This window comes from Nocardioides alpinus (assembly GCF_900112035.1).
Taxonomy (GTDB): domain Bacteria; phylum Actinomycetota; class Actinomycetes; order Propionibacteriales; family Nocardioidaceae; genus Nocardioides; species Nocardioides alpinus.
In genome coordinates this window covers 1-57357 of sequence record NZ_FOKC01000007.1, presented here as the reverse complement: position 1 = coordinate 57357, position 57357 = coordinate 1, and the positions used below count along the sequence as shown (strand labels likewise).

At 70.6% G+C, this 57357-nt stretch carries 53 protein-coding genes, 2 tRNA genes and 1 pseudogene (1 of these 56 only partly in view); 30 read left to right on the top strand and 26 right to left on the bottom strand.

Annotated elements, in window-relative coordinates; translation table 11 throughout:
* The 5 genes from BM127_RS14550 to BM127_RS14530 form a co-directional block, all read right to left on the bottom strand.
* Nucleotides 1–965, bottom strand: partial view of an alanine racemase gene (locus tag BM127_RS14550; RefSeq protein WP_091199598.1) — the 5' portion only. 115 nt of this gene lie to the left of the window's left edge; the window shows 965 of its 1080 coding nt (coding positions 1–965); it begins with the start codon at nucleotides 963–965; its stop codon lies off the left edge, out of view.
* Between the two features lie 10 nt (nucleotides 966–975).
* Nucleotides 976–2379 carry a replicative DNA helicase gene (gene dnaB, locus BM127_RS14545; protein WP_231263450.1) on the bottom strand — a complete coding sequence of 468 codons (1404 nt, stop codon included), beginning with the start codon at nucleotides 2377–2379 and terminating at the stop codon, nucleotides 976–978.
* A 502-nt stretch (nucleotides 2380–2881) separates the two neighbouring features.
* Complete coding sequence (locus BM127_RS14540; RefSeq protein WP_091199594.1) at nucleotides 2882–4459, bottom strand: HoxN/HupN/NixA family nickel/cobalt transporter; 1578 nt, start codon at nucleotides 4457–4459, stop codon at nucleotides 2882–2884.
* Nucleotides 4456–5763, bottom strand: coding sequence for a tetratricopeptide repeat protein (locus BM127_RS14535; RefSeq protein WP_091199592.1), 1308 nt, complete (start codon nucleotides 5761–5763; stop codon nucleotides 4456–4458). Before BM127_RS14535 ends, BM127_RS14540 begins: the two co-directional genes overlap by 4 nt.
* Before the next feature lie 118 nt (nucleotides 5764–5881).
* Nucleotides 5882–7372, bottom strand: a complete 1491-nt coding sequence (locus BM127_RS14530; RefSeq protein ID WP_091199589.1) for a DUF4331 domain-containing protein — start codon at nucleotides 7370–7372, stop codon at nucleotides 5882–5884.
* Between the two features lie 134 nt (nucleotides 7373–7506).
* Between BM127_RS14530 and BM127_RS14525 the strand changes: the two genes are divergently transcribed.
* On the top strand, nucleotides 7507–8832 hold the full coding sequence (locus BM127_RS14525) for an MATE family efflux transporter (RefSeq protein ID WP_231263451.1): 1326 nt from the start codon (nucleotides 7507–7509) through the stop codon (nucleotides 8830–8832).
* A 109-nt stretch (nucleotides 8833–8941) separates the two neighbouring features.
* Entirely contained in the window at nucleotides 8942–9328 is a 387-nt protein-coding gene (locus BM127_RS14520) for a hypothetical protein (RefSeq protein WP_091199587.1), read from the top strand.
* Between the two features lie 107 nt (nucleotides 9329–9435).
* Here the strand turns inward: BM127_RS14520 and rplI are convergent, their stop codons facing one another.
* The 5 genes from rplI to BM127_RS14495 form a co-directional block, all read right to left on the bottom strand.
* Nucleotides 9436–9882 carry a 50S ribosomal protein L9 gene (gene rplI, locus BM127_RS14515; RefSeq protein ID WP_091199585.1) on the bottom strand — a complete coding sequence of 149 codons (447 nt, stop codon included), beginning with the start codon at nucleotides 9880–9882 and terminating at the stop codon, nucleotides 9436–9438.
* Nucleotides 9883–9896: 14 nt separating this feature from the next.
* Complete coding sequence (gene rpsR / locus BM127_RS14510; protein ID WP_056603689.1) at nucleotides 9897–10133, bottom strand: 30S ribosomal protein S18; 237 nt, start codon at nucleotides 10131–10133, stop codon at nucleotides 9897–9899.
* A gap of 195 nt (nucleotides 10134–10328) precedes the next feature.
* Nucleotides 10329–10949, bottom strand: a complete 621-nt coding sequence (locus BM127_RS14505; RefSeq protein ID WP_091199583.1) for a single-stranded DNA-binding protein — start codon at nucleotides 10947–10949, stop codon at nucleotides 10329–10331.
* Nucleotides 10950–11069: 120 nt separating this feature from the next.
* The gene (gene rpsF / locus BM127_RS14500; protein ID WP_090968586.1) at nucleotides 11070–11360 is read right to left on the bottom strand and encodes a 30S ribosomal protein S6; all 291 of its coding nucleotides are present in this window, start codon (nucleotides 11358–11360) and stop codon (nucleotides 11070–11072) included.
* Between the two features lie 187 nt (nucleotides 11361–11547).
* Nucleotides 11548–12120 carry a hypothetical protein gene (locus BM127_RS14495; RefSeq protein ID WP_091199581.1) on the bottom strand — a complete coding sequence of 191 codons (573 nt, stop codon included), beginning with the start codon at nucleotides 12118–12120 and terminating at the stop codon, nucleotides 11548–11550.
* A gap of 158 nt (nucleotides 12121–12278) precedes the next feature.
* Here BM127_RS14495 and BM127_RS14490 point away from each other — a divergent pair, with 158 nt between their 5' ends.
* Nucleotides 12279–13220 (top strand): serine/threonine-protein kinase, encoded by a 942-nt coding sequence (locus tag BM127_RS14490; RefSeq protein WP_139227742.1) that lies wholly within the window; start codon nucleotides 12279–12281, stop codon nucleotides 13218–13220.
* Nucleotides 13217–14017, top strand: a complete 801-nt coding sequence (locus tag BM127_RS14485) for a deoxyribonuclease IV (RefSeq protein ID WP_091199577.1) — start codon at nucleotides 13217–13219, stop codon at nucleotides 14015–14017. Before BM127_RS14490 ends, BM127_RS14485 begins: the two co-directional genes overlap by 4 nt.
* Before the next feature lie 15 nt (nucleotides 14018–14032).
* Here the strand turns inward: BM127_RS14485 and BM127_RS22870 are convergent, their stop codons facing one another.
* Together BM127_RS22870 and BM127_RS14475 are read right to left on the bottom strand one after the other, a co-directional pair.
* Nucleotides 14033–14707 (bottom strand): class F sortase, encoded by a 675-nt coding sequence (locus BM127_RS22870; protein ID WP_231263452.1) that lies wholly within the window; start codon nucleotides 14705–14707, stop codon nucleotides 14033–14035.
* Entirely contained in the window at nucleotides 14700–15692 is a 993-nt protein-coding gene (locus tag BM127_RS14475; RefSeq protein WP_091199576.1) for a hypothetical protein, read from the bottom strand. Before BM127_RS14475 ends, BM127_RS22870 begins: the two co-directional genes overlap by 8 nt.
* 331 nt (nucleotides 15693–16023) lie before the next feature.
* On the opposite strand from BM127_RS14475, the gene BM127_RS14470 reads away from it, so the two are divergent.
* Entirely contained in the window at nucleotides 16024–17160 is a 1137-nt protein-coding gene (locus BM127_RS14470) for a lipid II:glycine glycyltransferase FemX (RefSeq protein WP_231263453.1), read from the top strand.
* Nucleotides 17161–17167: 7 nt separating this feature from the next.
* Nucleotides 17168–18259, top strand: coding sequence for an alanine racemase (locus BM127_RS14465; RefSeq protein WP_091199574.1), 1092 nt, complete (start codon nucleotides 17168–17170; stop codon nucleotides 18257–18259).
* Here BM127_RS14465 and BM127_RS14460 read toward each other — a convergent pair.
* On the bottom strand, nucleotides 18170–19417 hold the full coding sequence (locus tag BM127_RS14460) for a hypothetical protein (protein WP_091199572.1): 1248 nt from the start codon (nucleotides 19415–19417) through the stop codon (nucleotides 18170–18172). The two genes, BM127_RS14465 and BM127_RS14460, sit on opposite strands and share 90 nt — an antisense overlap.
* A gap of 8 nt (nucleotides 19418–19425) precedes the next feature.
* A complete protein-coding gene (locus BM127_RS14455; RefSeq protein WP_231263454.1) occupies nucleotides 19426–21783 on the bottom strand; it encodes a transglycosylase domain-containing protein in 2358 nt (785 codons plus the stop codon).
* Nucleotides 21784–21855: 72 nt separating this feature from the next.
* Between BM127_RS14455 and BM127_RS14450 the strand changes: the two genes are divergently transcribed.
* Both BM127_RS14450 and BM127_RS14445 read left to right on the top strand, forming a co-directional pair.
* Nucleotides 21856–22476, top strand: a complete 621-nt coding sequence (locus BM127_RS14450) for a PadR family transcriptional regulator (RefSeq protein WP_091199569.1) — start codon at nucleotides 21856–21858, stop codon at nucleotides 22474–22476.
* Between the two features lie 47 nt (nucleotides 22477–22523).
* Nucleotides 22524–23609, top strand: coding sequence for an inositol-3-phosphate synthase (locus tag BM127_RS14445; protein ID WP_091199567.1), 1086 nt, complete (start codon nucleotides 22524–22526; stop codon nucleotides 23607–23609).
* Between the two features lie 366 nt (nucleotides 23610–23975).
* On the opposite strand, the gene BM127_RS14440 is transcribed toward BM127_RS14445, so the two are convergent.
* Nucleotides 23976–25397, bottom strand: a complete 1422-nt coding sequence (locus BM127_RS14440; RefSeq protein WP_416143256.1) for a CCA tRNA nucleotidyltransferase — start codon at nucleotides 25395–25397, stop codon at nucleotides 23976–23978.
* A gap of 91 nt (nucleotides 25398–25488) precedes the next feature.
* On the opposite strand from BM127_RS14440, the gene BM127_RS14435 reads away from it, so the two are divergent.
* The 6 genes from BM127_RS14435 to trxB all read left to right on the top strand — a co-directional run bounded on the left by BM127_RS14435 (nucleotide 25489) and on the right by trxB (nucleotide 34002).
* Nucleotides 25489–27762, top strand: coding sequence for a DUF6049 family protein (locus BM127_RS14435; RefSeq protein ID WP_101228856.1), 2274 nt, complete (start codon nucleotides 25489–25491; stop codon nucleotides 27760–27762).
* A gap of 7 nt (nucleotides 27763–27769) precedes the next feature.
* Complete coding sequence (gene murJ / locus BM127_RS14430; RefSeq protein ID WP_091199561.1) at nucleotides 27770–29410, top strand: murein biosynthesis integral membrane protein MurJ; 1641 nt, start codon at nucleotides 27770–27772, stop codon at nucleotides 29408–29410.
* A 63-nt stretch (nucleotides 29411–29473) separates the two neighbouring features.
* Complete coding sequence (locus BM127_RS14425) at nucleotides 29474–31420, top strand: protein kinase family protein (RefSeq protein WP_091199559.1); 1947 nt, start codon at nucleotides 29474–29476, stop codon at nucleotides 31418–31420.
* A complete protein-coding gene (gene sigM / locus BM127_RS14420) occupies nucleotides 31417–32073 on the top strand; it encodes an RNA polymerase sigma factor SigM (RefSeq protein WP_091199557.1) in 657 nt (218 codons plus the stop codon). Before BM127_RS14425 ends, sigM begins: the two co-directional genes overlap by 4 nt.
* Before the next feature lie 50 nt (nucleotides 32074–32123).
* Nucleotides 32124–32873, top strand: coding sequence for a hypothetical protein (locus BM127_RS14415; RefSeq protein WP_091199555.1), 750 nt, complete (start codon nucleotides 32124–32126; stop codon nucleotides 32871–32873).
* A gap of 115 nt (nucleotides 32874–32988) precedes the next feature.
* On the top strand, nucleotides 32989–34002 hold the full coding sequence (gene trxB / locus BM127_RS14410) for a thioredoxin-disulfide reductase (protein ID WP_091199553.1): 1014 nt from the start codon (nucleotides 32989–32991) through the stop codon (nucleotides 34000–34002).
* Here trxB and BM127_RS14405 read toward each other — a convergent pair.
* Both BM127_RS14405 and BM127_RS14400 read right to left on the bottom strand, forming a co-directional pair.
* The gene (locus BM127_RS14405) at nucleotides 33971–34606 is read right to left on the bottom strand and encodes a hypothetical protein (protein ID WP_091199551.1); all 636 of its coding nucleotides are present in this window, start codon (nucleotides 34604–34606) and stop codon (nucleotides 33971–33973) included. The genes trxB and BM127_RS14405 overlap by 32 nt on opposite strands.
* On the bottom strand, nucleotides 34606–35043 hold the full coding sequence (locus BM127_RS14400; protein WP_091199876.1) for a MarR family winged helix-turn-helix transcriptional regulator: 438 nt from the start codon (nucleotides 35041–35043) through the stop codon (nucleotides 34606–34608). The genes BM127_RS14405 and BM127_RS14400 overlap by 1 nt, the downstream gene beginning before the upstream one ends.
* Nucleotides 35044–35180: 137 nt before the next feature.
* On the opposite strand from BM127_RS14400, the gene trxA reads away from it, so the two are divergent.
* Nucleotides 35181–35504 carry a thioredoxin gene (trxA, locus tag BM127_RS14395; protein ID WP_091199549.1) on the top strand — a complete coding sequence of 108 codons (324 nt, stop codon included), beginning with the start codon at nucleotides 35181–35183 and terminating at the stop codon, nucleotides 35502–35504.
* Nucleotides 35505–35556: 52 nt separating this feature from the next.
* On the opposite strand, the gene BM127_RS14390 is transcribed toward trxA, so the two are convergent.
* Complete coding sequence (locus BM127_RS14390; RefSeq protein WP_091199547.1) at nucleotides 35557–36201, bottom strand: GNAT family N-acetyltransferase; 645 nt, start codon at nucleotides 36199–36201, stop codon at nucleotides 35557–35559.
* 41 nt (nucleotides 36202–36242) lie between these two features.
* Between BM127_RS14390 and BM127_RS14385 the strand changes: the two genes are divergently transcribed.
* Together BM127_RS14385 and BM127_RS14380 are read left to right on the top strand one after the other, a co-directional pair.
* On the top strand, nucleotides 36243–37457 hold the full coding sequence (locus tag BM127_RS14385; protein WP_091199545.1) for a pyridoxal phosphate-dependent aminotransferase: 1215 nt from the start codon (nucleotides 36243–36245) through the stop codon (nucleotides 37455–37457).
* A gap of 65 nt (nucleotides 37458–37522) precedes the next feature.
* A complete protein-coding gene (locus BM127_RS14380) occupies nucleotides 37523–38296 on the top strand; it encodes a lysophospholipid acyltransferase family protein (protein ID WP_091199543.1) in 774 nt (257 codons plus the stop codon).
* A 320-nt stretch (nucleotides 38297–38616) separates the two neighbouring features.
* Here BM127_RS14380 and BM127_RS14375 read toward each other — a convergent pair whose 3' ends face one another.
* From BM127_RS14375 to rpmH, 8 genes are all read right to left on the bottom strand, one after another.
* Nucleotides 38617–39621 (bottom strand): ParB/RepB/Spo0J family partition protein, encoded by a 1005-nt coding sequence (locus tag BM127_RS14375; RefSeq protein WP_091199541.1) that lies wholly within the window; start codon nucleotides 39619–39621, stop codon nucleotides 38617–38619.
* The gene (locus tag BM127_RS14370) at nucleotides 39618–40472 is read right to left on the bottom strand and encodes a ParA family protein (protein WP_276327187.1); all 855 of its coding nucleotides are present in this window, start codon (nucleotides 40470–40472) and stop codon (nucleotides 39618–39620) included. Before BM127_RS14370 ends, BM127_RS14375 begins: the two co-directional genes overlap by 4 nt.
* Before the next feature lie 277 nt (nucleotides 40473–40749).
* On the bottom strand, nucleotides 40750–41490 hold the full coding sequence (gene rsmG, locus BM127_RS14365) for a 16S rRNA (guanine(527)-N(7))-methyltransferase RsmG (RefSeq protein ID WP_091199538.1): 741 nt from the start codon (nucleotides 41488–41490) through the stop codon (nucleotides 40750–40752).
* Nucleotides 41487–42080 carry a Jag family protein gene (locus tag BM127_RS14360; RefSeq protein WP_372476678.1) on the bottom strand — a complete coding sequence of 198 codons (594 nt, stop codon included), beginning with the start codon at nucleotides 42078–42080 and terminating at the stop codon, nucleotides 41487–41489. The genes rsmG and BM127_RS14360 overlap by 4 nt, the downstream gene beginning before the upstream one ends.
* Nucleotides 42081–42146: 66 nt before the next feature.
* Nucleotides 42147–43121, bottom strand: coding sequence for a membrane protein insertase YidC (gene yidC, locus BM127_RS14355; protein WP_091199536.1), 975 nt, complete (start codon nucleotides 43119–43121; stop codon nucleotides 42147–42149).
* Nucleotides 43122–43130: 9 nt separating this feature from the next.
* Nucleotides 43131–43388, bottom strand: coding sequence for a membrane protein insertion efficiency factor YidD (gene yidD / locus BM127_RS14350; RefSeq protein ID WP_091199534.1), 258 nt, complete (start codon nucleotides 43386–43388; stop codon nucleotides 43131–43133).
* Nucleotides 43385–43738 (bottom strand): ribonuclease P protein component, encoded by a 354-nt coding sequence (gene rnpA, locus BM127_RS14345; protein WP_091199532.1) that lies wholly within the window; start codon nucleotides 43736–43738, stop codon nucleotides 43385–43387. The genes yidD and rnpA overlap by 4 nt, the downstream gene beginning before the upstream one ends.
* Nucleotides 43739–43762: 24 nt before the next feature.
* On the bottom strand, nucleotides 43763–43900 hold the full coding sequence (rpmH, locus tag BM127_RS14340; protein WP_091199530.1) for a 50S ribosomal protein L34: 138 nt from the start codon (nucleotides 43898–43900) through the stop codon (nucleotides 43763–43765).
* 485 nt (nucleotides 43901–44385) lie between these two features.
* Between rpmH and dnaA the strand changes: the two genes are divergently transcribed.
* From dnaA to BM127_RS14280, 13 genes and pseudogenes are all read left to right on the top strand, one after another.
* The gene (dnaA, locus tag BM127_RS14335; RefSeq protein ID WP_091199528.1) at nucleotides 44386–45843 is read left to right on the top strand and encodes a chromosomal replication initiator protein DnaA; all 1458 of its coding nucleotides are present in this window, start codon (nucleotides 44386–44388) and stop codon (nucleotides 45841–45843) included.
* Nucleotides 45844–46242: 399 nt separating this feature from the next.
* The gene (gene dnaN, locus BM127_RS14330) at nucleotides 46243–47376 is read left to right on the top strand and encodes a DNA polymerase III subunit beta (RefSeq protein ID WP_091199526.1); all 1134 of its coding nucleotides are present in this window, start codon (nucleotides 46243–46245) and stop codon (nucleotides 47374–47376) included.
* A 110-nt stretch (nucleotides 47377–47486) separates the two neighbouring features.
* Nucleotides 47487–48461, top strand: coding sequence for a phosphogluconate dehydrogenase (NAD(+)-dependent, decarboxylating) (gene gnd, locus BM127_RS14325; protein WP_091199870.1), 975 nt, complete (start codon nucleotides 47487–47489; stop codon nucleotides 48459–48461).
* Nucleotides 48462–48467: 6 nt separating this feature from the next.
* A complete protein-coding gene (gene recF / locus BM127_RS14320; protein WP_091199524.1) occupies nucleotides 48468–49706 on the top strand; it encodes a DNA replication/repair protein RecF in 1239 nt (412 codons plus the stop codon).
* Entirely contained in the window at nucleotides 49696–50262 is a 567-nt protein-coding gene (locus tag BM127_RS14315) for a DciA family protein (protein WP_091199522.1), read from the top strand. Before recF ends, BM127_RS14315 begins: the two co-directional genes overlap by 11 nt.
* A gap of 293 nt (nucleotides 50263–50555) precedes the next feature.
* Entirely contained in the window at nucleotides 50556–52709 is a 2154-nt protein-coding gene (gene gyrB / locus BM127_RS14310) for a DNA topoisomerase (ATP-hydrolyzing) subunit B (protein ID WP_091199869.1), read from the top strand.
* Between the two features lie 107 nt (nucleotides 52710–52816).
* The gene (gene gyrA, locus BM127_RS14305; protein WP_091199520.1) at nucleotides 52817–55534 is read left to right on the top strand and encodes a DNA gyrase subunit A; all 2718 of its coding nucleotides are present in this window, start codon (nucleotides 52817–52819) and stop codon (nucleotides 55532–55534) included.
* 3 nt (nucleotides 55535–55537) lie between these two features.
* Entirely contained in the window at nucleotides 55538–56083 is a 546-nt protein-coding gene (locus tag BM127_RS14300; RefSeq protein ID WP_091199519.1) for a DUF3566 domain-containing protein, read from the top strand.
* A 74-nt stretch (nucleotides 56084–56157) separates the two neighbouring features.
* Nucleotides 56158–56231: transfer RNA gene (locus tag BM127_RS14295), tRNA-Ile, on the top strand.
* Between the two features lie 46 nt (nucleotides 56232–56277).
* Nucleotides 56278–56403 (top strand): DLW-39 family protein, encoded by a 126-nt coding sequence (locus tag BM127_RS22580; RefSeq protein WP_217642325.1) that lies wholly within the window; start codon nucleotides 56278–56280, stop codon nucleotides 56401–56403.
* Nucleotides 56404–56430: 27 nt separating this feature from the next.
* Nucleotides 56431–56506: transfer RNA gene (locus BM127_RS14290), tRNA-Ala, on the top strand.
* A gap of 133 nt (nucleotides 56507–56639) precedes the next feature.
* Nucleotides 56640–56972: a YciI family protein gene (locus BM127_RS14285; protein WP_091199516.1), complete on the top strand. Its 333-nt coding sequence runs from the start codon at nucleotides 56640–56642 to the stop codon at nucleotides 56970–56972.
* Nucleotides 56959–57201, top strand: a pseudogene (locus BM127_RS14280) (sigma factor); the annotation flags it as partial. The gene BM127_RS14285 and the pseudogene BM127_RS14280, both read left to right, overlap by 14 nt.
* Nucleotides 57202–57357 lie beyond the last annotated feature (156 nt).

Sequence of the window (57357 nt, the reverse complement as noted above, 5' to 3'; positions counted from 1 at the left end):
CGTACGCGACTGCCGACGGCCGGGACGGGTCCGTCGCCGCACACCACGGTGGCGTGGTGCTCGGAAAGGGTGACGATGCGTGCGGCGGGGCGGTCGGGCAGGCGTCCGTGACCCGTCGCCCACGCCGCCCGGTCGGTGCCGAGGACCTTGCTGCCGGCATCGAGGACGGCCTCGCCGTCCCGCGAGTGGACGACGGTCGCGACGATGGCCAGGGCGCAGTCGGCGAAGTCGATCGCGCCGAGCTCGACCTGCTGGGCGTCGCCGAAGGACGAGACGCCCGGCCGCGTCTCGGTGGCGGGGAACCCGTTCTCACCCAGGACGGGAAGGTTCTCGGTGGGCGTGGTGCCCCCGCTGCGGACCCGGGGCTCGATGCCGACGGCCAGCAGGGCGTGCGCGGCGAGGTCGGGGGCCCGTGCCTCGTCGGCGGCTGCGCCCTCGCGGGCACCGGGGGCGTAGGCGTGGCCGGGAAACGTGAACACGCCGACCACGTCGAGGCCCCGCGACACCGCATGGGCCGCGACCTCGCCGGCCCGTCGCGGGTCACCACCGGTGCGGTGGTGACCGGAGTCGACCTCGACGACGACCTCCACCGGGGCCCCTCGCAGCGCGTCCGCGAGCTGGTCGGCCCCGGCGACGGAGTCCAGCCCGACCCTCAGCGCGATGGTCCCGGCCAAGGTGCGCAGCCGGTCGGCCCGGGGTCCCGCCGCCCAGATCGGATAGGCGAGGAAGAGGTCGTCGAACCCGGCGGCAGCGAAGATCTCGGCCTCGCCGACCGTGGCGAGGGTCAGGCCGACGGCTCCGTGGTGCAGCTGCCGCCGCCCGATCGCGAGGCTCTTGTGGGTCTTCGCGTGCGGGCGCCACGCGACGCCTCGGGCCCGTGCCCTCTCGGCACTCGCCGCGAGGTTGCGCTCGAGGACGACGCGGTCGACGACCACGAACGGGGTGTCGAGGGCGTCCAGGTCCATCGGCCGGAGATCAGCCCTGGGCCATGTCCACGAACCGCGAGTAGTGGCCCTGGAAGGCCACGGTCAGGTCGCGGGTCGGACCGTTGCGGTGCTTGGCCACGATCAGGTCGGCCTCGCCGGGGCGGGTCGACTCCTTCTCGTAGACGTCGTCACGGTGGAGCAGGATCACCATGTCGGCGTCCTGCTCGAGCGAGCCGGACTCACGCAGGTCGCTCATCATCGGGCGCTTGTCGCCGCGCTGCTCGGGACCACGGTTGAGCTGGGACAGCGCGATGATCGGCAGCTCGAGCTCCTTGGCGAGGAGCTTGATGTTGCGGGAGAACTCCGAGACCTCGAGCTGGCGGGACTCGACCTTCTTGCCCGAGCTCATCAGCTGCATGTAGTCGATCACGATGAGCTTGAGGTCGTGGCGCTGCTTGAGCCGGCGCGCCTTGGCCCGGATCTCCATCATCGTCATGTTGGGGCTGTCGTCGATGAACATCGGCGCCCCCGAGACCTGGCCCATCTTGCGGGCGAGCTTCTCCCAGTCGTCGTCGCGCATCGTGCCGTTGCGGATGTGGTTGAGGGGCACCTTCGCCTCGGCCGAGAGCAGACGCATCATGATCTCCGAGCGCGTCATCTCGAGGCTGAAGAAGCAGCTGGTCAGGTTGTTGTGGATCGAGGCGGCCCGGCAGAAGTCGAGGGCGAGGGTCGACTTCCCCATGGCGGGACGAGCGGCCACGATGATCATCTGGCCGGAGTGGAGGCCGTTGGTCAGGTCGTCGAGGTCGGCGAAGCCGGTGGGCACGCCGTAGAGGCCGGCCTCGCGGTTGCCGATCTGCTCGATCTCGTCGAGGACGCCGCTCATGATGTCGCTCAGCGGCGCGTAGTCCTCGGTCGCGCGCCGGTCGGTGACCTTGTAGACCTCGGCCTGCGCGCTGTCGACGACGTCGTCGATCTGGCCCTCGCCGGCGTAGCCGAGTGCGGCGATGCGGGTGCCGGCCTCGACGAGGCGGCGCAGCACCGCCTTGTCGCGCACGATCTCGGCGTAGTAGCCGGCGTTGGCCGCGATCGGCACGTTGGCCGACAGGGTGTGGAGGTAGGGGGCGCCACCGATGCGCTGGAGCTCGCCGCGCTTGACCAGCTCGGCGGCGACGGTGATCGGGTCGGCGGGCTCGCCCCGACCGTAGAGGTCGATGATCGCGTCGTGGATGACCTCGTGGGCCGGGCGGTAGTAGTCGACGCCCTTGAGGGTCTCGACCACGTCGGCGATGGCGTCCTTGGACAGCAGCATCGAGCCGAGCACGCTCTGCTCGGCAGCGTTGTCCTGCGGAGGCGTGCGGTCGCCCGCGGGGCGCGGCGCGTTGCCCGGCTCGTAGGCCGACGGTCCGTCGCCCCAGGCCTCGTCGGTCTCCCCCTCGAAGGTGACGCTCACCGATGCTCCCTTCGCCGTGCTGCTCACCACCACTGCACCGACGCTAGGGACGACCACCGACATCGCGTCGGGAGCCCTTGCGCCAGGTGACTGCCGCGCGTGAACCTACGTGCTGACGCACCTCAGGGGAAGCCGACGAGGCCGAGTTATCCACAGGCTCTGTGGACAACCTGCGTACTCACGTGGACGACACGCGGGGCCCGGTGCACATGTCGTGGAGCAACCTGTGGAGAAGAGGTGTTCACACACCTGAACATGCACTCTGACCTGCGGAAACATCGTGCACACCCTGTGGAGGAAAAACTCCTCACGGTTCGCGTGTTCACCCGTCCGACATCTGGATTTCGCTGCCCGCTTCGTCTGCCCGGTCTTGTGACGCCCGCGACACCGGTTTCATCCACACCACCCTGCACAGGTAGTCCGAACGGTCCATTGACACCACCGGCGCCGGCTTTGTAAGGGGCTCGGCGCACCCGTGCCCGGCGCGGAGCCAGCGACCGGGTCAGAGCTGGACGAGCGTACGGATCACGACGCCGGCACCGACCGCGCAGATGCCCAGCGCAGCGCCGTACCGCAGGAAGGTGCGGACGTTGCCGCCCAGGAACCCCCGCTGGAGCGCCAGCCGCTCGATCCGCGTCACCACGTCGCGGGCCAGCAGGCCCACCGCCGCGAGCGACACGGCCATCCCGACGCCGAACGCGAGCACCAGCGCGAAGCCGAACCAGGCGCGACCCAGCGCCGTGGCCGCGAGGAGCAGCAGCAGTGCCGAGGGGCTCGGCACCAGGCCGCCGACGAGGCCCATCACCCACACGCCCCAGCGACCGGGAGCGGTCTCCGGCTCGGACGGCGCCTGCACCGGCGCGACGGCAGTGGCCGTTGCGACCGAACCGGCACCCACCGCGGCGTGGGCGTGCTCGTGAGGGTGCTCGTGGTCGTGGGGGCCGTGACCGTGCTCGTGCGGGTGCTCGTGGTCGTCGTGCTCGTGGACCGCGGCGGGGACGGGCTCCTCGTGTCCGTGGCCATGGCCATGACCATGTCCGTGGCCATGACCATGTCCGTGGCCATGACCGTGCCCCTGGCCGCCGTCGCGACTCAGCCGCGCGAGGAGGTAGAGCCCGAGCCCGACGATCAGCAGGCCGGTGGCGAGGGTGAGCCAGGGATAGATCCGAGCCGGCACGAAGGCGCTGCTCAGGGACACCAGCAACCCCAGCACCAGGACCGAGCCGGTGTGCGCGATGGTGACGGCGCTGCCGACCGCGAAGGCCGAGCGCACGGAGTTGTCGCCGCGCTGGGAGAGGTAGAAGGCCATGACGGTCTTGCCGTGCCCGGGCGAGAGCGCGTGGGTGGCGCCCAGCGCCAGCGCGGCGAACACCGCGAGGAAACCGGCGATCCAGCCGCTGTCGTCGACGAGGGCGGTGGCGCGGGCCGAGAGCCAGCTGCCGTCGCTCGCGGTCGGTCCGGTGCCATCGCTGCCGGGCAGCTCGCCGGCCGGGCCGCCGGGCGACACCGCGAGCGTGGCGGAGGTGACGTCGAGCGGGGACTGCAGCAGGTCCTCGGGGTAGGACGTGAGGCGGTCGCTGGTGCTGGTGTCCGGGACGTCCGAGCTGGTCAGGGTCATCTCGTCGCCGACGGCGGTGACCTCGCGCCAGCCCACCGAACCGGGGGCGGTGCCGTCGGTGAAGGTGACCTCACCCCCGCCGATGTCGGCGCTGCCTGCGTAGGCGCAGGTGATGCGGGTGATCGGCAGGCCGCCCTCGCCGTCGGCGATCGAGGCGGAGGAGTCGGTCAGCGTGAGGCGTACGACGCTCCCGCCCGCGCGTACGTCCAGCCCGTCGGCAGTGGTCGCGCACTCGCTGGCGGCCAGGGCCGGGAGGTCGTCGATGGCCGAGCCGAGCTGGGCGGTCGGGATCTCCGCGAGGTCGACGACGTGGTCGATCTCGACGCCGTCGGGCGAGACGAGGATCCCGGTGTAGCGGTTGACGGTGAAGTTGCCGAGCGGGTGGGCCGATGCGGGGCCCGCCACGAAGAGGCAGCCGGCGATGGCGCCGAGGGCGATCAGGAGGCGCGCGAGGACTCTCATCGGGTTCCTTCGATCTCGCGGAGGGTCGTGCGGGCCTCGTCGCGCTGCCACGGCGACAGGCCGGGGTCGGTCGCGAGGCCACGGCGCAGGTGGGTCCGGGCGTCGTCGGTCATCCCCAGGGCCGCCTCGATCGTCCCGCGGTGGATCCAGAACTTGGCCTCCGGCGAACCGAGCGCCGTGGCGCGGCGCGCGATCGTGAGCGCCTCGCGGTCACGGCCGTTGCGGTGCAGCGCCCAGGCGAGGGCGTCGGCGACGTGGACGCTCGTGCGCTGGCGCCACTCGGCGCGCGCCTGGCTCAGCGCCCGCTCGGGCGACCCGTGGTCGGCCTCGAAGAGCGCGGTCTCGAGGTCGGTGCGTACGCCGCTCGCGTCGAGCAGCTCGATCGTGGTGCGGACGACGGCGAACTGGGCCTCGGCCTCGTCGGGCCGACCGAGGTGCTCGAGCAGCTCGCCGAGCTCGGTGAGGTACTCCGGCAGCGGCTGGCGGGCGACGACGTCCTGCCAGGTCGTCACCGCCTCCTCCAGCTCGCCACGCGCGACCTGCAGGCGGGCGGTGGAGACCAGTGCGGCCAGGTGGTCCGGCACGGCCTGCTGGGCGATCTCGAGGTCGCGGGCGGCGGCGGGGAGCCGGCCCAGCTTGCGCTCGATGTCGGCGGCCAGGGTCAGGGTGTACGCCTTGTCGGCGCGCGAGCCGACAGCGGCCGCGCGGCGCAGGATGTCCAGCGCACGGTCGAGGTCGCCGCGGAGCTCGTAGGCGTAGGAGTAGCGGGTCGCGACCGCGGTGCTCGGCTGGAGCCGGTCCGCCGTGCGCAGCGCCTTGAGCTGGTCGTCGTACCTGCCGAGCTCGTTGAGGGCGTCGACGCGGACCGCCAGAGCACCGAGGTCGCGCGGGTTGATGGCCAGCGCCTCGTCGGCGCTGGTGAGCGCGTCGGTGAAGTCGTGGCGAGCCGCGGAGATCGCGGCCCGGGCGGCGAGCGCGGTGAAGTTGTCGTCCGGCTCGAGGTCGAAGGAGCGGGCCGCGGCCTCGTCCGCCTTCTCGTAGTAGGTCGCGTTGCCGGTGACGCGGGCCTGTTCGACGTAGGCGACGGCGAGGTTGGCCCAGGACACGTGGTCGGCCGGCACGCGGCGCAGGGTGTCCTGCAGGGCGGCGATGCTCGCCTCGAGGTCCTGGCCGGAGTCGGGCACGACACGCGGCACGGCGGCGGCGGGGGTCGACGTGGACGGGCTCGACGTGGTGGCGACACCGATGCCGCCGGACACCGCCAGCACCAGGCCGACACCGATGACGATGAGGCTCTTACGCATGGGGGGTCCTTCCGACGCGGGCGGTGGTGCGGGGGGTGGGTGCGGGGCGGTGATCAGGCGGGGGTGCAGCCCGACCGCGCGACAGGAACGCCGCGCGGCCGGGCTGACTCAGGTGCGGTCAGGCCTTGCGGCGCTTGGCAGCGCCACCGATGCCACCGATGAGGGCCAGGAGGCCGACACCGATGAATGCCATCGAGCTCTGACGGTTCGGGGCGATGCCCTGGAGCACACCGCCCTCGTTCGACGACTGCTTGGCCGAGCCACCCGCGGACGGGTGCGGGTCGGCGTTGCTGCCACTGGCCGGGAGGGCCAGGTAGGGGAACGTGCCACTGAACGCGGCGTCGTTGGCGTCGACACCGTCACCGAGGTCGTTCGCCGAACCGACGAGCTCGCCCTCGACGACCTGGAGCGCGATGTCGATGACGTCGTCACCGAGTCGACGGCCGTTGGGGAAGCCCTGCGTGTCGCCACCGATCACACCGAGCCGGTTGGGCTCCGCGGTGACGGGGGTCGACATGTTGAGGCGCAGCATCTCGCTCGGGGTGACCTTGCCCTTGGCCTTGTTGAGGCCCTTGACGCCCGTGAGGAACACCGACACGAGGTCGTTGCGCGGGGTCGCGGGCGCGTCGATGCCGTAGACCGACTCGATCAGCTTGGGCAGCTCGGGGTTGGTGACGTACTTGAGAGCCACTGCGTCACCGGTGGGCTTCAGGCCGTTGAACGCGTCCTTGAGCTTCAGCGGGATGACGACCTCGTTGACCAGCGGGTTGCCCAGGCGCGAGACCTGGACGTACTTGCCGTTGGTCGACTTCTTCTGGGTGGTCGTCCACGTGCCGATGACCGGGTTCTTCTTGGCGTTGCCCTTCTTGGCAACCCAACGCTTCGGCACCTGGAGCGCGACGGACTGGACGTTGAAGCCGGCCAGGGTGTCGTCGCCGGCCTCGGAGAGGTCACCGCCGTAGAGCAGGTCGAAGACGCGCAGGTCGAGGAAGAACGGGTCCTCGGCCTGACCGGCGAAGGACTTCACGTTCTTCGCCGGGCTGGTCGTCGCCTGCGCACGCAGCGCGGCGTAGTTGGGCATGGACGCCTTGCCGATGTTCGACGGGGCGACCCGCTTCTTGTTGACGATCGTCTTGGTCTTGCCGTTCTTCGCGATCCTGACCAGCTTGTAGGTCTGGTAGTAGTTCAGGTTCTTGTCCGTCAGGGACGTGACCGGACCGGTGGCGGCCAGGAACGTGTCCTTGGTGACGTAGTGGTCCTTGAAGGTCCACCGGAACGTCACGTCGGGCTTGGCGTCCGCGTTGTTGTCGACGTGGATGTCGTACTGCGCGTCGGTCGCGAAGCTGTAGAAGTTCGGACCACCGGCCGGCTCCTCGAAGGGCAGCCAGTTGGCGACCAGGGTGACGGTCTTCTGCGCCTCAGGACTGCGGAACGCGTAGAGGTCCGTCCCGTCGTACTGGGGCGTCCCCGCGATGAGTGGTGCCTCGCGGTGACTCGATGCGGTGGCGGCGAGCGGGCCGAGACCGGCGAAGCCGACAGCTGTCAGCAGTCCGCCGGTGCAGGCCAGGGCAATCGCCCCGTGCCGCTTGGTGGGTCGTGAGCGGTTCATCAGCAACTACTCCTTGTGTTGGCCCGGGACGCGGGTCGTGCGTGCGCCGATTCGGGCACCCGAGACTCCGTGAGTGGGCCGGGGTGAGAGGTGTTCGGAGTCACAACAGAAGTGGATTGGTAGAGAATGCGCCTGTGAAGGCCATCGACCGGGAGATCCTGCGCCTCGCCGCTCCCGCCTTCCTCGCCCTCGTCGCCGAGCCGCTCTTCCTGCTCTCCGACGCCGCGATCGTCGGCCACCTCGGCACCCCTGAGCTGGCCGGACTCGGCATCGCCGCGGTGATCCTGCAGACCGTCGTCGGGCTCTGCGTCTTCCTGGCCTACGGCACCACGGCCAGCGTCGCGCGCCACCTCGGGGCCGGTGACCTGAGGGGCGCTCTGGCCCAGGGGGTCGACGGTGTCTGGCTGGCGATCCTCATCGGCACGCTCGCCACCGTCGGCGGGATCCTCGCCACCCCGGCCCTGGTCGGGGCCTTCGACACCGGGCCCGAGGTGGCCGAGCAGGCCGAGACCTACCTGGCCATCGCCTTCCTCGGCACCACCCCGCTGCTGGTCATGCTCGCCACGACCGGAGTGCTGCGCGGACTGCAGGACACCCGTACGCCGCTGCTCGTGGCCGTCGCCGGCAACGCCCTCAACATCGCCCTCAACGTCCTCCTCGTCTACGGCCTCGACCTCGGCATCGCGGGCTCGGCGATCGGGTCGGTGGTCGCGCAGGTGTTCTCGGCAGCCTGGCTGGTCGCGGTGGTCGTACGGGCCGCCCGCGAGCACGACGCCCCGCTCTCGCCTGACCGGGCAGGGATCCTCGCTGCCGCCCACGCGGCGGTCGCCCTCGTGATCCGCACGCTCGCCCTGCGCGCGTGCCTGCTCGTCGGGACCTACGCCGTCACGCGTGTCAGCACCCAGGGCACCGACGTCACCCTCGCCACGCACCAGATCGCCATCACCCTGTGGACGTTCCTCGCCTTCGCGCTCGACGCGATCGCCATCGCGGCGCAGGCGCTGACCGGACGGGCGCTGGGCAGCGGCGACGTCGAGAGCACGCGGCAGCTGACCCGACGGATGATCCGCTGGGGCTGGGGCAGCGGGATCGTCGCCGGCCTGGCCCTCGCAGCGGTCTCGCCGTTCATCGGCGCGCTCTTCACCAGCGACCCCGAGGTGCTGGCCCTGCTGGTGCCGGTGCTGCTCGTCGCGGCGATCGCTCAACCACTGGCCGGGGTGGTCTTCGTGCTCGACGGCGTGCTCATCGGGGCGGGCGACGGCGCCTTCCTCGCCTGGGCGGGCCTCGTGGTGCTGGCTGCGTACGCCCCGGCCGCCCTGTGGGCGGCCACGCTGCCGCACGGGCTCGTCGCGGTCTGGATCGCGATGAACGTGGTCTTCATGGGGGCGCGCGGGCTCCTCCTGTCGTGGCGCGCTCGGGGCGACCGCTGGCTCGTGACCGGCGCCTCGGTGTCTGGCTAGGCCGCGATCCCCGGCCTGGGACAGTCGGGCGGGCCCAGCGGTGGCAGCCCCGCTCGCTCCTTCGTCATGTCCGGAACGCCATCCGTCCGCCGGGCGTCCCACCGGGGTGATGACCGCGTCCCTGCGCCTGCCCCTGTTCGTGGGATCCCTTGTCATGCTGGTGGCGTGCGGCGCGCAGACCGAGCCGCCGAGTGCCGAGGAGACCACCGTGGAGCCGACCCCGTCAGCCAGCCCCGCCCCCGGCACGGATGCCGTGGGGTCGGCGGTCGGCGACCTGGCCTCCACCCTCGCCGTGGATCCCGCCTCGGTCGAGGTCGTGTCGGTGGAGGAGGTCACGTGGCGCGACGGCAGCCGCGGGTGTGCGCAGCCGGGGATGGCCTACACCCAGGCGCTGATCGACGGATCACGGATCACGCTCCGCGCCGACGGCCGGACCTACGAGTACCACTCCGGTGGCGGCCGACCGCCCACGCGCTGCGAGAAGCCGACCGAGTAGGTCCAGCCCCCCACACACGACCGCCTCCGCGCGGGTGCGCCAACGCCGACGGCCCGCCGCCTCCGAGGAGGCGACGGGCCGTCGAGTGGTGCTGGGTCAGTCGGCGATCAGGCCGGAACGACGTTGAGGGCCACCGTGGCGGACACCTCGTCGTGCAGTTTGACCGACACCTCGTGGGCGCCGAGCGACTTGATCGGGTTGACCACGACGATGGTGCGTCGGTCGACCTTCTCGCCCGAGACCTCGCCGATGGCGTCGGCGATCTCCGAGGTGGTGACGGCGCCGAACAGGCGACCACCCTCACCGGCGCGGACCTTCACGTTGACCGCGTTGGCCTCGAGCTTGGTCTTGATCTCCTTGGCGTGGTCCTCGTCGCGGGCCGCACGCGCGGTGCGGGCCGACTTGATGGACTCGATGGTCTTCTCGCCACCACGGCTCCAGCGGATGCCGAGGCCACGGGGAACGAGGTAGTTACGGCCGTAGCCGTCCTTGACCTCGACCACGTCGCCGGGGGCGCCGAGGCCGTCAACTTCCTGGGTCAGGATGAGCTTCATGTCTCGTGCTCCTCTCAGCGGCCGGTGGACGTGTAGGGCAACAGAGCGAGCTCACGCGCGTTCTTGACGGCGATGGCCACGTCGCGCTGGTGCTGGACGCAGTTGCCGGTCACGCGACGGGCGCGGATCTTGCCACGGTCGGAGATGAACTTGCGGAGCAGGGTGGTGTCCTTGTAGTCGACACCGGTCGCCTTCTCCTTGCAGAACTGGCAAACCTTCTTCTTGGGCTTGCGCAGAATTGCCTTGGCCATTGTGGTGCTCCCTTTCAGTGAGCCCGGCCCTGAGGCAATCAGGGACGGAATGGTGGGTGTGTGTCTTGGTCGATCTTCCGGATCAGGCTGAGGGGTTTCGACACGCCCTTGTCACGGCTTCGCGAGCTCAGCCGTGGGGCTGCTCAACCTGGCGGATGTCACTGCCTCGCAAGCTCGGCAGTGATCCGCTCATCATCAGAAGGGGGGCTCGTCGTTCCCGCCGGAGACCCCGGGCGTCGCCCACGGGTCCTTGGCGGGCGCGGACGGGGCGCCACCCTGCGGCTGCGACTGGGGCTGTCCGCCCCAGCTGCTGTTGCCGCCACCCTGCGCGGGCGCGGGGCTGGCCCACGGGTCGTCGGCTGCCGGCGCGGACTGACCGCCGCCGTTGCCGCCGCCCGAGTAGCCACCGCCACCGCCACTGCCGCCGGAGTAGCCGCCACCGCCGCCGGACCGGGTCGTCTTGGTGACCTTGGCCGATGCAGAGCGCAGCGACGGGCCGACCTCCTCGACGTCGATCTCGAAGACGGTGCGCTTCTCACCCTCGCGGGTCTCGTACTGACGTGACTTGAGGCGACCCTGGACGATCACGCGCATGCCCCTCTGGAGGGACTCGGCAACGTTCTCCGCGGCCTGCCGCCAGACGGCACAAGCGAGGAACAGCGTGTCGCCGTCCTTCCACTCGTTGGTCTGGCGATCGAAGGTGCGCGGCGTCGACGCGATCCGGAAGTTGGCCACGGGGGCCCCCGAGGGGGTGAACCGCAGCTCCGGGTCGTCGACGAGGTTGCCGATCACGGTGATGGTGGTCTCGCCTGCCATGTCAGGTCTCCTCAGAGCTCAGAATGTCCTGCTGATCCGGGGGGTGCTCCCGGTGTGCTGCCCATCAAACAGGCAGTCACCGACAGCGGGAAGTGTCTATCCACAGATGCCCGGGGGCGATCAGTGGGCGTCGGGACGCATGACCTTCGTGCGCAGGATCGACTCGTTCAGCGTGAGCTGGCGGTCGAACTCCTTGACCGTCGCGGGCGTGGCCGTCAGGTTGATGACGGCGTAGATGCCCTCGGCGTTCTTCTTGATCTCGTACGCCATCCGGCGACGACCCCACACGTCGAGCGACTCGATCGAGCCACCGTCCTTGCGGATCACGTTGAGGTACTTGTCGAGCGAGGGCTCGATGGTGCGCTCGTCGAGACTCGGGTCGAGGATGACCATCACTTCATAGGCACGCATAGCGGTCTCCACCTCCTCTGGGCTAGAGCGGCCACGGGCTTTCCGTGGCAGGAGGGACTGTGCGTCCGTGGTGCGCGTTATCGATGGCGCTCCACGGTCAAACGTCGCCCGAAGGCAACCGGGGAAGACTACCAGCGGCGCGACCGCGTGCTGGCATCGTCGTACGACGGGGGGACGGGGCCCGGTGTCAGTCGGCTGCACGCCGCACGGCGGCGAGCACCAGCCCGGCGATCGAGGCGAGCAGCGCGAGCCAGTAGCCGAAGCCGTGGCCCTGGTCGATCATGTCGCAGACACCGCCCATCAGGCCGCTGTCGTCGCAGTCCCCGCCGGGCGTCACGAACAGCGCCAGCAGGGTGCAGAAGGCAGCGATGCCGAAGAGCGCCAGCACCGTCGTACGGACCGGGACCGGCAGTGCGGCACCGAGGATCCTGGCGACCAGGACGCCGGCGCCGGCCAGCGCCGCCAGCGCACCGAACCAGCCGAGGAAGCCGTGCCACGCGGTGGCCGACTCGCTGCCGAAGCCCTCGACGGACACCGTGTAGTAGGGCAGCAGGGAGCCCAGGAACACGAGCACCCCGGCGCCGATGGTGCCGAGGTCGAGAGGGTCGGCCGTCTTCAGCGTCGCCACCGCGTCGGCCGAGGTCGATGCGGGCGGGGTCGATGCGGGCGGGGTCGATGCGGGTGGGGTGGACGACGTGGCGGGCTCGGGCGTCGGCTCGGGGGTGGGCTCGGCGCCGGGCGTGGGCGTGGTGTCGGACATCGGTGGTTCTCCCCCAGTGGGGCCCCGCAGTCGGGACCAGTTGGTCATGAGACTCGCGCACCTCCGGTGACCGCGGCAATACGGCTGGCACCACGGTCCGGTCCGGACCCTGTGGACGACGCACCGCCGGCGCCTGGGGATCGGGCTAGCGTCGGCGGGTGCCCAGGGCAGCACTGACCCGCGCCTCCGCCGTGGTGGCGGGGCGCTACGTCCTGCTCGACCAGATCGGTGTGGGCGGGATGGGCTCGGTGTGGCGGGCCCGCGACCAGCGGACCGGGTGCCTCGTGGCGGTGAAGGTCCTCGGGCAGCACAGCTCGGCGCTGCTGGCGCGATTCGTGCGCGAGCAGGCGATCCGGGTGCGCCACCCCCACGTCGTCGCGCCGCACGGGTGGGCCGCCGAGGACGACCTGGTCGTGCTCGCCATGGAGCTCGTGCCGGGCGGGTCGGTCGCCGACCTGCTCCGTGAGCACGGCCCGCTGGACCCCGGCACCGTCGCCCTCCTGGTCGAGCAGCTCCTCACTGGGCTGACCGCCGTGCACGGCGCCGGGCTCGTGCACCGCGACGTCAAACCGGCCAACCTGCTGCTCGAGGCGACCGGGCACGAGCCCCCGCACCTGCGGCTCGGCGACTTCGGCGTGGCCGCTCCCGTCGCGGACCGGCGGTTCACCACGGTGCCCGGGGCGATCGGCACCGACGGCTACATGGCGCCCGAGCAGGCCCGCGGTGCCCTGCCGGAGCCGACGCAGGACCTCTACGCCGTGGGGCGGGTGGCCCTCGAGCTGATGACCGGTCTGCCGCCCGCGCGCCAGCGCGAGGTCCCGTCCCACCCGCTGCGGCCGCTGGTGGAGCGGCTGCTGGTGCCGGATCCCGAGCAGCGACTGGCCACGGCCGAGGCGGCGCTGCGGCTACTCGCCAGGTTGTCGGTGCCGGCGGCGGACCCTCCCCCGGTGCCCGATCGCCTCGGACCGGCGCCGCGCGGTCGGCGTACGACGGGGGCGGGCCGGGTCGCCGACGTCGACTGGGCCGGCTGGGGAGCGGTCGTGGCCCTGACCGGCGTGGTCGTCGGGTGTCTGTGCGTCCTCCTAGGCTGGCCTCCATGAGCACCCAGCTGGCCGTCGGCGCCCACGTCGAGCAGACCGACCCGATCGCGGAGGCCGTCGCGCGGAAGACGTCCCTCGTGCAGTTCTTCCTCGGTGACCCGCAGTCCTACAAGGGCCCCGAGATCCGCTACGAGGGTGGCGCCGAGGCGCTGCGCGAGGCGGCCGCTTCCGCAGGCGTCGACCTCTACGTCCACGCCCCCTACATCGTCAACGTCGCGACGACCAACAACCGGATCCGGATCCCGAGCCGCAAGCTGCTCCAGCAGCACATGGACGCCGCCGCACAGATCGGGGCCAAGGGCCTGATCGTCCACGGTGGTCACGTGGGCAAGACCGACGACGCTGCGGTCGGCTTCGACAACTGGCGCAAGGCCATCGAGGCCACCGACCTCAAGATCCCGCTGCTCATCGAGAACACCGCAGGAGGCGACAACGCGATGGCGCGCCACCTCGACCGGATCGCCGGCGTCTGGGACGCGATCTCCGCGGCCGAGGGGTCGGAGCAGGTCGGCTTCTGCCTCGACACCTGCCACGCCTGGGCCGGCGGCATCGACCTCGGCGACGCGGTGGACCGGATCCGGTCCATCACCGGTCGCATCGACCTGGTGCACGCCAACGACTCGCGCGACACCTTCGACTCCGGCGCCGACCGCCACACCAACTTCGGCCAGGGCCACCTGCCCGCCGACGAGTTCGCGGGGGTCGTGCGCGAGGCCGGCGCCCCGGTCATCTGCGAGACCCCGGGAGGGGCCGCGGAGCACCTGGCCGACTTCGCCTGGCTCCGCGACCATCTCTGACGGCTGGCCCGAGGCTCAACCAGCAGGAGTGGCGATCACGACGACGTTGCTCAGGTAGGCGGTGCCGTCCCAGTCCTCGCAGGTGATCAGCACCAGCCGTGCCGCGCCATGCTGCTCGAAGATCTCCGCGCTGTCGCGCGCGAGCTCGCCCCGGCCCAGGACCCGTACCGAGTCCACCTCGTAGGTGATCGGACCACGATCGGTCCGCACCACGACGTCGTCGCCCGGGACCACGGTCTCGAGGTCGTCGAAGGCGCCACCGCCGGTGTGCACGGTGTGCCCGGTGAGGACGGCCGATCCGACCGACGCGCCGGGGCGGGCACCCTCCGACCACCACCCCACCTGCTGCGGGTCGGCCGGCGGGGTGAGCGCCCCGTCCTCCAGCCCGATCGGCAGGACCGGTGCCGCGACGTCCAGGACAGGTACGTCGACGCCCGCGGGCCGACCGCCGCGCGACGACGCGACAGGTGACACCGCTGACGCTGGTGTGGACGACGGTCGTGGTGCGGCGGACGGTCGCGCCTCGATCTCGGCCGTCGGCGTCGCCGCTGAGGGTGCGGGGTCGCCGCCGCCGGCTCTCCCCAAAGAGCCGGCGGCCAGGAGCAGCGCACCCGTGACGAGCACGAGTGCCGCCACCCCGAGCAGCGCGGTCCTCAGGGGACCGCGCTGCCGACGTGTGGGATCAGCCACGGGCGCGGATCCACCCCAGGCGGGCGGTCACCGCACCGAGCAGCACCAGCATCAGGCCGAGCAGCGACTCGGTCGTCGAGACGCCCGCGGGGCTCGCTGCCGCAGGGCCGGCCACGCCGGCGTTGACGGCGGTCGGCAGCTCCTGCTGCGACTGGGGCTGAGCCTGCGACTGCGGCTGGACCTGCGGCTGCGAGCCACCGTTGCCGTTGTTGTTGTTGCTGCTGTTGTTGCCGAACGCCTGGACGCCGAGGACCTCGGGCTGCTGCTCAGTCTCCGGCTCGGTCTCCGGCTGGACCTCGGGCGTGCTCGGGGTCTCCGGGGTGGTGGGGGTCTGCGGCGTGCTCGGGGTGCCGGGCGTCTCCGGGGTGCCGGGCGTCTCCGGCGTGGTCGGGCACACCGCGTCGTCGACCGCGAGGTCGAAGACCGTCTGGGCCTGGTCGAGGGTGTACCCGGCGGCCGCGGAGACCGTCACCTGGATGGACGTACCCAGGTCGACGGGCGTGAAGACCACGTTGGCAGGAGCCGTGCTGAGGACCTCGTTGTCGGGCCCACACGGGTCCGTGAGGGTCGGCGTCCCGGTCACCTTGATCGGCTCCACCACGGGCGGCGGGCCGTCCGGGGCCGGGCAGTCGTCGATGGTGGGCTCGTCGCCCTGGCCCCCGCCGCGGGTGGGCGAGACAGCGATCACGATGGAGCGGCCCTGCCCGTCGGCGAACTCCTGGCCGATCAGGTCGCTCGCGGGCTGACCGGTGTAGATCGGGATCGCGTTGACGCTGACCTCGATCGGGTTGTTGCCGGTCTGCAGGCGCTCGTCCACGTCGGGGGTGCCGACGTACTTGCAGACGAAGACCTTCTCGGGCTGACCCTCGGACGAGGCGGACGAGGTGGCGTTGGCAGGTCCCGCCATCACGCTCATGGTGGCGCCGGCGAGCAGGACGGCCGCGCCGGCAAGCGGTGTGTGGCGGATGCGGTGCGTGGTGGACATGGTTCTCTCCCCAAAGGTGACCGGGCGGCGCGGTCGCGCCGTTGTCGGTGGTGGACGTCGGCGCGGTGGCGCCGGGTCAGGTGCCGGGGAGGCGAAGGTCCCCAAGCACCCTCGCGATTCCCCGACGGTGGTTGAACGCTGGATGACATGGCGGGCTACGGGCGAATAGCTCGTTCTGACCACTCTTGAGGGCACCTTGAGTCGACTTAGAGGATTGCTTGAGGAAAAAGTTCTGTTCGGCACGCAACCAAACCCGCAGCACCGACGTCTCTAGTCACAAGGGACCAGACATGTACGGGGGTCGTGTCTGGTCCCTTGTAACCTCTTCGGGGTGACGACACCCCTGACGCTGCGCCCGATCTCGGCGCAGGAGCATCGCGATTTCGTTGCTGGCCGGTCGTCCGCCAGCTTCCTCCAGACGCCCGCCTGGGCGACCGTCAAGGCGGAGTGGCGCGCCGAGTCCGTCGGCTGGCACCGCGGCCCCGAGCTGGTCGGCGTCGGGCTGGTGCTCTACCGCCAGCTGCCCAAGGTCAGGCGCTACCTCGCGTACCTTCCTGAGGGACCGGTCATCGACTGGTCCGGGGACGATCTCGAGGCGTGGCTCGCCCCGCTCGTGACGCACCTCAAGCGCGAGGGCGCCTTCGCCGTCCGGATGGGTCCGCCGGTCGTCACCCGGCGCTGGTCGGCCGAGCAGGTCAAGGCCGGGATCGCCGACGAGTCCGTACGCCGGCTGGGCGACGTACCTCCGTTGGAGCGCTCGCAGGAGGGCGCGTGCGTCATCGCGCAGCTGCACGAGCTGGGCTGGCAGCAGCAGACGGCCGAGGGCGGCTTCACCGCCGGTCAGCCGCAGTTCAACTTCCAGATCCCTCTCGTCGACGAGCAGGGGCAGCCGCGCTGCGAGGCCGACGTGCTCGCGGGCATGAACCAGCTCTGGCGCCGCAACATCAAGAAGGCCGACAAGTCGGGGGTCGAGGTCACCCTCGGCGACCGCACCGATCTCAAGGCGTTCCACGACCTCTACGCCCACACCGCCGAGCGTGACCACTTCACGCCGCGGCCGCTGGCCTACTTCGAGACGATGTACGACGCCCTCCACGCCGAGGACCCGGACCGGATCCAGCTCTGGCTGGCCCGCCACGAGGGCGACCTGGTCGCGGCCACGATCGCGATCCGGGTCGGCACCCACGCGTGGTACTCCTACGGCGCGTCGTCCACGGAGAAGCGCGACGTACGCGGCTCCAACGGCGTCCAGTGGGCGATGATCCGCCACGCCCTCGACGCCGGCGCGCACGTCTACGACCTGCGCGGCATCACCGAGACCCTCGACGCCGACGACCCGCACGTCGGGCTGATCCAGTTCAAGGTCGGCACCGGCGGCCAGGCCGTGGAGTACGCCGGGGAGTGGGACCTGCCGATCAACCGGGCCATCTACAAGGCGTTCCAGCTCTACCTGGCGCGGCGGGGGTGAGGGATCGATGAGTCTCACCCTCACCGTCGACGGCGAGCGCTGGCGCACCCACCTGCTCGCCACCGCGACGAAGTCCCCGGGCATCGTCCCGGTGGCCAAGGGCAACGGCTACGGCCTGACCCTCGGCCGGCTTGCCCGCCGCGCGCAGTGGCTGGCCGAGCACGCGGACGAGACCGGCGCGCCCCTCGACCTGCTCGCGATCGGCACGTACGACGAGCTCGACCAGGCGGCCAGCCGCTACGACGGCGACCTGCTCGTGCTCACCCCGTGGCGGCCGTTCGGCGCGGCCACGACCCTCGACGAGCGGACCGCCGCACGCGTCGTGCACACGGTCAGCCGTCCCGAGGACCTCGCCGGGCTGCGCGAGCACGACCCGGGTGCCCGCTTCGTGCTCGAGCAGCTGACCTCGATGCGACGGCACGGGATGAGCCGACGTGAGCTCGCCGCCGCTGCGGACGCGCTGCGGGCGGAGACCGGAGGCGGGCGCAGCGGGCTGCGCGGCGTCGCGATGCACCTGCCCCTCAACACCACCTCCCACCTCGGCGAGGTGAGCCGCCTGATCAACGACATCGTCGCGTCCGGCCTGCCCACCCGCACGGTCTTCGTCTCCCACCTCACCCACGACGAGCTCACCCGTCTCGCGACGAGCTACCCCGACTTCACCGTGCGCCCGCGCATCGGCACCGACCTCTGGCTCGGCGACCGCGGCGCGCTCACGGTGAGCGCGACCGTGCTCGACGTGCACGACGTGGAGCGCGGCGACATCTTCGGCTATCGCGGCCGCAGCGCTCCCAAGGGCGGCCACATCGTCGTCGTCAGCGGCGGGACGGCGCACGGCATCGGTCTCGAGGCCCCGACCGGCGACCAGTCGCTCAAGGCCCGGGCCGCGACCCTGGCCCGAGGTGGCCTGGACGCCGTCGGGTTCGTCCGCTCGCCGTTCTCCATCGACGGCAAGCAGCGGCTCTTCGCCGAGCCGCCGCACATGCAGGCCTCGATGCTCTTCGTGCCCTCAGGCGCGCGCGTGCCCCGCATCGGGGAGCAGGTTGACGTCCGGGTCCGCTTCACCGCGACCGACTTCGACCACGTCGTGATCACCTGACCCGGCGTCGCGCAGGACCGCCCACACGAGCCAGGCGAGCCCGATCACCCTCAGCAGGATCGCCAGCCAGTAGGCCCGCGCGTCGTCGGTGATCGTCGGCACGAGCGACTCGCCGACGTACCAGCCGGTGATGACCCAGCCGAGCAGGTGCAGCCCCTGCCAGACCAGGAGGTCTCGCCAGCGGCGTAGGGCGATCGCGGCCAGCGGCAGCACCACCAGGGCGTGCTCGGGCGGTGCCGACGGCGCCACGACGAGCGCGGCAGCGACCATGACGAGGCCCGCGCTCGCGACCGTGCGGGCACCGGTGCCACCGGAGCGTCGGACCAGCCAGACCACCGCGGCCGCTGCGAGCGCCAGGACGACGAGCTGCACCGCCCACCGGGTGGTGCGTGCGCCGCCGACCCCGCCCTGCTGCAGCAGCAGCCAGATCGAGCCGATGTCCGGTGCGTCGAGCCGGGCGCGGCCCGGCAGGGTGATGAGGACGTGCGCCGCCGCTGCCGCGAGCAGGGCGTCGACCCGGTCGCGGGGCCGACCGCCCACCGCGATCACGCCGACGAAGGCCGCCGCGACCGGCAGCACGAAGGCGCCCGCGATCCCTGCGCCGACCCCGGCCAGCCAGGCACGACCGGTGGTCCAGCCCCAGAGGAGCACCGCCACTCCGACCGCGGCGATGAGCTCCCACGACAGCCAGTGGACCAGCAGCACCGGGCTCATCGCCCAGCCGGCCGCGGCCCACGGACGGCGTACGTCGACCCGCACCAGCAGGGCGGTGGCCACCAGGGCCAGGGCGGCGAGGAGTACGGCGAGAGCCGCCGTCGTCGCGACCGTGCCCGAGCCCGGGAGGAGACCGGCCAGACGCGCGAGCCACGAGGTGACGTGCGGGGGCGAGCCGGCGTCCACCGACGTGCCGGCGAGGTCGGTCCAGCAGAGCTCGGTGAAGGGCTGCCGGTCCTTGCCCCAGGCCGACGGCACGCAGGCGGCCTTGCTCACCATGCCTGCGGCCAGGACCACCCCGGTCGCGCCGAGCAGGACGCGGGAGGCGTTCCACCAGCGGTGGCCGGCGGCGTGCTCGCCCAGCGGCCCGCCCACGACCGCCGACATCACGGCGACCACCGGGTCGGTGCGGCTGGGTGACTCGTGCGCGCCGTGCGGGTCCACGGGCGCGCTCAGGGACGAAGGTCGGGCTGCTGCTGGCGGGGCTGGAAGCGCCCGACCGGCGTCGTCGGGCTCTCCGTCGGGGTCGGGGGCACCGGTGTCGTCGGCGCCTCGGTGGGCGTCGGGACGGGCGTCGGCACGGGCGTCTCGGTCGGCGTTGGGACCGGAGTCTCGGTCGGGACCGGCGTCTCCGTCGGGGTCTCGGTCGGAGTCTCGGTCGGGGTCTCGGTCGGCGTCTCGAACGTCTCGGTCGGAGTGTTCGTGGGCTGCTGGGTCGGCTGCGGCTGCGAGGGCTGGGGCGGGGGCGGGGTGTAGTCGTCGGACCCGTCCGGTGCGTCGCCGTCGACGTAGACCGGCTCCGGGAACTCCTCGATCTCCTTGCCCTCCATCACGCGCTGCATGATCGAGGTCCAGGTCTTCGCGGGGTAGTTGCCGCCGAAGTAGCCGGAGCGGCCGTCGGAGCTGGTCGGCAGCCACAGGTCGGCACCGTCGGGACGGAGCACGTCGAGGCCCTCGCGACCCTTGCCCCGGACGTACATGACGGCGGTCGAGACCTGCGGGGTGAAGCCGACGAACCAGGACGAGGACACGTCCCCGTCGTCGTTGGTGGCGGTGCCGGTCTTGCCGGCCGCGGGCCGCTCGAGGGCGAGCGCCTCGGAGCCGGAGCCCTGCTCGACGACCTGCTGCAGGGCGTAGGTGGTGTCGGCGGTGATGTCCTCGTCGACGGTGCGCTTGCTGCGCTCCTCGGCCTCGTAGAGGACCTCGCCGCTCTTGTCGACGACCTTCTGCACGACGTGGACCTCGTTGCGGGTCCCGCCGTTGGCGATCGTCGCATAGGCGTTGGCCATGTTGATCGGGCTGACCTGCGCGGTGCCGAGGGTGACGCCGACGTTCTCCTGGAAGTCGATCGAGCGGCGCGGGATCCCCCAGCGCTCGGGCTCGTTGCCCGGGATGCCGAGGTCCTCCGCGGCCTGGATGACCTTCTGCGGCCCGTCCTCCATCGAGTCGACCATGTCGACGAACGCGGTGTTGACCGAGTTCTCGGTGGCGGTGATCATCGAGACCGCCGAGCCGTAGTCCTCGTCGCCCTGGTTCTCGAACTCGGTGCCGGCGATGTCGATCGGGCTGTTGCCCTCGAAGGTGTCGTTGAGGGAGAAGCCGTCGCGGATCGCTGCCACGTTGGTGGCCGCCTTCATCGTCGACCCGGCCATCCCGCCGGCCTCGGCCCAGTTGATCTGGGAGTCGAGGTAGTCCTGGCCGCCGAAGAAGCCGAGGAGCTCGCCGGTCCGGGTGTCCACGGTCGCGGCAGCGACGTGCAGGTCGGCGTTGCCGGCTTCCCCGGGCATGCCGGCGTCGGGGCGCTGCTCCTCGACGGCCTCCTCGACGTCGGCCATGACGGCGGGGTCGAACGTCGTGGTGATCCGGAGGCCACCGCCGTCGATCTCGTCCTCGGACGCGATGCCGCGGTCCAGTATCTCGCGCTTGACCAGCGTCAGCATGTGGCCCTTCTGGCCGCCGTACTGGCTCTGCACCGCCACCTTGGGGAACTTGGGCAGTCGCTTGAGCGCCTGGTCGCGCTCCTCGGTCGTGATGCTGCCGAGGTCGGCCATGCTGGTGAGGACGTACTCGTAGCGGACCTTCAGGTCGGCCTTGGCCTGCTTGCCGTTGGCCGGGTCGAACTTCGCCGGGTTGTTGAGCACGGTGGCCAGCACTGCCGACTCGCGGAGGCTGAGCTCGCTCGCCGGGTGGTCGAAGTAGGCCTTCGACGCCGCCTGGATGCCGTACGCGCCGCGCCCGAAGTAGATGGTGTTGAGGTAGCCCTCGAGCACCTCGCGCTTGCTGAGCTGCTGCTGGATCTTCAGCGAGACGATCGCTTCCTTGATCTTGCGCTTGTAGCTCTGCTCGCTGGTCAGGTAGAGGATCTTGACGTACTGCTGGGTGATCGTGGACGCGCCCTGGCGGTCGTTGCCGCGGGCGTTGGAGAAGAGCGCGCGCAGGATGCCCTTGGGGTCGATGCCCTTGTCGGTCCAGAAGGACTGGTTCTCCGCGGCGACCACGGCGTCCTGGATCGACTGCGGCATCTCCGCCAGCGGGATCGACTCGCGGTTCTGGTCCTCGTAGTAGGTGCCGAGCTGCTGCTTGCCGTCGCGGTAGTAGACGAAGGTGGTCTGCGCCTGGAACGCGGAGTTGGGCGTGGGGATGCTGATCGCCTGGTAGAGCACCACCACGACGCCGCCGAGGACGAGCACTCCGACCACGCCGATGATCGCCAGGACCTTCGCGATCTTGGCCGCGCGCTGCCGGCCGGTGCGCTTGGACTTGGGCCGTCGGGTCTGTGCCGGCCCTGTGGCCCTCCGCTTCGCACTCACCGGGCAAGCGTACGGGGAGTGGAGCGGCATCCCTGATTCGTCACCGGTGGATATATCGGTACGATAGGTCACATGGCACGCCGTGGAGACACCATCGAGCTGGCAGTCCTCGGACTGCTGCACGAGGGACCCATGCACGGCTACGAGCTGCGCAAGCGGCTCAACCTCATGCTCGGGTGGGGTCGGGTGCTGTCCTACGGCTCCCTCTACCCCGCGCTCAAGAAGATGCTGCGCGCCGCCCTCATCACCGAGGTCGCCGCCACCACGACGCCGACCAGCCGTCGCCCCCGCATCGTCTACGAGGTCACCGAGGCCGGGCACGACGAGTTCCACCGGCTCATGTCCGAGGTCGGGCCCACGGCGTGGGAGGACGACAACTTCGACATCCGGTTCGCGTTCTTCTCCTCCACCGACATGGAGATCCGCCTGCGGGTCCTCGAAGGCCGTCGCTCCCGGCTCCAGGAGCGCCTCGCGCGCGTCCAGGGTGACCTCGAGCGGACCCAGGCCGAGGTCAACCGCTACGCCGCCGAGCTCCAGCGCCACGGCGTGGAGTCGGTGGAGCGCGAGGTGCGCTGGCTCTCGGACCTGATCAAGGCCGAGCGCGGTGACGGCACCCCCGCGCCCGCAGCACCCGCCCCCGCACCAGCCACCCGGGCCCCCGGCACCGCCGGTCTCCCGCCCACGAACGACTGACACCAACCAGCCAGCCACATGGCCAGCACAGAGAGAAGGAGAACCCCATGGGTTCGGTACGAGTAGGCATCGTCGGAGTCGGCAACTGCGCCACCTCCCTGATCCAGGGCGTGGAGTACTACAAGGACGCTGACGCCAACGCCAGCGTTCCCGGGCTCATGCACGTCGTCTTCGGTGACTACCACGTCAAGGACGTGGAGTTCGTCGTCGCCTTCGACGTCGACGACAAGAAGGTCGGCAAGGACCTCTCCGAGGCCATCAACGCCTCCGAGAACAACACCATCAAGATCTGCGACGTCCCGACCCTGGGCATCGAGGTCAAGCGCGGCCCGACGATGGACGGCCTCGGCAAGTACTACCGCGAGACCATCGAGGAGTCCGGCGCCGAGCCCGTCGACGTCGTGCAGGCGCTCAAGGACGCCGAGGTCGACGTACTCGTCTCCTACCTTCCGGTGGGCTCCGAGGAGGCCGACAAGTTCTACGCCCAGTGCGCGATCGACGCCGGCGTGGCCTTCGTCAACGCCCTTCCCGTCTTCATCGCCTCCGACCCCGTGTGGGCCAAGAAGTTCGAGGACGCCGGCATCCCGATCGTCGGCGACGACATCAAGAGCCAGGTCGGCGCCACCATCACCCACCGCGTGATGGCGAAACTGTTCGAGGACCGCGGCGTGGTGCTCGACCGCACCTACCAGCTCAACGTCGGCGGCAACATGGACTTCAAGAACATGCTCGAGCGCGAGCGCCTGGAGTCCAAAAAGGTCTCCAAGACCCAGGCCGTGACGTCCAACCTGACCGGCACGCTCGCCGGCGCCGGCGCCCACGACCGCAACGTGCACATCGGCCCGTCCGACTACGTCGCGTGGCTCGACGACCGCAAGTGGGCCTACGTCCGCCTCGAGGGTCGCGCCTTCGGTGACGCCCCGCTCAACCTCGAGTACAAGCTCGAGGTCTGGGACTCGCCCAACTCGGCCGGCATCATCATCGACGCCGTCCGCGCCGCCAAGATCGCCAAGGACCGCGGCATCGGCGGCCCGATCCTCGGCGCCTCGGCCTACCTGATGAAGTCCCCGCCGGTGCAGATGGCCGACGACCTCGGCCGCGCCGAGCTCGAGAAGTTCATCGCCGGCGAGTGACCACCTGATCGCTGCCCCACAGAACTGCGGCCGTACGACACCCCGGAGCCCTCCGGACCCGTCGTACGGCCGCAGTTCTTTTTCGTACGGCGTCGGGCCCGGGGACGACCCTCGGCCACCGGCCCGACGGGCGAGCTCCTGCCGACCGCCCACGGTGAAGGTCGACTCCCGGAAGAGCGAGGTCCAGGCGCGGATCCGGCGAAGGTCGTGGTCCCGGCCGACCGCGGAGTTTTCCGGCAGCAGGGCCTGCCAGGCGAGCAGGTCGGCGAGGCGAGGGTCTGCGGCGTCGTGCAGAGGTGCAGACCCCGGGTGCGGACCTGTCGAGAACGGCGTACGGCGCCCGGTCGTGGAGGGCGTCGGGCTACCTCAGCCGGAGCGCCCGGCCCACCACGCGCGCAGCGCCGCCTCCGCCTGCTCGGGTGACTGCGGGCCCTCCTCCATCCGCAGCTCGAGCAGGAAGGCGTACGCCTCGCCGACCTCGCGACCGGGTCCGATCCCGAGGAGCCCCATGATCTGGTTGCCGTCGAGGTCGGGCCGGATGGACGCCAGCTCCTCCTCCTCGCCGAGCCGCGCGATGCGCTCCTCCAGCGAGTCGTAGGTGCGGCGCAGCCGGTCGGCCTTGCGCTGGTTGCGCGTCGTGCAGTCGGCGCGGGTGAGGATGTGCAGCCGCTCGAGCTGGTCGCCGGCGTCGCGGACGTACCGGCGCACGGCGCTGTCGGTCCACTCCCCCGAGCCGTAGCCGTGGAAGCGCAGGTGCAGCTCGACCAGCGTGGACACGGCGTCGATGTCGGCGTTGGCGAAGCGCAGCGCCTTCATCCGCTTGCGGGTCAGCTTGGCGCCCACCACGTCGTGGTGGTGGAAGGTGACGATGCCACCGGACTCGAACCGCCGGGTCCTCGGTTTGCCGACGTCGTGCATCAGGGCGGCGAACCGGGCGACGAAGTCGGGGCCGCCGCCGAGTCGGTGCTCGAGGTCGATCGACTGCTCGAGCACGGTGAGGGTGTGCTCGTAGACGTCCTTGTGGCGGTGGTGCTCGTCGCGCTCGAGGGCGAGGGCGGGCAGCTCGGGGAGCACGTACGCCGCCAGGCCGGTGTCGACGAGCAGCTTGAGGCCGAGCCGCGGGTGCGGGGCGCAGACGAGCTTGACCAGCTCGTCGCGGACCCGCTCGGCCGAGATGATCTCGATCCGGCCGGCCATCGCCGTCATCGCCTCGACGACCTCCGGAGCGACGCTGAAGCCGAGCTGGGCTGCGAACCGGGCCGCGCGCATCATCCGCAGCGGATCGTCGGAGAAGGAGTCCTCCGGGGTGCCGGGGGTGCGCAGCACCCGCTCGGCCAGGTCGACGATGCCGCCGGAGTGGTCGACGAACTCGCGGCTCGGCACCCGGACCGCCATCGCGTTGACGGTGAAGTCGCGGCGGCCCAGGTCGCCGGCGAGGCTGTCGCCGAAGTCGACGTCGGGCTTGCGCGAGGTGGGGTCGTAGGTCTCGGAGCGGTAGGTCGTGATCTCCACCTGCCACGGGCCCTTGCGGCACCCGATGGTGCCGAACGCGCGGCCCATGTCCCACACGGCGTCCGCCCATCCGGACAGCAGCCGCTCGGTGGTCTCGGGGCGGGCGGAGGTGGTGAAGTCGAGATCGTTCTGCAGGCGGCCGATCATCGCGTCGCGGACCGGGCCGCCGACCAGGGCCAGCTCCTCGCCCGCCTCGGCGAAGCGCGCACCGAGCTCATCGATGACCGACCCGATCCGGGTCAGCTCCGTGGCGACACGGCTCTGGATCTCGACGATCGTCAAGGGGGGCGGGGCGACGGCGGACACGACAGGACAGTCTAGGCGTCGGTCACGGCCCACCTACCAACCCGTCAACTAGAGTCGGCCCGTGCCCCGCCCGTCCGTGATCCGCGCTGCCCTGGCGGGGATCCTGGCGCTCGGCACCGCATGCGGCGCGGCGCTGGCTCCCGCGACGGCGGCCCCGGCCGAGGACCCCGACCCGCTCCTGGTGCACATCGACACCATCACTCCCGTCCTGCCACGCAACGGCGACGTCGAGATCACGGGCACCGTCACCAACGTCAGCGACGACACCTTCACCCGCGTCAACCTGCACGCGTTCTCCTCGCAGACGCCGATCCTCGACGCCGGCACGCTGGCCGAGTCCGCGGACATCGACCCCACCGCGTCGGTCGGTGAGCGGGTCACCACGCCGGGCACCTTCGACACCGTCGACGTCCTCGTGCCCGGCGCGAGCGCGACGTTCGCCGACTCGGTCCCCGTCGAGCTGCTGGGCATCCCCGACGAGGAGGGCGTCTACTGGATCGGGATCCACGCCCTCGGCGACACCGAGACGGTCCCCCGTGACGAGTTCGCCGACGGTCGGGCACGCACCTTCATCCCCGCCCGGCCCTCCGCCGACGACGACGACCCCCAGGAGGCGGCGGTCATCCTGCCGGTGCGCAACCGCGTGTGGTTCGACGGCGAGGGCAAGGTCGGGGGCACCGAGCGCTGGGCCCGCCGGCTCGAGGAGGGCGGCAGCCTCGACGGCATCCTCGACATGGCCGACTCGGCCGGCTCCACGCCGTACAGCTGGCTCGTGGACCCTGCCGTCCTCGTCGCGATCCTGCGCCTGTCGCGCGGGAACGCGCCGCGCAGCCTCGACCCGGACCCGGCCATCCCGGAGCAGGCGGCGACCCCGACCGAGACCCCGACCGACGGCGAGACGACCGAGCCGTCCGAGACCCTGACCCCCGCCGTGCCGGAGGCCACCGAGGAGCAGAGCGAGGAGGAGCAGGTCCTTGCCGCGGCCGCGGCGGCCTGGCTGGCCCGCTTCGACGCCCTCGTGGGCTCGTCACCGGTCCTGACCCTCCCCTACGGCGACCTCGACGTGTCGGCGGCGGTGCGCAACCAGCCGGAGCGGTACGCCGAGGCGCTGGGCCGCAGCACCGAGGTGATGGACGCCCTCGGACTGCCCTCCGACCTGGCCGTCGCCCCGACCAGCGACCTGCTCAGCCCCGAGGCGATCGCAGCGACGCCGGACGACGTGACCCTCCTCCTGGGCGACAACGCCTTCGCGTTCCCGCCCGACAGCCCCCACTCGGTCGTACGCCTGCTCGGTCACAAGGTCATCGTCACCAGCACCGGCGCCGAGGCGGGTGGCCCCGGACCGACGGCGGCCAGCGACCCGCTCGCCCTGCGCCAGCGCCTGCTCAGCGAGGCCGCGCTGCGCCTGGTCAACGGCGACACCGCACCGCTCGTGGTCACCCTGCCGACCGTGTGGCGCGGTGAGGACGCCGAGGTGTTCTTCGACGAGCTCGCCCAGCCGTGGCTCGACATCATCCCCGTGTCGACCGTCGCGTCGCGCTCGGCCGTCGGTGTCCCGGCCACCAACCTCGCCTACACCGAGACCGACCAGGAGGAGGAGCTGGACGGCGCCAACTTCACCGCCGCCACCCGAGCCACCGATGCCGCCGGCCTGGTCGAGGACGTGCTGACGCTCCAGACCACGGTCCAGGCCCAGGTGCGTGACGAGGTCCTGGTGACCCTCTCGGAGCAGCACCGCAAGGCTCCCCGTCTCGCGCTGGTCGCCGCCGGCCGGATCGCGGACTCGTTGCGCGGCGAGCTGGCCAAGATCGAGATCGAGGCGCCGACCTCGGTGACCCTGTCGAGCGACTCCGGCAAGCTCGGTACGACCTTGGTCAACGGTCTCGACCAGCCGGTCACCGTCCAGGTCGCCGCCACCACCGACGGCCAGCTCACCCTCACCGGCGACACCGTGCGGCAGCTGGGTCCGCGGACGCGCAGCGTGGTGCGCTTCGAGGCCACCACCACCCAGCCCGGCCTCCACCGCGTCCGCCTCACCGTCACCAGCATCGACGGGGTGCCGCTCGGGTCGGCCGAGGAGCTGCCGATCCGCGCGGCCCGGGTCAGCGCCCTCATCTGGATCGTGATGGCCGTCGGCGCCCTGGTCCTCTTCGGGATGATCGGCTACCGCCTGCCGGGCCAGATCCGTGCCCGCCGCCGGGAGCTCGCCGCGCAGCAGCAGGCCGACGCCGACGCCGAGGAGGAGACCGCCGAGGCCGAGGCCACGGAGGCCGCCCCGGGCGGGACGACCGACCCCGGCCCGACGGGCACGGCCCTGGTGCCGGAGCGCACGTGAACACCCGATGAGCGATCAGCGCATCCTGGCCTCGTCGGCGGTGATGGCCGCCGGCACCGTCTTCTCCCGGGCCTCCGGCTTCATCCGGAGCGCCCTGCTGGTGATGGCCCTCGGGGCCGCCCTGCGCGGTGACCTCTTCACGATCGCCAACACCTTGCCCAACATGGTCTACATCCTCCTGGCCGGCGGCATCTTCAACGCCGTCCTGGTGCCCCAGCTCGTGCGTCGCATCAAGGGCGACCCCGACGGCGGTGACGCGTACGCCAGCCGGGTGATCACGCTCTCCGCGCTCTTCCTCGGCGCCGTCACGGTGCTGCTCGTCGTGCTGGCCCCGCAGCTGCTCCGCATCTACCTCGACGACCGCCTGCTCCTCCCGGACCGCGCGGCGCAGTTCGAGACGATCGTGGACCTGACCCGGTGGTGCCTGCCGCAGGTCTTCTTCTACGGCATGTTCGTGCTGCTCGGGCAGGTGCTCAACGCCCGCGAACGGTTCGGCCCGATGATGTGGGCACCGATCGCCAACAACCTCATCTCGGTCGTGATGCTGGTCGCCTACCTCGTCGTGTGGGGCCCGATCGGGGACAGCCCGGAGCGGTACGAGGCGCTGACCACCAGCCAGGAGGTCCTGCTCGGCCTCGGCTCGACGGTCGGCATCGTGGCCCAGTGCCTCGTGCTGATGCCGTACCTCCGGGTGTCGGGCTTCACCTACCGGCCCCGCTTCGACTTCCGCGACCCCGAGCTCAGGAGGACCCTGTCGCTGGGGATCTGGACCGTGCTCTTCGTGATCGCCACGCAGGCCGCCTACCTCGTCGTGGTCAAGCTCGCGTCGCGGGGCACGGCCGATGGGGGTGACGGCACCGGCCTGCTCGTCTACTCCAGCAGCCTGCTGATCATGATGGTGCCGCACGCCATCGTCACGGTCTCGCTGGCGACGGCGATCCTGCCGCGGCTGTCCACCCAGGCGTCCGAGAACCGGCTGCGCGACCTCGGCACCACGGTCGGGTCGACGCTGCGGACCGCCCTCGCGCTCGTCCTGCCGTTCGCGGTCCTGCTCCCCGTGCTCGCCGGTGACGTGGCCGCGTTCGCCTTCGGCTGGGCGGGCGGTGAGGACACGGCGGCGAGCTTCGTCCCGACGCTCGCGCTCTTCGGACCCGCGCTCGCCTTCTTCACCGTCCACTACTTCATGCTGCGTGGCTTCTACGCCATGGAGCGGACCCGCCTGGTCTTCTTCATCCAGCTCGCGGTGTCGCTGACCAACATCGTGGTGGCCCTCGTCCTGGTGCCGAGCCGCCCGCCGGCGGAGACGGCGCCGATGCTCGTGGTCGCCTACCTGTCGTCGTACGTCGTGGGCGCGGCGGTCAGCTTCCTCGTCCTGCAGCGCACGGTCGGCACCCTCGAGGCGCCGCAGCTGGTCAGGTTCCTCGTCCGGATGGCCCTCGTGCTCGCCGCCGCCGGTGCGGCCGCCTGGGCGGTCGAGCTGGCGCTGGCCGGCCTCGGCGACCGACCGCCGCCGCTGGTAGCCCTCCTGCGCGGCGGGCTGAGCGGGCTGGCCGGCGGGCTCGTCGTGCTGGCGGGCGCGCGGCTGTTGCACGTACGCGAGGTCACGACCGTGGTCGACACCGTCGCGGCGCGGCTGCGACGCGGCTGATCTTGCCTACGATGACCGGGAGACCGGGGATCTGTGGACCACGTGGGGAAGGGGAGGTGAGCGGTGCCGACGTCGATGCAGGCAGGTGACGTGCTCGCTGCGCGCTACCGCCTCGACGACCTGCTGGCCGAGAACGGCACGGGCCGGTTCTGGCGCGCCCACGACCTGGTCCTGCACCGCGCGGTCGCGATCCACGTCCTTGCCGCCGACGACGAGCGTGCCGAGGCGGTGCTGTCGGCCGCCCGGAGCGCCGGACCGGTGATCAACCGACGCCTGCTCCGGGTGCTCGACGCGGAGATCAGCGACGGGCGCTGCTACGTCGTCAACGAGTGGGGCCAGGGCGACTCGCTGGACATCCTGCTCACCCGCGAGGGACCGCTGCCGCCCCGTCGCGCCGCCTGGCTCGTCGGCGAGGTGGCCGACAGCATCGCCGAGGCCCACGCGGTGGGACTCGCGCACGGCCGACTCAGCCCCGAGAACGTCCTCCTCGACCAGCACGGCCAGATCCGGATCATCGGCTTCGGCGTCGATGCGGCGCTGCGCGGCCTGCCTCCCGGTCGGACCAGCGTCGACGAGATCGACCTGGCCGGGCTCCTCTACTGCGCACTGACCGGCACCTGGGCCGGGGTGTCGGAGTCCGCGGTCCCGCCGGCGCCGGAGGTCCACGGCGAGGTGCTGCGCCCGAGACGCGTGCGCGCCGGCATCCCGCGGCTGCTCGACGCCCTCTGCGACGAGGTCCTCAACCCCCAGCACGCCCACGGCTCGGTGGACGCCGACCACAGCGCGCGCGGCATCTGCGACCAGCTCCAGGCCTACGTCGGCGACCACACGGGAACCCAGGTGCCGGTCGCGGGGCCGCGCCCGACCACGCCGACCACGCCGGCCACGCCGGCCGCACCTACGACTCCCGCCTCACCCTCGTCACCGGAGTCGACGGCGGTCGCCCCGGCGGTGCCCGTAGTGGCGGCGACCCCCGAGCCCGAGGACGTACGAGACGCGCCGACCGTGGCGCCGGCCGCCTCCCAGCACGACGAGCCGACCGCGGTCACCGACCTCCCCACGCAGGCCGGGATGCCGGTCTTCCACGACGACGACGAGGTCGACTGGCTGCGCGCACGCGCCGAGAAGCCCGAGCCTCCGCCCCCGTTGGAGGAGGTGCCGCCCAAGCCGCTCTTCGCCCCCGACCCGCCGGACGGCGAGCCCGTACGACGACCGCGACCGGGCAGCCGGGTCGCGTCGGGCAACCCGGAGTACTGGCCGTGGGACGCCTCCCAGGACTCGGGCCGCGACCCCTCCCAGGACTCCGGCGTGCGCCCGGCCGGTCGCGACACCGGCTCGTGGGCCTCCGCCTCGTGGACCGGGGACCGCTGGGGCACCGGCGACGGCCTCGACGACACCGGCAGCCAGGTGCCGGGCCGGAGCTGGATCCGGCTGGCGATGATCGTGGGCGTCTGCGTGCTGGTGATGGTGGCAGCGGTCGCGGCCTACCAGCTGGGGCTCAAGCCCCCCACGGGCGACGACTCCTCCGACGAGGCGAGCGCGACGACCACTCCGTCGGTGGCGGCGCCCACCCCCTTCACCGACCTGACCGCCGACGACTTCGACCCCCAGGGCTCGGCGCCGCGCGAGGAGAACCCCGACTCGGTCCCCAACGTGCTCGACGGCGACCCGACCACGTCGTGGAGCACGTCGAGCTACCTCCAGAACTTCGGACCGGCCGGCCTCAAGACCGGGGTCGGCCTGGTGGTCGACCTCGGCGCCACCAAGGGTGTGCGGCGGGTGGTGGTGTCGGTCGAGGGCCAGACGTCACTGGCGGCGTACGTCACCTCGACGGCGCCCACGGGCGTGGCGGGCCTGACCCCGGTCGGGACCGCGTCGGGCACCGACGAGCTCGCGATCGACCTCGACGAGGCGGTGTCGGGGCAGTACGTCACCATCTGGCTGACCCTGCTGCCGGAGGTCGACGGCGAGTTCCGCGGCACGATCTCCGAGGTGCAGGTGCTCGGGTGACCGACGACCGCTCCGACCAGGCGCTCCTCCAGGCGCACGTCGACGGGGACGCGGACGCCTTCGGTGAGCTCTTCGCCCGTCACCGCGACCGGCTGTGGGCGGTGGCGCTGCGCACGATGGGCAACCCCGAGGACGCCGCCGACGGACTGCAGGACGGCATGATCGCCGCCTTCCGCCGCGCCGGCTCCTTCCGCGGCGAGGCGGCCGTCACCACGTGGCTGCACCGCGTGGTCGTCAACGCCTGCCTCGACCGGATCCGGGCCGCCAAGATCCGGCGGCTCGAGGCGCTGCCCGACGACGTCGAGGACCGCGGCACCCTGGTTGCCACCGCCGTGCACGACGACCAGCCCGACGTCGCCGCCGAGGACGCCGAGCGACGCCGGCGGGTGCTGGCTGCGCTCGCCACCCTCCCCGCCGACCAGCGCGCGGCGCTCGTGCTGGTGGACATGGAGGGCTACCCGGTCGCCGAGGTGGCCGTCATGCTCGGCTGCGCGGAGGGCACCGTGAAGTCCCGTTGCTCGCGCGGCCGGACCAAGCTGGCCGGGCTGCTCCTCGACCTGCACCGCCCGGTCGGTGACCTCCCTCACGGGAACCCGCCCGTGGACGGTCCCGTCCAACCCACCGTGCGACCCCGCGGCCCACCCGCGCCCTGACCCCGCACCCCGCCACTGCCCTGACCCCGTGCCCCCGAGGAGGTGAACCGATGACCGACGCTCCTGACCTGACGCCCGAGCAGGACGCCGTACGCCGCCTGCTCGCCGACGCGCGCCACGACGCACCCACCCCTCCCGAGGTCGTCGCCCACCTCGACGCCACCCTCGCCTCCCTCGTCGCCGATCGAGGTGAGGCTCCTGCGGCATCCGACGCCCCGTCCCGCCCCGCGCCCGTGGCCGACCTCGCCGCGCGCCGCCGCAGGATGGCCGGGATCGGCCTGCTCGCCGCCGCCGCCGTCGTGGTCGCCGGAGTGGCGATCGGACAGGGGCTTCCCCGGATGTCCAGCGACGACTCTGCAGCCGGATCGGCCGCGGACGGTGACATGTCCACCTCGCAGGAGCGGGACTTCGGCAGCCAGGAGGACAGTGGGGGCGCCGACAGCGGGGGCGCAGAGAGCGAGAGCGGTGCGGCGGAGATGGGCCCGGAGTCGCTGAAGAGCACTGCGCCCTCCCCCGGTGCCGCCTATCCGACCCTCTCCACCGCCGACGCCGACCTCGACCAGCAGCTCCTCGGGCTGCGGTCCGACGCGGGTGCACGTCGCAACCCCCTCGCCTCGCCGTCGCAACCCGACGCCTTCTGCATGCTCGGCATCGGTCCCGGTCGGCGTCTTGCCGCGGAGATCGACGGCCAGCCCGGGGTGGTCGTCTACAGCCCGCGGTCCGGCGACGCCCAGGAGGTCGCGCTCTTCGTCTGCGGCGACGGCGAGCCCGTGCGTACGCTCTTCCTGCCGCTGCCCTGACCCGACTGGGTGCTGCGTCACCCGTGGAGCGGGAAGAACGCTGCCCTACGATCGGTTGAGGACGTCGTACGCACGAGAAGACCCGCACCCGATCCAGCAGGAGTGACTGACCCCCATGAGCGAGACCACCGCCACGCGCAACGTGATCATCATCGGCTCGGGGCCCTCGGGCTACACCGCCGCTGTCTACGCGGCGCGCGCAGCCCTCGAGCCGCTCGTCTTCGAGGGCTCGGTCACCGCCGGCGGCGCGCTGATGAACACCACCGAGGTGGAGAACTTCCCCGGCTTCCGCGACGGCATCATGGGTCCCGCGCTGATGGACGAGATGCGCGCCCAGGCCGAGCGCTTCGGCGCCGAGCTGATCTCCGACGACATCGTGGAGGTCGACCTCACCGGTGACGTCAAGGTCGTCAAGACCGCGACCGACACCTACACCGCGCGCTCGGTGATCCTCGCGACCGGCTCCGGCTACCGCAAGCTCGGCCTCGCCCGCGAGGAGGAGCTCTCCGGTCGCGGTGTCTCGTGGTGCGCGACCTGCGACGGCTTCTTCTTCCGCGAGCAGGCGATCGCTGTCGTCGGCGGCGGCGACTCCGCGATCGAGGAGGCCACCTTCCTCACCCGCTTCGGCTCGAAGGTCTACCTGATCCACCGCCGTGAGGAGCTGCGCGCCTCCAAGATCATGCAGGAGCGCGCCTTCGCCGACCCCAAGCTCGAGATGGTCTGGAACTCCGAGGTCGCCGCGATCAACGGCGCCGACCGGCTCGAGTCGATCACCCTGCGCGACACGACCAACGGCGAGGAGCGCCAGCTCGACGTCACCGGCCTGTTCATCGCGATCGGCCACGACCCGCGCTCGGAGCTCCTGACCGGCCAGGTCGACCTCGACGACGAGGGCTACGTCCTCGTCGACCACCCGTCGACCGCGACCAACCTCCCCGGTGTCTTCGCTGCCGGCGACCTGGTCGACCACCACTACCGCCAGGCCATCACCGCGGCCGGCACCGGCTGCGCCGCGGCCCTCGACGCGGAGCGCTTCATCGCAGCCCTGGACCACGAGGCCTCCACCGCGGGCGAGGCCGCTGCGGTCGTCGAGGCGATCAGCGAAGAGGTGCAGACCGCCGGCGCCTGATCAGCTCGGCCACCTCGCGCGGCTCGTCGACCCACAGACCCACCCGGGTCACGGTCGTCGGGCCGTGCGGCGTCTCCAGGACCGTCGGACCGGTGAGCACCAGCTCGAGGTTGGTCCTGCTACCGACCCCGACCAGCAGCGTCGCGTCCGGCTCATCGGCCTCCACGTGCACCGACCTCAGCAGTCCGGGGAGCTCGTGGTCGACGGTCCGGACACTGGCGACCTGGTCGAGGGGCACGTCCACGCGGGCGTGGATGCCGTCGCGCACCTGCAGTGCGCGCTCACCCAGCAGGTGCGGGCGTACGCGGTAGGCAGCGAGCAGGCCGAGCATCCACAGCAGGCCCCAGACCCCCAGCATCAGCAGCGGGATCCGCAACGGCGTCCACCACCGGCTCAGCAGCACGTCGAGCACCACCACCTCGACCGCGGACCCGAAGATCCACAGCATCAGCATCGGCGCCACCAGCTGCGAGTATCCGATCGGGACGGTGCCGGGGGGCACGTCGCGTCGGCGGGTGATCCAGCGGCCCAGGGCGAGGTAGAGCGTGACCTCGAGCCTCAGCGCGGCCCACACGAGCCTCCGCGCCCGTCGCAGGTGCTCCATCACTCCTCCTCCATCAGCTGGGCGAACCGGTGCGTGGTCTCCTCGAGCACCTCGGCGAAGGTGGCCAGCCGCGCGGTCGGCACGTCGCCGAAGAGCCGCTGGGCGAGGGCGACGTGCGAGCTCACCAGGTCCGCGATCGTGCGTGTGCCGAGATCGGTCGGGGTCACCAGCGTCGCGCGGCGATCGCCGGGGTGGGGCTCGCGCGTCACGTGCGCGCTCGCGACGAGGCCGTCGACCAGGCCGGTGACGTTGCGAGGGGTGACCCCCAGCGCCTGGGCCAGCGACTGCTGCGTCGTGGGTCCGGTCTCGCCCAGCACCCAGAGCAGGTGCACGCGGGGCGTCGTGAGCCCCTGCTCGCGCTCGAAGCGCGCGAGGTCGGCCTGTACGAGTGTCGCGAGGTGGAGGACGCGATCGAGGACCTCGGTGGGTGCGGTCATGTAGTGAATGTACTTCATGATGTAGCACCCACACCACTCGTGCGGTAGTCCGGCCGCCCTCGCGTCGGGAACATCTGTCCGACGGGTGGTGTTGACTCAGACATCACCGCATACGACCCGAGAAAGGGGCACCTCCCGTGGCCAACATCGCCGCAGTGACCGACGCCGAGTTCGAGGCGCAGGTCCTCAAGTCCGACAAGCCCGTCCTCGTGGACTTCTGGGCCGAGTGGTGCGGCCCGTGCCGCCAGGTCGCCCCGATCCTCGACGAGCTCAACGCCGAGCACGGTGAGAAGCTCACCTTCCTCAAGATGAACGTCGACGAGAACCCCGTGACGCCGTCGTCCTACCGCGTCACCGGCATCCCGACGATCAACGTCTACCAGGGCGGCGAGGTCGTGAAGTCCATCGTCGGTGCCAAGCCCAAGGCTGCGCTCCTCAAGGAGCTCGAGGGTCTGATCTGAGACAGGTCTCGATACGCCGCTCGTTCCTCGCGGCTACTCGACCACCGAAGTCCTAGTCGCCGGAGGCGACCCGTACCGATCCGATCGGGCGGGTCGCCTTCTGCGTGGGGCGTACGGCACCCCACACCCGCTCCAGCGCCAACTCGACCTCGTCCTTCCAGCTGAGCGCGGTGCGCAGCTCCATCCGCATCCGCGGCGTCGTCGGGTGCGCGCGCTGGGTCTTGAAGCCCACGCTGCCGAGGAACTCCGCCGGCAGCACGCAGCCCTGCGCCTGCCCCCGCGTGTCGCCGTAGGCTTCGATCGCGCTCTGGCCGCGCTCCACGAGGTCGGCGGCCATGGCCTGCACCAGCAGGCGTCCGAGCCCACCGCCGCGGTGGGCGGGATCGATCCACGCCGTCGCGGCCAGGATCGCGTCGGGAGACGTCGGGGCTGTCGCGAGCGCCGCGGCACCGGGCAGGCGGTCCGCAGGGGCGTAGACGATGTGACCGACGGTGCGCCCGTCGATGCGTACGACCCGCCCGCACGAGCCCCAGTCGCGCAGCACGCCGGAGAGCCAGCTCTCCTTCTCCGCGATGCGCTCGGCCTCGTCGAGCCGCGCGCGGTCCACCGGGCCGAGCTCCCAGAACAGGCACGAGCGGACCGGATCGGTCAGCTCCGCGAGGTGGTCGACCGTGAGGCGTGCGGTCTTGCGGGACACGATCTCGATGCTAGCCCCGTTCGCGCCTGAGAGGATGAGGCGTGCGCCCGATCCGACAGAGCAAGAAGCTGCAAGGTGTCCGCTACGACGTGCGCGGACCGATCCTGGTCGAGGCCCAGCGGCTGGAGGCGGAGGGCCACCGCATCCTCAAGCTCAACATCGGCAACACCGCGCCGTTCGGCTTCGAGGCACCCGAGCAGATCATCGCCGACATGATCCACCACCTGCCGCAGTCGCAGGGGTACGCCGACTCGCAGGGGATCTACTCGGCGCGCACCGCCGTCATGCACTATTACCAGTCCCACGGGCTGCGCGACGTCGGCGTCGAGGACATCTTCATCGGCAACGGCGTCTCCGAGCTGATCTCGATGGTGCTCCAGGCCTTCGTCGACGACGGCAACGAGATCCTGGTGCCGGCCCCCGACTACCCGCTGTGGACCGGTGCCGTGACGCTCGCCGGCGGCATCCCCGTGCACTACCGGTGCGACGAGGAGGACGACTGGAACCCCGACCTCGCCGACATCGAGGCCAAGATCACCGAGAACACCCACGCCCTCGTCATCATCAACCCCAACAACCCCACCGGCGCGGTCTACAGCCGGGAGACGGTGAAGGGGCTCGTCGACATCGCCCGACGGCACCAGCTCGTGGTGATGGCCGACGAGATCTACGAGAAGATCCTGTTCGAGGACGCCGAGCACCACCACGCGGCCACCTTCGGCGGCAACGACGTCCTGACGCTGACGTTCTCCGGCCTGTCGAAGGCCTACCGCGTGTGCGGCTACCGCGCCGGCTGGGTGATGATCGCGGGTCCGAAGGAGATCGCGACCGACTTCCTCGAGGGCCTCACCCTCATCGCCAACATGCGGATGTGCGCCAACGTGCCGGCGCAGCACGCCATCCAGACCGCCCTGGGCGGCTACCAGTCGATCGAGGAGTTCATCGGGCCCGGCGGACGCTTCTACGAGCAGTCGATGCTGGCCCACCGGCTGCTCAACGAGATCCCCGGCGTCTCCAACGTCAAGCCCCGCGGCGCCCTCTACTGCTTCCCGCGCCTGGACCCCGAGGTGTACGCGATCGAGGACGACCAGGAGTTCGTGCTCGACCTGCTGCGGGCCAAGAAGATCCTCGTCACGCACGGCAGCGGCTTCAACTGGCCCGCGCCCGACCACTTCCGGCTGGTGACGCTGCCCGAGGCGAGTGTGCTCGAGGAGGCCATCGGCCGCATCGCCGACTTCCTGGCCACACGCCGCTGACGGACGCGTGAGTTCCTCATCACGAGGACTCGTCCACACCGGCGCGGCACCCTAGGCTCACCGCCATGCGAGACGTGACCTACCCGCCGATCATCGTGACCGCGAAGACGGCCTTCCGGGCGCTGGGCCAGCGCTTCCAGCTCCACGGGACCGAGCACGTCCCCCGCGAGGGCGGGGTGCTGCTGGCCTACAACCACATCGGCTACGTCGACTTCGTCTACGGAGGGCTCGCCGCCAACCCCTCGGGTCGGCTGGTGCGCTTCATGGCCAAGCGTGAGCTCTTCGACCACAGGTGGGTCGGTCCGCTCATGCGCTCCCTGCACCACATCGAGGTCGACCGCGGCGAGGGCGTCGCGAGCTTCCACACCGCGGTGGAGTACCTGAGGTCCGGCGAGGCCGTCGGGATCTTCCCCGAGGCGACGATCTCGCGGGCGATGGAGCTCAAGGAGTTCAAGACCGGCGCCGTACGCATCGCGGCCGAGGCCGGCGTACCCCTGGTGCCCGTGATCCTGTGGGGCACCCAGCGGATGATGACCAAGGACCACGAGCGCGACTTCTCCCGCGGCAAGACGATCTCGATCCATGTCGGCGAGCCGATGCACGTCACCGGCGAGAACCCGGTCGCGGAGACGGCGGAGCTGAAGGCGCGGATGGAGAAGATGCTCGACGAGGCGATCGCGTCCTACCCGTCCGACGAGCAGCCGCCCGGGGCCTGGTGGGTCCCTGCGTCCAGGGGCGGCTCTGCGCCCACGCTCGAGCAGGCCGTCGTGCTCGACGCCGCGGAGAAGCGGGAGCGGGCGCGCAAGCGGGCCGAGAAGCGCGCGAAGAAGCGAGCCTGACGCTCCGTCGACAGGTCGATTTATCGACAGGTCGTCCTGTCGCTTTGTTGTTTTGTCGACAATGACGGAGTCACCGCTGAAGCGGTGACTCCCGCGCTGATGGGCCGTTGCAACGGCCTACCAGCGCAAGACTCCGCACAGGTGACCCCGGTCGGGGGTGAGGAGCAGGCGCGGCGAGCCTCGAGACCCCCGAGATCTTGAACGTCGCCCCCGAGAGGTTTCGACGCGCTCGTACGACCTCGTTCCTCGGTCGAGTCGCTTGCTCTACCTGGCCGGACCCACGCCGTCCGCTCGTTCCTCGCGGTCGGCTGCTCGTCTCATCAGATCGGCCGGTCGCTCCGGTTGCGCGGATCCATGATGTCGACGATGCGACGGAGGTCGTCGAGGCTTGCGAACTCGACGGTGATCTTGCCCTTGGCCTTGCCCAGGTCGACCTTGACCCGGGTCTCGAGGCGGTCGGAGAGGCGGTCGGAGAGCTCGGTCAGCCCGGGCGCAACCGGCTTGTTGCGTGTCGCCCTGGGCGCCGCAGCGGGCTCCACGCCCATCGAGACGATCTCCTCCAGGCCTCGCACGGAGATGCCCTCGGCCGTGACCCGCGCAGCGAGCTTGTCCTGCAACGCAGGGTCGTCGACGCTGAGGAGCGCCCGGGCGTGCCCGGCGGAGAGTACGCCGGCAGCGACCCGCCGCTGGACGGGCGGGGACAGCTTGAGCAGCCGCAGCGTGTTGGAGATCTGCGGACGGGAGCGACCGATGCGCTGGGCGAGCTCGTCGTGCGTGCAGCCGAAGTCCTCGAGCAGCTGACCGTAGGCAGCCGCCTCCTCGAGGGCGTTGAGCTGTGAGCGGTGGAGGTTCTCCAGGAGGGCATCGCGGAGCATGTCGTTGTCGTCGGTCTCGCGGACGATCGCAGGGATCGTGTCGCGGCCGGCCTCCTGGGACGCGCGCCACCGACGCTCGCCCATGATGAGCTCGTAGGAGTCGTCCCCGGTCCTGCGTACGACCACCGGCTGGAGCAGGCCGACCTCCTGGATCGAGTGCACCAGCTCCGCCAGCGCCTCCTCCTCGAAGACCTGCCGGGGTTGCCGTGCGTTGGGTCGCACCTGCGTGATGGGCAGCTCGGCGAAGTAGGCACCCGCAACCACGCCACCGGCCACGGATCCGTCTGTGGCGGGGGAGGGGGCGCCTGCGGGGGCCGAACCGTTCGACGCCGGTGTCGAGGACGGCGTCACCTCACTCGTGCTCGCATCCGGAGCAGGCTGGCTCGGCCCGGTCGGGATCAGTGAGCCCAGACCCCGACCGAGTCCACGCCGGGGCGGGTTCGCATTCATGCCGGTGCTCCCTTGCTGGCGATCTCGCGGGCGGCCTCCAGGTAGGAGAGTGCGCCCGCCGACGCAGGATCGTAGGTCATCACGGTCTGCCCGTACGAGGGCGCCTCGGACACGCGCACCGACCGCGGGACAGCGGTCTTGAGCACCTGGTCACCGAAGTGCGTACGCACCTCGTCGGACACGCCGGCCGCGAGCCGGGTGCGGGCGTCGTACATGGTGAGCAGGATCGTCGAGACCACGAGCTGGGGGTTGAGGTGCTGACGCACCATCTCCACCGTCTCGAGCAGCTGACCGAGGCCCTCGAGCGCGTAGTACTCGGCCTGGATCGGGATGAACATCTCCCGACCCGCGACCAGGGCGTTGAGGGTCAGCAGGCCGAGGGAGGGCGGGCAGTCGACGAACACGTAGTCGAAGCGCTCCTCACCCACGGCGTCCGCCGTGCCCACCAGCGGATGAGCCGTGATCGCCCGGGCGAGCCGCTGCTCGCGGGCGACGAGGCTGACGAGCTCGATCTCCGCGCCGGCGAGGTCGATCGTGGCGGGCACCACCCACAAGCCCGGCAGGTCGGCACACTCCGTCATCACGTCCACCAGCGGCTGACCGTCCACCAGCATGTCGTAGGTCGACGGCACTCCGCGGTGGTGGTCGATCCCCAGAGCGGTCGAGGCGTTGCCCTGCGGGTCCAGATCGATGACCAGCACCTTCTGGCCCAGCTGGGCGAGGCCGGCCGCGACGTTCACGGTCGAGGTGGTCTTGCCGACGCCGCCCTTCTGGTTGGCCACGACCATCACGCGGGTGGCGTCCGGGCGCGTCACTCCCTGCCGGCGCAGGCCGCCGCTGCGCGCCAGCACCGAGTGCTGCGCCGCCTGCGCGAGCGGAGTCGCGTGGTCGTGGAACTGTTCGTCCTGTGCGGCGATGTCAGCAGCCGTCCGAACCCGCCACGCGGGTCGTGTTTCACGTGAAACGTCCGACCCTCCTGTTTCACGTGAAACATTCCCAGCCTGTGGATGAACCGGGTCTTCCTGTGGATAGCCTCGCTCAGAGGGCACCTCGCCGCCGGTGGAAAACTCTCGAGGCTCGTTGCTCGACGCCGGCCAGGCCACGTCCTGGGTGGGATCTCCGCTCAACTCAACTCACCTCTCGCTGCACTGCACGCTTGTCGCGACGCTGTCGGCGTCGCGTGGCCTCGCGGGCAAGGGGCCAACCTATCCGTGCCGGATCGGCCCACGTCACCCGCACCACCGTCGTTGCCGGGTCCACGACACCCGTACCCACCTCGAGCACCTCCGGAACCGCGCACCGCCAGGTGTGGAGGGCGGCGGCGGCCGAGGCGATCTCCTCATGGATCGACTGCCCCTTCATCGCCACCAGCGCACCGGTGGGAGCGACGAGCGGCATGGACCAGCCGAGGAGGCGCTCCAGGGGAGCAACGGCCCGCGAGGTCACCACGTCGAAGGTCGCCGCGCCGTGGAGCTCCTCCGCCCGCCCCCGCACCACCGTGACGTGCTCGAGGCCCAGCTCGTCGACCACCTCGTCGAGGAAGGTCGTCCGCCTCAGCAACGGCTCGACCAAGGTCATCTGTACGTCCGGTCGGGCGATCGCCACGACCAGACCGGGCAGCCCGGCCCCGGTGCCGATGTCACAGACGGAGGCCCCCTCGGGCACGACCTCGGCCAACACTGCCGAGTTGAGCACGTGCCGGTCCCACAACCGCGGGGCCTCACGAGGACCGATCAACCCGCGCAGCACACCTTCGGTGGCGAGGAGATCGGTGTACCGGGCAGCCAGGTCCAGCCGGTCGGACGCGAACACCCTCCGCGCCACCTCGGGCACGGAGGGTGTTGTTTCACGTGAAACGTCGTCGTTCACGCGGGAAGGATCACCACGTGACGCTTCGGCTCGGCGCCGTCCGACTCGGACGTGAGCCCGGCGGCGGCCACGGCGTCGTGGACCACCTTGCGCTCGAAGGCGCTCATCGGCTCGAGCGACAGCGGCTCACCGCTGTCCCTCACCTCGGCGATGGACTTCTCCGCCAGCGCGACGAGGCGGGTGCGCTGCTCGGCACGGTGACCACCGACGTCGAGCATCAGGCGCGAACGCTCACCGGTCTCCCGGTAGACCGCCAGCCGGGTCAGTTCCTGCAGCGCCTCGAGCACCTCACCGTTGCGACCCACCAGCGTGCTGAGGTCGGCGCCACCGATCTGCACGCTCGCGCGGTCACCCTCGACGTCCATGTCCAGGTCGCCGTCGAGGTCGGCGATGTCGAGGAGCTCCTCGAGGTAGTCGGCGGCGATGTCGCCCTCGTTCTCGAGCCGTTGCACCTTGGTCGGGCGGCCGGCCTTGTCCTCGCCGTCCGTGCCCGTTTCCTCGCCGGCCTCGGTCTGCACCGCCTCGGTGCTCTCGGTCTCGAGCTCCTCAGTGTCCGTCATCTGCTCACTCACGTGTGTCTCCTGCTTCATTCGGATGCGGTGCCGCGGACGGCACACAGAAACCGTGGGGGGAAAATCCAGGGCGAAGCGCGCGAGTCAGCGCTTCTTCTTCCTGGCGCGCTCGGCCTTGGTCTGCCGCTGCGGCTGCTGACGCGTGCTGGCCTGCTCGAGGCGCTTCGCCTCGGCCTCGGCGGCGATGCGCTCTTCCTCGATCTGGGCCGGCGTCTTGATCCCCTTGCGGGCGGCCTTGGCGCGGTCGCGCTCCTCCTTGGCCGTGGCCGCAGGCGTGCCGGGCGCGGGGTTGTTGCGGATCACGTAGAACTGCTGGCCCATGGTCCACAGGTTCGAGGTGGTCCAGTAGAAGAGGACGCCGACCGGGAACGCGATACCACCCACGGCGAAGACCACCGGCAGGACGTAGAGCAGCATCTTCTGCTGCTGTGCGTAGGGGCCGGACAGTGCGTCGGCCGGCATGTTCTTGCTCATCAGCTGCCGCTGGGTGAGGAACGTGGTCGCCGTCATCGCGAGCACGAGAACCGCGGCGAGCACGCGCACACCGAGGTCGTCGGTGTTGAGGAAGGTGTCGGAGATCTTGGCGCCGAGGAAGACGGCGTCACCGAACTGCTGGTTGAGCTGCGTGGTCATGAGGCCGCGCTCGACCTCGGGATTCTTCGCCGCCTGGTCGATCAGGCGGAACAGCGCGAGGAAGATCGGCATCTGCAGCAGGATCGGCAGGCACGAGGCGAAGGGGTTGGTGCCCGAGTCCTTGTAGAGCTTCATGGTCTCGGCCGCGAGCTTCTCGCGGTCGTGGCCGTACTTCTTCTGCAGCTCGCGGACCTTGGGCTGGATCAGCTGCATGTTGCGGCTGGACTTGATCTGCTTGACGAACAGTGGGATCAGCGCGATCCGGATGACCAGCGTGAGCCCGATGATCGACAGCACCCAGGCGACGCCCGACGCCTCACCGAAGATGCCGCCGAACAGCTTGTGGAAGCCCACCAGCACCGCGGAGATGACGTAGTACAGCGGCGCCATGATCGCGCCGCCGATGTCACCGAAGAAGTCGAGCACTGATGCTCCTCATGTCGCAGGGGTCTGGTCGGGAACGGGGGCCGCCGGTGTGGCGCGGGACGGAACGGGGTCGTAGCCGCCGGCTGCCCACGGGTGGCACCGGCCGATCCGACGTACGGAGAGCCAGGTGCCGCGGACCGCGCCGTGCTCGGTGACAGCCTGGAGGGCGTACGCCGAGCAGCTCGGGTAGTAGCGGCACACCTGGCCGTAGAGCGGGCTGATGGCGAACCGCCAGGCCCGGATGAAGCCGATGAGGAGGTGCTTCATCGGGTGCTCACCCGGTCGAGCGTACGGCCAAGGTCGACACCCAGGTCGGCGTACGACGCCGCTGCCGCCGGAGGCAGGGCCCGCACCACGAGTGCAGCACGACCCGGAAGCCCCTCGAGTGTGGCGAGGTGCTCCCGGGTCAGGTGGCGCAGGCGCCTCTTCACGCGGTTGCGTACGACGGCGTTGCCCACGGCCTTGCTGACCGTGAACCCCACCTGGGTCGGGCCCACGTCCGCGTCGGGATCCACCCAGAGGTGGACCACCATCGTGGAGCAGCCCGCGCGTCGTCCACCCCGCACAGCACGACGGAAACCGTCACTGTCGGAGAGGCGATGCGCAGAGGAGAGCACGGCGAGGCCGTGAGCTCGGGGTCGTCAGACCGCCAGTTCCTTGCGGCCCTTGCGGCGACGGCTGGACAGGATCGAGCGACCGGCGCGGGTCCGCATGCGCAGACGGAAGCCGTGCACCTTGTGACGGCGACGGTTGTTCGGCTGGTAGGTACGCTTGCTCACGGCTTTTTCTCCGAAGGTTTCGAGGGATGTCCACTCCACAGCGAGGTCGGTGCTGGGCCCTGTTGAGGCAATTCGGCCGGCACCGCCCACCCACGCGGCCGCCTGGTGGCGGATCGTGGACATGCGGCACCCGTCGACATGGAGCGACCGGCCAACGGTACGCGGTGGGGAAAGAGGGGGTCAAACCCTCGACGGCCCCGTGGGCGCCGGCCTGTGGATGACGTCTTGCCCGCGACCTCCTCAGGTTGTTACGTTCCACCTCTCTCCCCACGGTGAACACGGTGTGTGCCACATGCTCGGCAGCACGCTGTGACCCGGATCACAGGCCTGACGAAAGGGCCTCTGACCTGCATGAATGCTGGCAGGCTGACTCGTGTCGCTGCCGTGGGAGCTCCGATCCAGACGGTCGGACCAGGCAGTTCACAGCTTGTGGAGAACTCTGTGGACGCAGATCACCCGGGTTCGGTGAGGTCTGACTACAAACGGTGGAAAGCAAAGGCGGTCCGGTGGACGACCAGCAGGTAGATCTCGGGACGGCGTGGCAGCAGATCGTCGAGGACCTCCAGCCCAACCAGCGCGCCTGGCTGAGGCCGAGCGTGCCGGTGACGCTGCACGAGAACACCGCGATCATCGCGGTCCCCAACGACTTCACCCGCAACCAGCTCGAGGGCCGGCTGCGCAACCACATCGAGGACGCGCTCACCGAGGGTTTCGGTCGCGAGATCCGGATGCTCGTCACGGTCAACCCGGCGCTCGAGGACTCCACGCCGCCCCAGGTCGACGAGTCGACAGATGGATCTGTCGCTTTGTCGACACACGACCACAGTCCCTTCGAGCCGACACCCGCCCCGCGCATCGAGCAGCAGGAGCCGGCGGGTGGCGGTGAACGCCGGCCGTCCGCGCTGGAGACCCGTCTCAACCCCAAGTACACGTTCGAGACCTTCGTCATCGGCTCGTCCAACCGGTTCCCCCACGCGGCCGCGGTCGCCGTGGCCGAGGCGCCGGGCAAGGCCTACAACCCGCTCCTGGTCTACGGGGAGTCCGGACTCGGCAAGACCCACCTGCTGCACGCCATCGGCCACTACGTCCGCAGCCTCTACAGCAACGCCAAGGTCCGCTACGTCTCGAGCGAAGAGTTCACCAACGAGTTCATCAACGCGATCCGCGACGACCGGCAGGACCGGTTCAAGCGGCGCTACCGCGACGTCGACGTGCTCCTCATCGACGACATCCAGTTCCTCGAGGGCAAGACCCAGACGCAGGAAGAGTTCTTCCACACGTTCAACACCCTCCACAACGCCAACAAGCAGATCGTGCTGACCTCCGACCGCGCACCCAAGCGGCTCGAGGCGTTGGAGGACCGGCTGCGCAACCGCTTCGAGTGGGGCCTGATCACCGACGTGCAGCCCCCGGACCTCGAGACCCGCATCGCGATCCTGCGCAAGAAGGCCGCGATGGACCGGCTGACCGCGCCGCCGGACGTGCTGGAGTTCATCGCCTCCAAGATCCAGACCAACATCCGCGAGCTCGAGGGCGCGCTCATCCGGGTCACGGCGTTCGCCAACCTCAACCGCCAGGAGGTCGACATGACCCTGGCCGAGATCGTGCTCAAGGACCTGATCCCCGAGGGCGGCGAACCCGAGATCACGCACGCGCTGATCATCGCCCAGACGGCCGCCTACTTCGGCGTCTCGCTCGAGGACCTCACCGGACCCTCGCGCGGGCGGCACCTGGTGATGGCCCGACAGATCGGGATGTACCTCTGCCGCGAGCTCACCTCGATGTCGCTGCCGCAGATCGGTCGCGAGTTCGGTGGTCGCGACCACACGACGGTGATGTACGCCGACCGCAAGATCCGCCAGCTCCTCGCCGAGCGCAGGGCGGTCTTCAACCAGGTCAGCGAGCTCACCAACCGGGTGAAGATGCAGGCACGCCAGTCCTGAGCCGGCCGGGTCGCCACGTGTGGAGAACATGTGGTTCGCGTACGCCGTTCGTCCCCAGCCCCTGTGGATGCCTGGGCACGAACGACACGGACGGCCGCGGCGTCCACACCCCACGGCGGTCTCGTCGATGTGGTTCCACAGCCGTTGTCCACAGGGTTTCAGGGTGCTGACCTGCAGGAACGCAGGTTGTCCACAGTTTCCACGGACCCTATGACTACTACGAACCTCACTACTCCTCCCCTCACCCACCAACGTCGAACACACCCTGCACTGGGGAGAACCCTGCCGAAGCCGCGACTGCGCGTGGCAGGATGCACATCCCATGCGCCCGCGCGTGAGTCGACCGCTGCGTCCACGCAGCTCCCGAATCGTTGAAGCTGTCCTGCCGAGGAGACCCTTGTGAAGTTCCGCGTCGAACGCGACGTCTTCGCCGATGCCGTTGCCTGGGCTGCCCGCAGCCTGCCGGTCCGCCCCAGCTCCCCGGTCCTCGCCGGCCTGCTGATCGAGGCGAGCGACGCCGGGCTGGTGCTCTCGACGTTCGACTACGAGACGTCTGCCCGCGCGACGCTCACCGCTGACGTCAGCGACGAGGGCAAGGCCCTCGTCAGCGGTCGGCTCCTGGCCGACATCTGCCGCAGCCTCCCGGCCAAGCCGGTCGAGCTGACCCTCGAGGGCCCGCGCGTCTCACTGATCTGCGGTTCGGCCCGGTTCAGCCTGCAGACGATGCCCGTCGCCGACTACCCGACGCTGCCCGACATGCCCTCGGCCACCGGCACCGTCTCGAGCGCCGACTTCGCCCACGCGGTCGCGCAGGCGGTCACCGCGGCGGGTCGCGACGACATGCTTCCGGTGCTGACCGGCGTACGGATCGAGATCGACGGCTCCACGATGGCGCTCCTGGCCACCGACCGCTTCCGTCTCTCGCACCGCGAGCTGACCTGGAACCCGCAGTCCCCCGACGAGTCCGTCGCCGCGCTGGTCCCCGCCAAGGTGCTCGGCGACACCGCCAAGTCGCTGACCTCGGGCGCCGAGGTGACCATCGCACTCAGCGCGAGCGGCGCCGGCGAAGGACTGATCGGCTTCGAGGGCACCGGCCTGGGCGGCGTACGACGCACGACGACGCGGCTGCTCGACGGCGAGTTCCCCAAGGTGCGCTCGCTCTTCCCGGCCGAGCACCTCACGGTGGCCAAGGTCAACAAGGCCGAGCTGATCGAGACCGTCAAGCGCGTCGCGCTCGTCGCCGAGCGCAACACGGCCGTGCAGATGAAGTTCGGCGACAACCAGATCGTCCTCGATGCCGGCTCCGGTGACGAGGCGATGGCGACCGAGGCCGTCGACGCCGACATCAACGGCGACGACCTCACCACCGGCTTCAACCCCCAGTTCCTGCTCGACGGCCTCACCGCCATCGACGGCGAGTTCGTCGACCTCGCCTTCACCCAGGCCACCAAGCCGGTCGTGATCTCGGGCACCGACGCCGATGACGCCTCGAGCTTCCGCTACCTGCTGATGCCGCGGCGCCTGCTGAGCTGACAGGCCGGATCTCGATACGCCCGACGCGACCTCGTCCCTCGGTCGCGGGGCTACTCGATCTCCTCCGCTGTGCTGTGCACTCGTCCCTCGTGCCCGGCTACGCTGCGGACATGGACATCGGACTGGTCGGGCTGGGCAAGATGGGCGGCAACATGCGCGAGCGCATGCGCCGTGCGGGACTCACGGTCGTGGGCTTCGACCGCAACCCCGACGTCAGTGACGTCGACTCGCTCGCTGCGCTCGTCGAGGCCCTGCCGAGTCCCAAGGTCGTCTGGGTGATGGTGCCCGCGGGCGAGGCGACCCGCGCGACGGTCAAGGAGCTCGGTGAGCTGCTCGACGCCGGCGACGTGGTCGTCGACGGCGGCAACTCGCGCTGGACCGACGACATCGCCAACGCCGAGCTCCTCGCCGAGAAGCAGATCGGCTACGTCGACTGTGGCGTCTCGGGTGGCGTGTGGGGCCTGGAGAACGGCTACGCCTTGATGTACGGCGGCGACGCGGCCGACATCGCCAAGGTCCAGGACGCGTTCGACGCACTGCGCCCCGAGGGTGACTTCGGCTCCGTCCACGCGGGCAAGGTGGGCGCCGGTCACTTCTCCAAGATGGTCCACAACGGCATCGAGTACGCGATCATGCAGGCCTACGCCGAGGGGTGGGAGCTGCTGGAGACGGCCGAGCTCACCGACAACGTGACCGAGGTCTTCCGCTCCTGGCGCGAGGGCACCGTGATCCGGTCGTGGCTGCTCGACCTGATGGTCAACGCCCTCGACGACGACCCGGGACTCAGCAAGATCGCCGGCTACGCCGAGGACTCCGGCGAGGGCCGCTGGACCGTCGAGGCCGGCATCGAGAACGCCGTCGCGACCCCCGCGATCACCGCCGCGCTCTACGCCCGCTTCGTCTCCCGCCAGGACGACTCGCCGACGATGAAGGCCGTCGCGGCGATGCGCAACCAGTTCGGCGGCCACGCGGTGCGTTCATCGGCCCCCAAGGGCGGCGACGCCGAGGGCTCCACCGGTGCCGAGCAGACGGCGACCGCCGAGCAGGCCGGAGCGGGCAGCGCCCACGAGGCCGGGGAGAGCTAGACCTCCTTGCACGTCGCGCACCTGAGCCTGCACAACTTCCGCTCCTACGCCGACCTCGACGTCGCGCTGGAGCCGGGGGCGACGGCCTTCATCGGCCGCAACGGTCAGGGCAAGACCAACCTCGTCGAGGCCATCGACTACCTCTCCCGTCTCTCCTCCCACCGGGTCGCCACCGACGCACCGCTGGTGAAGGCCGGCACCGACCAGGCCGTCGTACGTGCCTCGGTCGTCAAGGAGGGACGTACGGCGCTGCTCGAGGTCGAGCTCAACCCGGGGCGCGCCAACCGGGCGCGGATCAACCGCTCCCCGCTGCCGCGCCCGCGCGAGATCATCGGCCTGGTCCGGACGGTCGTCTTCGCCCCCGACGACCTGACCCTGGTCAAGGGCGACCCGTCGGACCGCCGGAAGTTCCTCGACGACCTGCTCGTGCTGCGCACGCCCCGACTGGCAGGGGTGCGGTCCGACTACGACCGGATCCTGCGGCAGCGCAACAGCCTGCTCAAGACCGCCGGGATCGCCCGCGGGTCGTCGCGCGACGCAGCGATGTCGACGCTGGAGATCTGGGACGACAACCTCGCCCGCGTCGGCGGCGAGCTCCTCGCTGCCCGGCTCCAGCTGGTCGACGACCTGCGCCCCTACGTCGGCAAGGCCTACGAGGCCGTGGCCCGCGGGGCGAGCCGCGACGACGCCGACCTCGACTACAAGGCGAGCGTCGAGCTGCCCGGGACGCCGCTGGTTGAGCCGGGCGAGGAACGAGCCCGTGTCGAAACCAAGGCCCCTGAGGATCCGGGTTCCGACACGGGTGCTGCGCAACCTGCTCAACCAGCGGGGGCGGCACCGCTCGAGGCAGCGCTGCTCGCCGCGATCGCCGACAAGCGCAAGGACGAGCTCGACCGCGGCATCTCGCTGGTCGGTCCGCACCGCGACGAGCTGCTGCTCACCCTGGGTGACGGCGACCTGCGGCTGCCGGTCAAGGGCTACGCCTCCCACGGGGAGTCGTGGTCCTTCGCGCTCGCCCTGCGCCTGGCGTCGTACGACCTGCTGCGCGCCGACGGTGACGACCCGATCCTCGTGCTCGACGACGTCTTCGCCGAGCTCGACGCCGAACGCCGCGCCCAGCTGGCCGAGCTGGTCGCCGGGGCCGAGCAGGTGCTGGTCACTGCGGCGGTGGCCGCGGACGTACCCGCCTCGCTGCAGGGCATGAGGTACGTCGTCGCCGACGGGCAGGTCACCCGTGACGCCTGAGGAGCCGGCAGAAAAGGCCACGGACGAGGCGACGCCGGCGCAGGAGTCGGCCGCTCCGGAGCACCACGCCGACGGCCTCGACCTGGCGCGCTCGGCGTCCCGCGCCGCGGCGGCGACGCCGGGGGCCCCGGTGCGCAAGAAGGCGCCCCCCTACCGGCGGCGTACGTTCACGACGTCGTCCGGCGCGCGGCCCGACGACCGCGACCCCCAGCTGCTCGACCAGGCCATGGGCCGACTCATCGCCAACCACGGATGGGAGCTCGACCTCAAGGTCCAGGGCGTCTTCGGTCGCTGGGCCGAGCTGGTCGGCTCCGAGATCGCCGACCACTGCACGCCGGAGTCGTTCGCCGACGGCCGGCTGGTGGTGCGCACCGACTCCACCGCGTGGGCCACCCAGCTCAAGCTGCTCACGCCCACCGTCGTACGCCGCCTCAACGAGGAGCTCGGGCACGGGACCGTCGTCGTGATCGAGGTCCTCGGTCCGCACCTGCCGCACTGGACCAAGGGTCGGCTCTCGAGCCGCGACGGGCGCGGACCGCGCGACACCTACGGCTGAGCCGCGACGTGAGCCTCGAAATGGCGATCTGACGGCCTCGCGACGGTAGGGGGACCCACCAACCCCCCTGTTCGGCCCTGTGAACCGGCCTCATGGAGCCCCTGAAGGCCACTTTTTCCACCGATCACCCCCCGCGTCGGGGGTGATCCTTCGCTTACGCGCGCGTGACGGGTAGTATGGGTCCTCGAGTCGCATGCTTCGTTGCCACCGCAACAGCCGCGACTCGACTCATGTCGAACGCCCCTCGAGGGCGATGAGAAGAAGGCTGTGCCTTGAGCGAAGAGAACGTCGAGATCCCTCCCGCTTCGACCCCCGATTCGCCTCCCTCCCCCGACGCCACACCGGCAGACGCCCCGGCCCCTGCCGAGGCGGTCACACCCAAGCGCTCGACGAACGCGGTCGACGAGGACTTCGAGTACGACGCCTCCGCGATCACCGTCCTCGAGGGGCTCGAGGCGGTCCGCAAGCGTCCCGGCATGTACATCGGCTCCACCGGCGAGCGCGGTCTGCACCACCTGATCTGGGAGATCGTGGACAACGGCGTCGACGAGGCGCTGGCCGGGATCTGCGACCGGATCGTGCTGACGCTGCAGGCCGACGGCGGCGTCCGCGTCGAGGACAACGGTCGCGGCATCCCGACCGACACCGCGCCCGGGCAGGAGATGCCCGCGCTCACGATGGCGCTGACCATGCTCCACGCCGGCGGCAAGTTCGGCGGCGGCGGCTACAAGGTCTCCGGCGGTCTCCACGGCGTCGGCGTCTCGGTCGTCAACGCGCTCTCGACGCGGCTCGTCGCCGAGGTCAAGAACCGCGGCCACCTCTGGCGCCAGACCTTCCAGCTCGGTGTGCCCGACGCCGACCTCGAGCAGATCCGCCCGATGGAGCCCGGCGAGCGCACCGGCACGACCGTCACCTGGTACGCCTCGGAGGACATCTTCGAGTCCACCCACTACAACCTCGAGACCATCACCTCGCGCCTACGCGAGATGGCCTTCCTCAACAAGGGCGTCGAGTTCGTCGTACGCGACGAGCGGCCGGACGCCGAGTCGCGTGTCGACGCCGTCCAGGACGAGACGATCGACCACACGATCGACAATGCCGGGCACGACGCGATCAAGCGCGGCGAGGCCGGCGGCCTCGAGCAGGTCTTCAAGTACGACCGCGGACTCGTCGACTACGTCGAGCACCTCAACCGCCGCAAGACCCTCGCCAACGCGACGGTCATCTCGTTCGAGGCCGACACGCCCGACACGGTCGAGAACCACATGTCCCTCGAGGTCGCGATGCAGTGGAACGCCTCCTACACCGAGTCGGTCCACACCTTCGCCAACAACATCAACACCCACGAGGGCGGCACGCACGAGGAGGGCTTCCGTGCGTCGCTCACCTCCCTGGTCAACCACTGGGGCGAGGAGTGGGGACTGATCAAGAAGAAGGAGGACCGGGTGTCGGGCGACGACATCCGCGAGGGCCTGACCGCGATCGTCTCGATCAAGCTCGCCGAGCCGCAGTTCGAGGGACAGACCAAGACCAAGCTCGGCAACACCGAGGCCAAGGGCTTCACCCAGCGGATCATGAACGACCAGCTCGGCGCCTGGTTCGAGGAGAACCCGGCCGAGGGTCGCGACATCGTCCGCAAGTCGCAGGCTGCCGCCAGCGCCCGGATCGCTGCCCGCAAGGCCCGCGAGCTGGCGCGAGGTCGCAAGGGCCTGCTGGGTGGCGGCGGACTCCCGGGCAAGCTGAGCGACTGCCAGTCCACCAACCCGGAGGAGTGCGAGGTCTTCGTCGTCGAGGGCGACTCGGCCGGTGGCTCGGCCCGACAGGGCCGCGACCCGCGCATCCAGGCGATCCTCCCGATCCGCGGCAAGATCCTCAACGTCGAGAAGGCGCGCATCGACAAGGTGCTCGCCAACACCGAGGTCCAGGCGATCATCTCCGCGCTGGGCACCGGCATCCAGGAGGACTTCAACCTGGAGAAGCTGCGCTACCACAAGGTCGTGATGATGGCCGACGCCGACGTCGACGGCCACCACATCAACACCCTCCTGCTGACGCTGCTCTTCCGCTTCATGAAGCCGCTCATCGAGCACGGCTACGTCTACATGGCACAGCCCCCGCTCTACCGCCTGCGCTGGAACAAGCCGGCCGAGCACGAGTTCGTCTACTCCGACGCCGAGCGCGACGCGCTGCAGGCCGACGGGCTGGCCCAGGGCAAGAAGCTGCCCAAGGAGAACCCGGTCCAGCGCTACAAGGGACTCGGCGAGATGAACGCCGACGAGCTGTGGGAGACCACGATGGACCCCGACGCGCGGCTGATGAAGCAGGTCACCCTCGACGACGCCGCACAGGCCGACGAGATCTTCTCGATCCTCATGGGCGAGGACGTCGAGCAGCGCAGGTCGTTCATCCAGCGCAACGCAAAAGACGTGAGGTTCCTGGACATCTAGCGCCCGTCGGTGGTCGAGGTGCGAGCGAAAGCAAGCCTCGACACCACTCGATGACGCTGTATCCATGAATCTAGACGCAGTCTTAGACACGACAAGAGGCCACGAGAATGACTGAGATCCCCACGGACACCACCGGCGCCGGCGGCTTCGGCTTCGGCGACGAGCGCATCCAGCCGATCGAGCTGCAGACGCTGATGCAGCAGTCCTACATCGACTACGCGATGACGGTCATCGTCGGGCGCGCGCTGCCCGACGTACGCGACGGGCTCAAGCCGGTGCACCGCCGCATCCTCTACGCGATGTACGACGGCGGCTACCGTCCCGACCGCGGGTTCTCCAAGTGCTCGCGCGTCGTGGGTGACGTGATGGGTCAGTACCACCCCCACGGCGACACGGCGATCTACGACACCATGGTCCGCCTCGCGCAGCCGTGGGTGCTGCGCGCGCCGCTGATCAACGGCCAGGGCAACTTCGGCTCACCGGGCAACGACTCCGCCGCCGCCATGCGCTACACCGAGTGCCGGATGGCGCCGCTGGCCATGGAGATGGTGCGCGACATCGACGAGGACACCGTCGACTTCCGCCCCAACTACGACGGTCGCTCGCAGGAGCCGACCATCCTGCCGTCGCGGTTCCCCAACCTCCTGGTCAACGGCTCGGCCGGCATCGCGGTCGGCATGGCGACCAACATCCCCCCGCACAACCTCCGCGAGGTCGCCGAGGGCGCGACGTGGGCGCTCGAGCACCCCGACGCCACCAAGGAGGAGCTCCAGGACGCGCTCGTCGAGCGGATCAAGGGCCCCGACTTCCCCAACGGCGCGCTCATCGTGGGCCGCCAGGGCATCGAGCAGGCCTACCGCACCGGTCGCGGCTCCATCTCGCAGCGTGCCGTCGTCGAGATCGACGAGGACGCCAAGGGCCGCGTCATGCTGGTCATCAGCGAGCTCCCCTACATGGTCAACCCGGACAACCTGGCGCTCAAGATCGCCGAGCTCGCCGACTCCGGCCGGATCCAGGGCATCTCCGACGTCCGCGACGACACCAGCTCGCGCACCGGCCAGCGCCTGGTGATCATCCTGAAGCGCGACGCCGTCGCTCGCGTGGTGCTCAACAACCTCTTCAAGCACACCGAGCTGCAGACCAACTTCTCGGCCAACATGCTCGCCCTGGTCGACGGGGTGCCGCGCACCCTGCCGATCGACCAGTTCATCTCCAACTGGGTCAGCCACCAGGTCGAGGTCATCCAGCGCCGTACGCGCTTCCGCCTCGCCGAGGCCGAGCGGCAGGCCCACATCTACCGCGGTCTCGCCAAGGCGCTCGACGCCCTCGACGAGGTCATCGCGCTGATCCGCCGCAGCCCCGACGTGGAGGAGGCCCGCTCCGGCCTCATGTCGCTGCTCGACATCGACGAGGTCCAGGCCAACGCGATCCTCGAGATGCAGCTGCGCCGCCTGGCCGCCCTCGAGCGCCAGAAGATCATGGACCGCCTCGCCGACCTCGAGGTCGTGATCGCCGACCTCGAGGACATCCTCGCCAACGAGCCCCGCCAGCGCCAGATCATCTCCGACGAGCTCAAGGAGATCACCGACAAGTACGGCAACGACCGGCGCTCGCAGATCATCGCGGCCGACGGCGACCTGTCGATGGAGGACCTGATCCCCGACGAGGACCTCGTCGTCTCGATCACCCGCGGTGGCTACGCCAAGCGCACCCGGGCCGACCAGTACCGCCTGCAGAAGCGCGGCGGCAAGGGCGTACGCGGTGCGACGCTGCGCGGCGACGACGTCGTCCAGCACTTCATCGCGACCACCAACCACCACTGGCTGCTGTTCTTCACCACGGCCGGCCGGGTCTATCGCACCAAGGCCTACAACCTCCCCGAGGCTGCCCGCGACGCCAAGGGCGGCCACGTCGCCGGCCTGCTGTCGTTCCAGCCCGACGAGGACATCGCCCAGGTGCTGGCGATCCGCGACTACGAGCAGGCTCCCTACCTCGTGCTCGCCACCCGCACCGGCCTGGTCAAGAAGACCAAACTGGGCGACTACAACAGCCCGCGCCAGGCCGGCGTCATCGCGATCAACTTCCGCGAGGACGACGACGAGCTCATCGGTGCCGAGCTGGTCAACGGCGACGACGACATCCTGCTGGTGTCCCGCAAGGGCCAGTCGATCCGCTTCAAGGCCGACGACGACCAGCTCCGGCCGATGGGTCGCGCCACGGGTGGCGTGCGCGGCATGAAGTTCCGCGACGGCGATTCGCTGCTGTCGATGTCGGTCATCCGCGCCGCGCAGGTGGCTGCCGAGGAGGCCGTCGAGGGTGACGCCGCCGAGTCCGACGAGGTCACCGAGCAGTACGTCTTCACGATCACCGACGGCGGCTTCGCCAAGCGCAGCCGGATCAGCGACTACCGCCTGCAGTCCCGCGGCGGCATCGGCATCAAGGCGATGTCGCTCTCCAACGAGGACCGCGGCGGCCTGGTCGGCGCGTTCATCGTCGAGGAGGAGGACGAGGTCCTCTCCATCACGAGCAGCGGACAGGTCGTCCGCAGCCCCATCGACGCCAACTTCCGACCCACCGGTCGCTCGACCATGGGCGTGAAGTTCGTGACGCCGAAGAAGGGTGACACCGTGGCCGTGGTGGCCCGCTCGGTCGAGGCCAAGGTCGTCGACGACGCGGCGGGCGAGGCACCCGAGGGTGAGGCAGAGGCTCCGGCCGACGAATCGCAGGTTGTGGGCGACGATGCAACAATCGTGGTCCAGGACGCCGAGGAGACCACCTCGGCTGCACCTGATGCCGTTGCCCCCGACGAAGACACCGAGGAGTGATCCATGTCGGACCGCACCACGACTCCCCGTCGTACGTCGGGCAGTGAGCCGCCGAAGAAGTCGCTGACCGCGCGCCTCCAGGACACCATGTCCAACGCCGCCGAGGAGCACCGCGCCAACTCGGCGACGTCCTCCTCGCGTGGGCGCCGGTCCCGCTCGGCCAGCCGCGGCGCCCCGCGCCGGGCCCGGCTGCGGCTCACCCGGATCGACCCCTGGTCGGTCATGAAGACGTCGTTCCTGCTCTCGGTCGCCTTCGGCGTCGTCACCTTCGTCGCCATCTTCATGGTGTGGTCGGTGCTCGGCGCGGCCGGCGTCTGGGACTCGATCAACTCCGCGGTGGCCAGCATCGTCGAGGGCGACAGCGGCAACTCGACCTTCGACGTGACCGACTACGTCGGCATGTCGCGGGTGCTCGGCTTCACGCTGCTGGTCTCGGTGCTCGACGTGGTCCTGCTGACCGCGATCGCCACCCTGACGGCGTTCCTCTACAACCTCGCGGCCGCCCTGCTCGGCGGTATCGAGGTCACCCTCGCCGAGGACGAGAAGTGAGCCGACCCCTCGATTGGCACCGCCTGACCACGGTCAGGTAATCTTCGGCGTCGCCGCTGATGCGGTGAGTTTGCGGGCCTATAGCTCAGACGGTTAGAGCGCTTCCCTGATAAGGAAGAGGTCGGAGGTTCAAGTCCTCCTAGGCCCACTCCATCTGCCCGGTCCCCGGGCATCGCGACCCGAGGAGAGTTCCCGTGAAGAAGCTTCTGCTGGTCCTGCTCGCCGCCACCGGCGCAGCGCTCGCGAAGAAGAAGATGGACGCGGGCAAGAACGAGCAGGCCCTGTGGGCCGAGGCCACGGACACCGTCCACAAGGCCTGACGCTCGTCCACCACCCGCACCCTCCACGGGGCCTTGGCGCAATTGGTAGCGCACCTGCTTTGCAAGCAGGGGGTTAGGGGTTCGAGTCCCCTAGGCTCCACCACTCCTCGTCACCGGACTTCCGCGTACTAGTGGAAATCCATCCGGCGAAGGTGTCGTATCGGGATCAGCGCGTTCGTAGTAGGTGTGAGGGCCGCCCAGCCGGGGTGGCCCACAACCGCTGGAGCTGACCTGACATGCACTACCTCCTCACCGTCATCGGAGATACCACCGACCCGGCCGACGACTCCGAGCCCGGGGCGATCGACGCCTTCAACGACCGGCTCAAGGCCGAGGGTCGCTGGGTGTTCGGGGGCGGGCTGACCTCCCCCGACGACGCGACGGTCACCGACAACCGCGGCGGTGACGTGCTCTTCACCGACGGCCCCTTCGTGGAGTCGAAGGAGTTCCTCGCCGGGTTCTGGGTGATCGAGGCCGACGACCTCGACGTGGCCCTCGCGCTGTCCGCCGACGCGTCGAAGGCCTGCCACCGCAAGATCGAGGTCCGTCCCTTCGGTGGGATCGCCTGAGGGCGTGACCGACGTCCACGAGGTCCTCGCCCGGGTCCACCGCGACGAGTGGTCCCGGGTGGTGGCCACCCTCGCGCGGCGCTTCGGCGACCTCGACATCGCCGAGGAGGCAGCGGCGGAGGCGTACGCCGTCGCGGTCGCGCGGTGGCCCCTCGACGGCGTACCTCCCCGTCAGGGCGCCTGGCTGACCACCACGGCCGGCAACAAGGCCCTCGACCGGCTCCGCCGTGAGGGCAGGCGCGACGACAAGCACCGGCAGGCACTCATGATCGATCGCGCTTCGTCCGAGCCGCTAGGTGTACCCGGCCATCAGGTTGGTAGCAGTCGGCTGATGGGTGGGTTGCCTCCGAGTGCGCTGTGGCGGCGTTCAGTGTTGTAGTGCTCG

What these genes read in the sequence shown, in the direction of transcription:
- BM127_RS14540 (WP_091199594.1), bottom strand. Translation starts at nt 4,459, where the DNA reads ATGAGAGTCCTCGCGCGCCTCCTGATCGCCCTCGGCGCCATCGCCGGC.
- BM127_RS14535 (WP_091199592.1), bottom strand. Translation starts at nt 5,763, where the DNA reads ATGCGTAAGAGCCTCATCGTCATCGGTGTCGGCCTGGTGCTGGCGGTG.
- BM127_RS14530 (WP_091199589.1), bottom strand. Translation starts at nt 7,372, where the DNA reads ATGAACCGCTCACGACCCACCAAGCGGCACGGGGCGATTGCCCTGGCC.
- BM127_RS14520 (WP_091199587.1), top strand. Translation starts at nt 8,942, where the DNA reads ATGACCGCGTCCCTGCGCCTGCCCCTGTTCGTGGGATCCCTTGTCATG.
- rplI (WP_091199585.1), bottom strand. Translation starts at nt 9,882, where the DNA reads ATGAAGCTCATCCTGACCCAGGAAGTTGACGGCCTCGGCGCCCCCGGC.
- rpsR (WP_056603689.1), bottom strand. Translation starts at nt 10,133, where the DNA reads ATGGCCAAGGCAATTCTGCGCAAGCCCAAGAAGAAGGTTTGCCAGTTC.
- BM127_RS14505 (WP_091199583.1), bottom strand. Translation starts at nt 10,949, where the DNA reads ATGGCAGGCGAGACCACCATCACCGTGATCGGCAACCTCGTCGACGAC.
- rpsF (WP_090968586.1), bottom strand. Translation starts at nt 11,360, where the DNA reads ATGCGTGCCTATGAAGTGATGGTCATCCTCGACCCGAGTCTCGACGAG.
- BM127_RS14495 (WP_091199581.1), bottom strand. Translation starts at nt 12,120, where the DNA reads ATGTCCGACACCACGCCCACGCCCGGCGCCGAGCCCACCCCCGAGCCG.
- BM127_RS14485 (WP_091199577.1), top strand. Translation starts at nt 13,217, where the DNA reads ATGAGCACCCAGCTGGCCGTCGGCGCCCACGTCGAGCAGACCGACCCG.
- BM127_RS14475 (WP_091199576.1), bottom strand. Translation starts at nt 15,692, where the DNA reads ATGTCCACCACGCACCGCATCCGCCACACACCGCTTGCCGGCGCGGCC.
- BM127_RS14465 (WP_091199574.1), top strand. Translation starts at nt 17,168, where the DNA reads ATGAGTCTCACCCTCACCGTCGACGGCGAGCGCTGGCGCACCCACCTG.
- BM127_RS14450 (WP_091199569.1), top strand. Translation starts at nt 21,856, where the DNA reads ATGGCACGCCGTGGAGACACCATCGAGCTGGCAGTCCTCGGACTGCTG.
- BM127_RS14445 (WP_091199567.1), top strand. Translation starts at nt 22,524, where the DNA reads ATGGGTTCGGTACGAGTAGGCATCGTCGGAGTCGGCAACTGCGCCACC.
- murJ (WP_091199561.1), top strand. Translation starts at nt 27,770, where the DNA reads ATGAGCGATCAGCGCATCCTGGCCTCGTCGGCGGTGATGGCCGCCGGC.
- BM127_RS14415 (WP_091199555.1), top strand. Translation starts at nt 32,124, where the DNA reads ATGACCGACGCTCCTGACCTGACGCCCGAGCAGGACGCCGTACGCCGC.
- trxB (WP_091199553.1), top strand. Translation starts at nt 32,989, where the DNA reads ATGAGCGAGACCACCGCCACGCGCAACGTGATCATCATCGGCTCGGGG.
- BM127_RS14405 (WP_091199551.1), bottom strand. Translation starts at nt 34,606, where the DNA reads ATGGAGCACCTGCGACGGGCGCGGAGGCTCGTGTGGGCCGCGCTGAGG.
- BM127_RS14400 (WP_091199876.1), bottom strand. Translation starts at nt 35,043, where the DNA reads ATGACCGCACCCACCGAGGTCCTCGATCGCGTCCTCCACCTCGCGACA.
- BM127_RS14380 (WP_091199543.1), top strand. Translation starts at nt 37,523, where the DNA reads ATGCGAGACGTGACCTACCCGCCGATCATCGTGACCGCGAAGACGGCC.
- BM127_RS14375 (WP_091199541.1), bottom strand. Translation starts at nt 39,621, where the DNA reads ATGAATGCGAACCCGCCCCGGCGTGGACTCGGTCGGGGTCTGGGCTCA.
- BM127_RS14360 (WP_372476678.1), bottom strand. Translation starts at nt 42,080, where the DNA reads ATGAAGCAGGAGACACACGTGAGTGAGCAGATGACGGACACTGAGGAG.
- yidD (WP_091199534.1), bottom strand. Translation starts at nt 43,388, where the DNA reads ATGAAGCACCTCCTCATCGGCTTCATCCGGGCCTGGCGGTTCGCCATC.
- gnd (WP_091199870.1), top strand. Translation starts at nt 47,487, where the DNA reads ATGGACATCGGACTGGTCGGGCTGGGCAAGATGGGCGGCAACATGCGC.
- gyrA (WP_091199520.1), top strand. Translation starts at nt 52,817, where the DNA reads ATGACTGAGATCCCCACGGACACCACCGGCGCCGGCGGCTTCGGCTTC.
- BM127_RS14300 (WP_091199519.1), top strand. Translation starts at nt 55,538, where the DNA reads ATGTCGGACCGCACCACGACTCCCCGTCGTACGTCGGGCAGTGAGCCG.
- BM127_RS14285 (WP_091199516.1), top strand. Translation starts at nt 56,640, where the DNA reads ATGCACTACCTCCTCACCGTCATCGGAGATACCACCGACCCGGCCGAC.